57 protein-coding genes (1 of these 57 cut by a window edge) are annotated in these 56,797 nt (G+C 55.7%); 25 read left to right on the top strand and 32 right to left on the bottom strand.

The features are described from left to right. Positions 1-1,535, top strand: the 3' portion of a protein-coding gene (locus ASD8599_RS04545; RefSeq protein WP_108827437.1) for an AMP-binding protein. The gene continues 94 nt to the left of window position 1, outside the view; 1,535 of the gene's 1,629 nt are visible here — the last part of the coding sequence; its start codon lies off the left edge, out of view; its stop codon occupies positions 1,533-1,535. Positions 1,536-1,593: 58 nt separating this feature from the next. After that, entirely contained in the window at positions 1,594-2,607 is a 1,014-nt protein-coding gene (locus tag ASD8599_RS04540) for a hypothetical protein (RefSeq protein ID WP_108827436.1), read from the top strand. 75 nt (positions 2,608-2,682) lie between these two features. Here ASD8599_RS04540 and ASD8599_RS04535 read toward each other — a convergent pair whose 3' ends face one another. The 6 genes from ASD8599_RS04535 to ASD8599_RS04510 form a co-directional block, all read right to left on the bottom strand. Then, positions 2,683-4,107 carry an SPOR domain-containing protein gene (locus tag ASD8599_RS04535; RefSeq protein ID WP_108830002.1) on the bottom strand — a complete coding sequence of 475 codons (1,425 nt, stop codon included), beginning with the start codon at positions 4,105-4,107 and terminating at the stop codon, positions 2,683-2,685. A 90-nt stretch (positions 4,108-4,197) separates the two neighbouring features. Further along, positions 4,198-4,830 carry a uracil phosphoribosyltransferase gene (gene upp, locus ASD8599_RS04530; RefSeq protein WP_108827435.1) on the bottom strand — a complete coding sequence of 211 codons (633 nt, stop codon included), beginning with the start codon at positions 4,828-4,830 and terminating at the stop codon, positions 4,198-4,200. Between the two features lie 147 nt (positions 4,831-4,977). Continuing rightward, positions 4,978-6,159, bottom strand: a complete 1,182-nt coding sequence (locus ASD8599_RS04525; protein WP_108827434.1) for a phosphopentomutase — start codon at positions 6,157-6,159, stop codon at positions 4,978-4,980. Further along, complete coding sequence (locus ASD8599_RS04520) at positions 6,159-7,475, bottom strand: thymidine phosphorylase (protein WP_108827433.1); 1,317 nt, start codon at positions 7,473-7,475, stop codon at positions 6,159-6,161. Before ASD8599_RS04520 ends, ASD8599_RS04525 begins: the two co-directional genes overlap by 1 nt. Before the next feature lie 4 nt (positions 7,476-7,479). Next, complete coding sequence (locus tag ASD8599_RS04515) at positions 7,480-7,869, bottom strand: cytidine deaminase (RefSeq protein ID WP_108830001.1); 390 nt, start codon at positions 7,867-7,869, stop codon at positions 7,480-7,482. A 131-nt stretch (positions 7,870-8,000) separates the two neighbouring features. Further along, entirely contained in the window at positions 8,001-9,086 is a 1,086-nt protein-coding gene (locus ASD8599_RS04510; RefSeq protein ID WP_108827432.1) for a cupin domain-containing protein, read from the bottom strand. 134 nt (positions 9,087-9,220) lie between these two features. On the opposite strand from ASD8599_RS04510, the gene ASD8599_RS04505 reads away from it, so the two are divergent. Together ASD8599_RS04505 and ASD8599_RS04500 are read left to right on the top strand one after the other, a co-directional pair. After that, positions 9,221-11,494 carry an NADP-dependent malic enzyme gene (locus ASD8599_RS04505; protein WP_108827431.1) on the top strand — a complete coding sequence of 758 codons (2,274 nt, stop codon included), beginning with the start codon at positions 9,221-9,223 and terminating at the stop codon, positions 11,492-11,494. Between the two features lie 159 nt (positions 11,495-11,653). Beyond that, entirely contained in the window at positions 11,654-13,543 is a 1,890-nt protein-coding gene (locus ASD8599_RS04500) for an AMP-binding protein (protein ID WP_108827430.1), read from the top strand. Here ASD8599_RS04500 and ASD8599_RS04495 read toward each other — a convergent pair. Beyond that, positions 13,528-14,799, bottom strand: a complete 1,272-nt coding sequence (locus tag ASD8599_RS04495) for an Hsp70 family protein (protein ID WP_108827429.1) — start codon at positions 14,797-14,799, stop codon at positions 13,528-13,530. The two genes, ASD8599_RS04500 and ASD8599_RS04495, sit on opposite strands and share 16 nt — an antisense overlap. A 141-nt stretch (positions 14,800-14,940) precedes the next feature. Between ASD8599_RS04495 and ASD8599_RS04490 the strand changes: the two genes are divergently transcribed. Then, positions 14,941-15,120 (top strand): hypothetical protein, encoded by a 180-nt coding sequence (locus ASD8599_RS04490; RefSeq protein ID WP_108827428.1) that lies wholly within the window; start codon positions 14,941-14,943, stop codon positions 15,118-15,120. On the opposite strand, the gene ASD8599_RS04485 is transcribed toward ASD8599_RS04490, so the two are convergent. The 3 genes from ASD8599_RS04485 to ASD8599_RS04475 form a co-directional block, all read right to left on the bottom strand. Next, complete coding sequence (locus ASD8599_RS04485; RefSeq protein WP_108827427.1) at positions 15,117-16,151, bottom strand: endonuclease/exonuclease/phosphatase family protein; 1,035 nt, start codon at positions 16,149-16,151, stop codon at positions 15,117-15,119. The two genes, ASD8599_RS04490 and ASD8599_RS04485, sit on opposite strands and share 4 nt — an antisense overlap. A 137-nt stretch (positions 16,152-16,288) precedes the next feature. Beyond that, the gene (locus ASD8599_RS04480; RefSeq protein WP_108827426.1) at positions 16,289-17,497 is read right to left on the bottom strand and encodes a Coenzyme F420 hydrogenase/dehydrogenase, beta subunit C-terminal domain; all 1,209 of its coding nucleotides are present in this window, start codon (positions 17,495-17,497) and stop codon (positions 16,289-16,291) included. Beyond that, on the bottom strand, positions 17,497-18,252 hold the full coding sequence (locus ASD8599_RS04475; RefSeq protein ID WP_108827425.1) for an NAD kinase: 756 nt from the start codon (positions 18,250-18,252) through the stop codon (positions 17,497-17,499). Before ASD8599_RS04475 ends, ASD8599_RS04480 begins: the two co-directional genes overlap by 1 nt. Positions 18,253-18,445: 193 nt before the next feature. Here ASD8599_RS04475 and glyA point away from each other — a divergent pair, with 193 nt between their 5' ends. Then, a complete protein-coding gene (glyA, locus tag ASD8599_RS04470; RefSeq protein ID WP_108827424.1) occupies positions 18,446-19,741 on the top strand; it encodes a serine hydroxymethyltransferase in 1,296 nt (431 codons plus the stop codon). A gap of 122 nt (positions 19,742-19,863) precedes the next feature. Here the strand turns inward: glyA and ASD8599_RS04465 are convergent, their stop codons facing one another. The 4 genes from ASD8599_RS04465 to ASD8599_RS04450 form a co-directional block, all read right to left on the bottom strand. Next, positions 19,864-20,145, bottom strand: a complete 282-nt coding sequence (locus tag ASD8599_RS04465) for a YiaA/YiaB family inner membrane protein (protein ID WP_108827423.1) — start codon at positions 20,143-20,145, stop codon at positions 19,864-19,866. Positions 20,146-20,214: 69 nt separating this feature from the next. Continuing rightward, on the bottom strand, positions 20,215-20,889 hold the full coding sequence (locus tag ASD8599_RS04460; protein ID WP_108827422.1) for a PspA/IM30 family protein: 675 nt from the start codon (positions 20,887-20,889) through the stop codon (positions 20,215-20,217). A gap of 103 nt (positions 20,890-20,992) precedes the next feature. Further along, positions 20,993-21,583 carry a TetR/AcrR family transcriptional regulator gene (locus ASD8599_RS04455; protein WP_108827421.1) on the bottom strand — a complete coding sequence of 197 codons (591 nt, stop codon included), beginning with the start codon at positions 21,581-21,583 and terminating at the stop codon, positions 20,993-20,995. 33 nt (positions 21,584-21,616) lie between these two features. After that, positions 21,617-21,991, bottom strand: a complete 375-nt coding sequence (locus ASD8599_RS04450) for a hypothetical protein (protein WP_108827420.1) — start codon at positions 21,989-21,991, stop codon at positions 21,617-21,619. A gap of 62 nt (positions 21,992-22,053) precedes the next feature. Between ASD8599_RS04450 and ASD8599_RS04445 the strand changes: the two genes are divergently transcribed. From ASD8599_RS04445 to ASD8599_RS04420, 6 genes are all read left to right on the top strand, one after another. Further along, positions 22,054-22,827 (top strand): alpha/beta fold hydrolase, encoded by a 774-nt coding sequence (locus ASD8599_RS04445; RefSeq protein ID WP_108827419.1) that lies wholly within the window; start codon positions 22,054-22,056, stop codon positions 22,825-22,827. Positions 22,828-22,914: 87 nt separating this feature from the next. Then, entirely contained in the window at positions 22,915-26,262 is a 3,348-nt protein-coding gene (gene carB, locus ASD8599_RS04440) for a carbamoyl-phosphate synthase large subunit (protein ID WP_108827418.1), read from the top strand. A gap of 147 nt (positions 26,263-26,409) precedes the next feature. After that, the gene (locus ASD8599_RS04435; RefSeq protein WP_108827417.1) at positions 26,410-27,396 is read left to right on the top strand and encodes a Bug family tripartite tricarboxylate transporter substrate binding protein; all 987 of its coding nucleotides are present in this window, start codon (positions 26,410-26,412) and stop codon (positions 27,394-27,396) included. A gap of 272 nt (positions 27,397-27,668) precedes the next feature. Next, entirely contained in the window at positions 27,669-28,151 is a 483-nt protein-coding gene (locus ASD8599_RS04430; RefSeq protein ID WP_108827416.1) for a tripartite tricarboxylate transporter TctB family protein, read from the top strand. 1 nt (position 28,152) lies between these two features. Next, complete coding sequence (locus ASD8599_RS04425) at positions 28,153-29,664, top strand: tripartite tricarboxylate transporter permease (protein ID WP_108827415.1); 1,512 nt, start codon at positions 28,153-28,155, stop codon at positions 29,662-29,664. Positions 29,665-29,825: 161 nt separating this feature from the next. Further along, complete coding sequence (locus ASD8599_RS04420; protein WP_108827414.1) at positions 29,826-30,950, top strand: beta-ketoacyl-ACP synthase III; 1,125 nt, start codon at positions 29,826-29,828, stop codon at positions 30,948-30,950. Here the strand turns inward: ASD8599_RS04420 and arsH are convergent. Continuing rightward, on the bottom strand, positions 30,947-31,666 hold the full coding sequence (arsH, locus tag ASD8599_RS04415) for an arsenical resistance protein ArsH (protein WP_108827413.1): 720 nt from the start codon (positions 31,664-31,666) through the stop codon (positions 30,947-30,949). The genes ASD8599_RS04420 and arsH overlap by 4 nt on opposite strands. Continuing rightward, positions 31,653-32,111, bottom strand: a complete 459-nt coding sequence (locus tag ASD8599_RS04410) for a hypothetical protein (protein WP_108830000.1) — start codon at positions 32,109-32,111, stop codon at positions 31,653-31,655. Before ASD8599_RS04410 ends, arsH begins: the two co-directional genes overlap by 14 nt. Positions 32,112-32,470: 359 nt before the next feature. Between ASD8599_RS04410 and ASD8599_RS04405 the strand changes: the two genes are divergently transcribed. Continuing rightward, positions 32,471-33,049 carry a thymidine kinase gene (locus ASD8599_RS04405; RefSeq protein ID WP_108827412.1) on the top strand — a complete coding sequence of 193 codons (579 nt, stop codon included), beginning with the start codon at positions 32,471-32,473 and terminating at the stop codon, positions 33,047-33,049. A 22-nt stretch (positions 33,050-33,071) separates the two neighbouring features. Here the strand turns inward: ASD8599_RS04405 and ASD8599_RS04400 are convergent, their stop codons facing one another. The 5 genes from ASD8599_RS04400 to ASD8599_RS04380 all read right to left on the bottom strand — a co-directional run bounded on the left by ASD8599_RS04400 (position 33,072) and on the right by ASD8599_RS04380 (position 36,273). After that, positions 33,072-34,028 carry a 2-hydroxyacid dehydrogenase gene (locus ASD8599_RS04400; protein ID WP_108829999.1) on the bottom strand — a complete coding sequence of 319 codons (957 nt, stop codon included), beginning with the start codon at positions 34,026-34,028 and terminating at the stop codon, positions 33,072-33,074. Continuing rightward, on the bottom strand, positions 34,025-34,363 hold the full coding sequence (locus ASD8599_RS04395; RefSeq protein WP_108827411.1) for a tRNA-binding protein: 339 nt from the start codon (positions 34,361-34,363) through the stop codon (positions 34,025-34,027). The genes ASD8599_RS04400 and ASD8599_RS04395 overlap by 4 nt, the downstream gene beginning before the upstream one ends. After that, positions 34,356-35,171, bottom strand: coding sequence for a pyrroline-5-carboxylate reductase (gene proC, locus ASD8599_RS04390; protein ID WP_108827410.1), 816 nt, complete (start codon positions 35,169-35,171; stop codon positions 34,356-34,358). Before proC ends, ASD8599_RS04395 begins: the two co-directional genes overlap by 8 nt. Before the next feature lie 34 nt (positions 35,172-35,205). Further along, on the bottom strand, positions 35,206-35,706 hold the full coding sequence (locus ASD8599_RS04385) for a type III secretion system chaperone family protein (RefSeq protein ID WP_108827409.1): 501 nt from the start codon (positions 35,704-35,706) through the stop codon (positions 35,206-35,208). Between the two features lie 327 nt (positions 35,707-36,033). Beyond that, positions 36,034-36,273 carry an accessory factor UbiK family protein gene (locus ASD8599_RS04380; RefSeq protein ID WP_108827408.1) on the bottom strand — a complete coding sequence of 80 codons (240 nt, stop codon included), beginning with the start codon at positions 36,271-36,273 and terminating at the stop codon, positions 36,034-36,036. A gap of 96 nt (positions 36,274-36,369) precedes the next feature. On the opposite strand from ASD8599_RS04380, the gene lgt reads away from it, so the two are divergent. The 5 genes from lgt to ASD8599_RS04360 all read left to right on the top strand — a co-directional run bounded on the left by lgt (position 36,370) and on the right by ASD8599_RS04360 (position 40,545). Then, the gene (gene lgt / locus ASD8599_RS04375) at positions 36,370-37,260 is read left to right on the top strand and encodes a prolipoprotein diacylglyceryl transferase (protein WP_108827407.1); all 891 of its coding nucleotides are present in this window, start codon (positions 36,370-36,372) and stop codon (positions 37,258-37,260) included. Next, a complete protein-coding gene (locus ASD8599_RS04370; protein ID WP_181364405.1) occupies positions 37,257-38,312 on the top strand; it encodes a class I SAM-dependent methyltransferase in 1,056 nt (351 codons plus the stop codon). The genes lgt and ASD8599_RS04370 overlap by 4 nt, the downstream gene beginning before the upstream one ends. Next, the gene (gene pgeF, locus ASD8599_RS04365) at positions 38,309-39,064 is read left to right on the top strand and encodes a peptidoglycan editing factor PgeF (RefSeq protein WP_108827406.1); all 756 of its coding nucleotides are present in this window, start codon (positions 38,309-38,311) and stop codon (positions 39,062-39,064) included. Before ASD8599_RS04370 ends, pgeF begins: the two co-directional genes overlap by 4 nt. 278 nt (positions 39,065-39,342) lie before the next feature. Beyond that, entirely contained in the window at positions 39,343-39,483 is a 141-nt protein-coding gene (locus ASD8599_RS20240) for a hypothetical protein (protein WP_181364404.1), read from the top strand. Between the two features lie 393 nt (positions 39,484-39,876). Beyond that, positions 39,877-40,545: a Hint domain-containing protein gene (locus ASD8599_RS04360; protein WP_245925922.1), complete on the top strand. Its 669-nt coding sequence runs from the start codon at positions 39,877-39,879 to the stop codon at positions 40,543-40,545. Between the two features lie 17 nt (positions 40,546-40,562). On the opposite strand, the gene ASD8599_RS04355 is transcribed toward ASD8599_RS04360, so the two are convergent. Further along, entirely contained in the window at positions 40,563-41,063 is a 501-nt protein-coding gene (locus ASD8599_RS04355; RefSeq protein ID WP_108827405.1) for an Lrp/AsnC family transcriptional regulator, read from the bottom strand. A 200-nt stretch (positions 41,064-41,263) separates the two neighbouring features. Between ASD8599_RS04355 and trxB the strand changes: the two genes are divergently transcribed. The 3 genes from trxB (at position 41,264) to ASD8599_RS04340 (ending at position 45,928) form a co-directional block, all read left to right on the top strand. Further along, positions 41,264-42,205, top strand: a complete 942-nt coding sequence (gene trxB / locus ASD8599_RS04350) for a thioredoxin-disulfide reductase (RefSeq protein ID WP_108827404.1) — start codon at positions 41,264-41,266, stop codon at positions 42,203-42,205. Positions 42,206-42,369: 164 nt separating this feature from the next. Then, positions 42,370-44,055 (top strand): adenylate/guanylate cyclase domain-containing protein, encoded by a 1,686-nt coding sequence (locus tag ASD8599_RS04345; RefSeq protein WP_108827403.1) that lies wholly within the window; start codon positions 42,370-42,372, stop codon positions 44,053-44,055. A gap of 154 nt (positions 44,056-44,209) precedes the next feature. Continuing rightward, on the top strand, positions 44,210-45,928 hold the full coding sequence (locus ASD8599_RS04340) for a bifunctional sulfate adenylyltransferase/adenylylsulfate kinase (protein ID WP_108827402.1): 1,719 nt from the start codon (positions 44,210-44,212) through the stop codon (positions 45,926-45,928). Positions 45,929-46,013: 85 nt separating this feature from the next. Here the strand turns inward: ASD8599_RS04340 and ASD8599_RS04335 are convergent, their stop codons facing one another. From ASD8599_RS04335 to ASD8599_RS04315, 5 genes are all read right to left on the bottom strand, one after another. Beyond that, complete coding sequence (locus ASD8599_RS04335; protein WP_108827401.1) at positions 46,014-46,871, bottom strand: glycosyltransferase family 10 domain-containing protein; 858 nt, start codon at positions 46,869-46,871, stop codon at positions 46,014-46,016. A gap of 72 nt (positions 46,872-46,943) precedes the next feature. Next, a complete protein-coding gene (locus ASD8599_RS04330; protein ID WP_108827400.1) occupies positions 46,944-47,813 on the bottom strand; it encodes a PhzF family phenazine biosynthesis protein in 870 nt (289 codons plus the stop codon). Next, a complete protein-coding gene (locus ASD8599_RS04325; RefSeq protein WP_108827399.1) occupies positions 47,810-48,697 on the bottom strand; it encodes a hypothetical protein in 888 nt (295 codons plus the stop codon). The genes ASD8599_RS04330 and ASD8599_RS04325 overlap by 4 nt, the downstream gene beginning before the upstream one ends. A gap of 3 nt (positions 48,698-48,700) precedes the next feature. Continuing rightward, complete coding sequence (locus tag ASD8599_RS04320; RefSeq protein ID WP_108827398.1) at positions 48,701-48,925, bottom strand: DUF1150 family protein; 225 nt, start codon at positions 48,923-48,925, stop codon at positions 48,701-48,703. 3 nt (positions 48,926-48,928) lie between these two features. After that, positions 48,929-49,342, bottom strand: a complete 414-nt coding sequence (locus tag ASD8599_RS04315) for an Hsp20 family protein (RefSeq protein WP_108827397.1) — start codon at positions 49,340-49,342, stop codon at positions 48,929-48,931. A gap of 159 nt (positions 49,343-49,501) precedes the next feature. Between ASD8599_RS04315 and ASD8599_RS04310 the strand changes: the two genes are divergently transcribed. The 3 genes from ASD8599_RS04310 (at position 49,502) to ASD8599_RS04300 (ending at position 51,423) form a co-directional block, all read left to right on the top strand. Then, positions 49,502-49,726, top strand: a complete 225-nt coding sequence (locus tag ASD8599_RS04310; RefSeq protein WP_108827396.1) for a YdcH family protein — start codon at positions 49,502-49,504, stop codon at positions 49,724-49,726. Positions 49,727-49,865: 139 nt separating this feature from the next. Continuing rightward, positions 49,866-50,360, top strand: a complete 495-nt coding sequence (gene purE, locus ASD8599_RS04305) for a 5-(carboxyamino)imidazole ribonucleotide mutase (protein WP_108827395.1) — start codon at positions 49,866-49,868, stop codon at positions 50,358-50,360. After that, positions 50,353-51,423 (top strand): 5-(carboxyamino)imidazole ribonucleotide synthase, encoded by a 1,071-nt coding sequence (locus ASD8599_RS04300; RefSeq protein WP_108827394.1) that lies wholly within the window; start codon positions 50,353-50,355, stop codon positions 51,421-51,423. The genes purE and ASD8599_RS04300 overlap by 8 nt, the downstream gene beginning before the upstream one ends. Positions 51,424-51,456: 33 nt before the next feature. Here ASD8599_RS04300 and ASD8599_RS04295 read toward each other — a convergent pair whose 3' ends face one another. Then, positions 51,457-52,599 carry an alpha-D-ribose 1-methylphosphonate 5-triphosphate diphosphatase gene (locus ASD8599_RS04295; RefSeq protein WP_422664758.1) on the bottom strand — a complete coding sequence of 381 codons (1,143 nt, stop codon included), beginning with the start codon at positions 52,597-52,599 and terminating at the stop codon, positions 51,457-51,459. After that, positions 52,589-53,359: an esterase/lipase family protein gene (locus ASD8599_RS04290; protein WP_108827392.1), complete on the bottom strand. Its 771-nt coding sequence runs from the start codon at positions 53,357-53,359 to the stop codon at positions 52,589-52,591. Before ASD8599_RS04290 ends, ASD8599_RS04295 begins: the two co-directional genes overlap by 11 nt. A gap of 75 nt (positions 53,360-53,434) precedes the next feature. Here ASD8599_RS04290 and ASD8599_RS04285 point away from each other — a divergent pair, with 75 nt between their 5' ends. Next, positions 53,435-53,899, top strand: coding sequence for an NUDIX domain-containing protein (locus ASD8599_RS04285; RefSeq protein ID WP_108827391.1), 465 nt, complete (start codon positions 53,435-53,437; stop codon positions 53,897-53,899). Here ASD8599_RS04285 and ASD8599_RS04280 read toward each other — a convergent pair. From ASD8599_RS04280 to ASD8599_RS04270, 3 genes are all read right to left on the bottom strand, one after another. Next, a complete protein-coding gene (locus ASD8599_RS04280; protein WP_108827390.1) occupies positions 53,865-54,713 on the bottom strand; it encodes a DMT family transporter in 849 nt (282 codons plus the stop codon). The genes ASD8599_RS04285 and ASD8599_RS04280 overlap by 35 nt on opposite strands. A 132-nt stretch (positions 54,714-54,845) precedes the next feature. Continuing rightward, positions 54,846-55,337 (bottom strand): GNAT family N-acetyltransferase, encoded by a 492-nt coding sequence (locus tag ASD8599_RS04275; protein WP_108827389.1) that lies wholly within the window; start codon positions 55,335-55,337, stop codon positions 54,846-54,848. Positions 55,338-55,406: 69 nt separating this feature from the next. Next, a complete protein-coding gene (locus ASD8599_RS04270) occupies positions 55,407-56,558 on the bottom strand; it encodes an ADP-ribosylglycohydrolase family protein (RefSeq protein ID WP_146188185.1) in 1,152 nt (383 codons plus the stop codon). Positions 56,559-56,797: the final 239 nt, after the last annotated feature.

The following is a 56,797-nucleotide window of genomic DNA, read 5'->3' as shown; positions in this document are numbered from 1 at the left end:
TTTTTGCCGGACGCCCCGCTGTGATTTATGGCGATCACCGTGTCACATATGCACAGTATTATGACCGTTGCACGCGTCTGGCCTCTGCTTTGGTATCGATGGGCGTCACCCCGGGCGACGTCGTGGCAACCCTTATTCCCAATCTTCCCGCGCAGGCCGAAGCCCATTTCGGAGTGCCCGCCTGTGGCGCGGTCCTGAACACGATCAACACCCGCCTTGATGTCGATACCGTTGCGTATATTTTCGACCACGGCGAAGCCAAAGTTGTTTTGGCTGACCCGCAATTCATGCCATTGGCAGAAGCCGCCGTCGCACAAATGGTCGGGAACGCCCCGATTCTGATCGAGGTTGCGGACGCTGCCAACGGCTGGCCCGCTTCGGGACGCCATCCGGTTTACGAAGACATCCTGACGCTGGCCGATCCGAACTTTGCATGGATCATGCCCGAAGATGAATGGGAAAGCCTTGCCCTGAACTATACTTCCGGCACAACGGGGCGCCCCAAAGGCGTCGTGTATCACCACCGCGGCGCATATATGATGACAATGGGCACCGTCATTTCATGGCGCATGGTCTTGCATCCGGTCTTTATGGCCATCGTACCCTTGTTTCATTGCAACGGCTGGAACCACACATGGATGATGCCCTTGATCGGTGGCACTTTGGTATGCTGCCGCGACATCAGCGCTGATGCTATTTACGCAGCCATCGCCGACGAAGGCGTCACCCATTTTGGCGGGGCCCCCATTGTGTTGAATATGATCGTCAACGCAGATGAAGCAGAACGACGCGAGTTCCACCACCAAGTCGAAGTTTTCACAGCAGGTGCCCCCCCCGCCCCGGCCACATTGGGCAAGATCGAGGCGCTGGGCTTTAACGTCACCCAAGTCTACGGGCTGACAGAAACCTACGGTCACGTCACCGAATGTGTCTGGAAATCCGAAGAATGGGACGCATTGGAACAGTCCGACAAAGCCGCCATAAAGGCCCGCCAAGGTGTTGCCATGCCGATGATGGAGCATATCACCGTAGTGGATGAAGCCATGGGTCAGGTCAGGATGGACAGTACCCATCAAGGCGAAATCGTGATGCGGGGAAATTCAGTCATGAAAGGCTACCTCAAAAACCCGGACGCCACAGCCAAGGCATTTCAGGGGGGGTACTTCCATTCCGAAGACCTCGCGATCCAGCATCCAGACGGCTACATCCAGATCGCGGACCGCGCGAAAGACATCATCATCTCGGGCGGCGAAAACATCAGCTCTGTAGAAGTGGAAGCTGTTTTAATGGCCCATCCTGACGTGTCATTGGCCGCTGTTGTCGCAAAACCCGACGACAAATGGGGTGAAGTGCCCTGCGCTTTTGTTGAACTGAAAGAGGGATGCACGGGCGACGCCGCACAAATGATCGCTTTCGCCCGCGAGACCTTGGCTGGGTTCAAGGCGCCAAAACTGGTCATCTTTCAAGAGCTTCCCAAGACCTCGACGGGCAAAATCCAGAAATTTGAATTGCGCAATCACGCGCGGACACTTTGATAGATGCCACAACAGGTGTTAGGCTGCGTGCTCAACAACAGCAAAAACTGAGCAGACGATGACCGCCCTGACCAAATATGACCGTTTGGAAGCCACAGGGCTGTGGCGGGCCACGCCGCAGGACCAGCGACGCGAAGTCGTGGTGTCCATCGGGAACGCGACCCTCGTCATCAAGGATCTCACAGACAAGGCCATCACGCATTGGTCTTTGGCCGCGGTGGAACGCAGCACCACTGGCAATGCACCTGCTACATTCCATCCCGACGGAGACCCCGGCGAAACTTTGGATTTGGCCGCAGACGAAGCCGATATGATCGATGCCATAGATCAGCTGCGCCGTGCAGTGGCCAAGGCCCGACCCCGCCCCGGACGCTTGCGCTGGCTGGGGGCTGCGCTGTCGGTTTCAGCCGTGGTTGCGGGTGTTACCCTGTGGCTGCCCGGTGCTTTGACACAACACGCACTGGACGTGGTGCCTACGGTCATACGCGCCCAGATCGGCGAAGATTTGTTGCGCCGTATCCAGCGGGTGACAGGACAGCCCTGCAGGTCCGCAGGGGCAGCCCCAGGTTTAAAAACGCTGGCCTTACGAACGAACACCGAGAACTTGGTGATCTTGCGCAGCGGGCTAAGCGACAGCCTGTCATTGCCTGGCGGAAAAATCCTTTTGCATCGCGGTCTCGTCGAAGGTTTTGAAGAACCCGACGTGGCGGCTGGCTACATTTTGGCAGAAACCCTACGCATCCAGACACATGATCCGCTGGAAACCCTTTTGTCTCAGGCAGGTATGCGCGCCAGCATCAGCTTGCTGACCACCGGCAATCTACCATCCACGACATTAGACGCACACGCCGAACGCATATTGCAAGCACCGCGCCCCCCCGTGGACGACGTGGCCCTGCTGGCCGCTTTTGCATCCGCTGAAATTCGCAGCTCTCCTTATGCCTATGCACGCGACATCACCGGTGAAGAAACACTGCCGCTGATAGAAGCAGACCCGATGCGCAATGCGGACCCTAAGCCATTGCTGCGCGATGCAGACTGGCTGCGCCTACAAGCCATCTGCGGCAGTTGATCCCTTATCCAACGCACGAAAAAAGCACGGCCGCAAAGCAACCGTGCTTTCTAATTTTTGCCCCGAAGTGACCCGTTACTTGCGCAAGAATGCATCCGTATAGCCCGCACTGCGCACTTGGGCCAATGCCCGCGACGCATCACGGGAAAACGGCCCTGCCAACACAAGACGATAGGTTTTGCTGCCACGTGTGAATTTCCCAACGCGCACGGGCAGACCCATGGCTTTCAGCCGCTGCGCCGTCGCTTGTGCATTGCCTGCCTGGCCGAATGTCCCAACCTGAACGTAACGACCAGCCTGTGCGGCGGCCTTCGGCTTTGCAACTGGCGCGGACCGGGTCGACACAACAGGTTGACGTGCAATAGGCGTACGCGAGGATTGTTTGTTGCGCACGATCCGCTTCAGAACTTGCCCATCCCGACGCACAATAGATACCGTACCCAATTCACGTTGTTGTGTCGCCATATCGGTGTAAGGGTAGATCAGTGGCACGGAACCCGTGACATCCCGGCGCGTGTTCGCGTTGATCAGACGGCGCGGTACCGTGTTCGTCCACAGGTAGTTCGTTGCCAAAACACCACCGACAGTTTGTTCCGCGCGTTTGGGGTTCAATCGATCATCTTCCCATACGGTGCGATACCCGTTTGGAACGGACGTCTTTTGGGTGTTTTGACGCTGCACATGGACATGACGCGGCACGATGCGTGTGCCACTGTTCACTGTTCCACCAGTCGCGATCCCCTGAGGCACAGATGTGATACGACGCGGTTGCGCAGGTTGGCTGACCACACCCGCACGACGGGTCACAACAGCAGCAGCGTTTTGCCCCCCCTGCACACCGACGATACGACCAGCTTGCGGGCCACAGCGCACAGGCAGTTTGCTGCTGGAATTGATGTATTTGCGACTAAGCGATGTCACACCGCAATTGCCACCACGTTGCACAGCAGCCGGTACAGTGCGGCGCACAGGTGCCGGCTTTGGCGCGACAACAGGCTTTGGTGGTGCGACTTGGGCCACAACAACCGGTGCACGCTGCTGAACCCGACGCACGACGGGCTTAGGCGCAGTCGTTTTGACACGCTTTTTAACGCGGGCCACCTTAACGGTTTTCGCAGGCGCTTGAACGCGGGCCGTTTTCTTCGGGACCGGTTTTTTCAAAGCAGGTGCAGCAGCTTGAGTTTTCGGCGGATCAAGAGTGATCTGAACCGGTGGCTTTACAGCCGGTGCAGAGGCCGCGGCCGTACGACGCACAGATGTCGGGTTTTGCCCACAAAGCTGTTTGCGGTCACGCGACACACGCGGAACCCACGACACGTTGCCGCTGATACCCGCGCGAATATAGACGCACCCACGGCTGTCGACATATTGCGTGCCTTTGTAGCTGGCCGGCGGAAACTCCGCTGGCTCATCTGCATTACGCAAGCTTTGCGAATGTCCGGCTTGGGCCATCATGGCCGCGACAATGGCAGTCGTCGCTATAATTCTGGTAAGTTTCATCTGCGCCCCCACAAGATATGGCAGCAAAATGCCCCAGTTCCACCCGCGAGTCTAGGGACATAGAGGCAGTGATAGCGGTTTTCGCACAGTTTACTTGGTGCCAAACATCCGATCGCCGGCGTCCCCCAACCCCGGCACGATGTAGCCCACGTCATTCAAACGCTCATCCACCGCGGCTGTGACAATCGGGACGTCGGGATGTGCCTCTTTCATACGGGCAATGCCTTCAGGGGCTGCAAGAAGGCACAAGAACCGGATGTTGGTGGCACCAGACTGTTTCAAAAGGTCTATGGCTGCGACAGAACTGTTTCCCGTCGCCAGCATTGGGTCAACGGCAATCACCAAACGGTCCTCCATCGCATCGGGAACCTTAAAATAATACTGCACAGGTTGCAGGGTTTCTTCGTCGCGGTACAAACCAACAAAGCCAACGCGTGCTGACGGAATAAGCTCAAGGACACCATCGAGCAAACCGTTACCCGCACGCAATATCGAAATCAAAGCCAGTTTTTTACCATCTAAAGTCGGCGCGTCCATGGCCTGCATCGGTGTGTCGATACGCTTGGTTGTCATGGGCAATCCACGTGTCACTTCGTAGGCCAAAAGCTGCGAAATCTCACGCAGCAACTGGCGAAACACAGCAGTCGGGGTTTGCTTGTCGCGCATAATCGTCAACTTGTGTTGAACAAGCGGGTGATCGACAACGGTAAGATGGTCAGACATGGTTTGGCTCCTTATGCAAAGCCGTTGTGCCAAGTCGCCGCGCGACACACAAGACACTTCCATACTTCTTCTTTTCGCGACAAATATCCTGGGGGTTGGGGGCAACGCCCCCATTTAATTTTTGGTGTGCGCCTATCAGGCGCTCATTCAGGCAACACCCAAATGATCCGCGACCAGATCCGCCACATCAACAAAGCCTATATGGCCCAATTCACGCGGTCCGAAACCATGCACCAGAACCGGCACGCGTTCGCGGGTGTGATCTGTTCCCGGCCAAGTTGGGTCGTTGCCATGGTCAGCTGTCACAATCAAAATGTCATCTGGCCGCAACTTGGGCAAAAGCTGCCCAAGGGCCAAATCAAACCATTCAAGATGGCGGGCGTAACCCGCAACATCACGGCGATGCCCAAACAAACTGTCGAATTCAACGAAATTGGCAAAGGTCAAACTGCCATCACACGCCTCGCCAACCAGATCAGTCAAATGCTGCATCAGGGTTGCGTCACTGCCTTTGCGCACCTCATCAAAACCCTGCATCGAAAAAATGTCACCGACCTTGCCGACGCCGTACACTTTATGACCGGCGTTCTGAACCCGATTGGTCAAAATGGGACCTGGCGGCACAATCGCAAAGTCACGCCGATTCTGAGTACGCTCGAACGCACCGGCTTGCCCTACAAAAGGCCGCGCAATCACACGGCCCACTTTCATTTCGTGCAACACAGGGGCCACGCGGGCGCAAAGATCCAACAGCCGGTCCAACCCGAAATGGTCTTCATGCGCCGCAATTTGGAACACGCTATCTGCACTGGTGTAGCAAATCGGCTGTCCGCTTTGAATGTGGGCCGCGCCATATTGCTCCAGAACTCGCGTGCCTGACCCATGCGCGTTGCACAAAATGCCATCTACGCCAGCGATGTCGCACACAGCCTGCGTGACATGATGCGGAAACGCCGGGGATGTGTCCGGAAAGTAATGCCAATCCCAAGGCACAGGCAATCCGGCCAGTTCCCAATGCCCCGATGGCGTGTCTTTGCCATTTGATGTCTCCGTGGCAGCGCCCCACGCCCCAACCGGCTTGCAGCCCAACCCAGATGCGGACAAACCGGATGCCAAGGTCACGGCTGCTCCTAAACCTAAAGCATCCAGACAAGGCACGTGCAAAGGACCGCTACGCCCCACATCGGCATCACCTTGCGCACAGTCTTGCGCGATATGGCCCACGGTGTTCGCGCCTGTGTCCGGCAGATCGCCATTAAAAAATGCACCCGCGTCAGGCGCACCACCGATACCAACGGAATCGATCACCACCAGAAACGCGCGTGCCATCAGCCGATACGCTCTTGGATCAGTTCGGGAACGACTGCAGGTTTCGGCCCTATTTCGATCGCTTTGCGCAACGCATGTTCGGCGGCATCCGCTTGATCCGAACGGCCTGCGTGGACCACGCCCAAAGGTTGCCCGCGTGTCACTTTTGCGCCCAAGCGAATGACATCCGAAAACCCGACGGCCCAGTTGACCTTGTCGGTTTCCACTCGGCGACCGCCCCCCAAGGCCACAACAGCGTGGCCCAAACCTTCAGCGTCCATCCCGCTCACATATCCGTTTTGTTTGGCGGTGACTTCGCGGATCACTGTGGCTTCAGGCAGGAAACGCGCCCAATTTTCAGTGAACTGCACGGGTCCTCCCATAGAGGCCACCATTTGGCCGAACCGTTCAGCGGCACGACCATCCCGAATGGCCACGACAATAGCCTCTGCACCAGATTGCACGTCGCGGGCCAGCTTGGCATTGGCCAGCAAAACCCCACCCAAAGCCGCACAAACATCCACAATTGGCCCCTGCCCTTTGCCGCAGGTCAAGATGCGCATAATTTCCGCAACCTCCAAGGCATTGCCCAATGAGGGCACCAAAGGTTGGCTCATATCGCTGATGATGGCGGTTGTTCGACAGCCCGCGGCATTCGCTGTTTTGGTCAGAGCTTCGGCCAACTCGCGGGCCTGCCCGATGTCCTTCATAAAGGCACCTGACCCCGTCTTGACGTCCAAAACCAGACCATCCAGCCCAGCCGCCAGTTTTTTGGACAAGATCGATGCCGTGATCAAATCCATGCTTTCAACGGTGGCTGTCACATCGCGCACAGCATAAAGCCGTTTGTCGGCCGGGGCGATATCAGCAGTGGCACCGACAATGGCGCAGCCGGCTTTGGTGACAGTTTCACGAAAACGTCGTTCAGACAGTTGGGTGCTGAGGCCGGGGATGGCCTCAAGCTTGTCCAGTGTACCGCCGGTGTGGCCCAAACCGCGGCCAGAAATCATCGGCACAAATGCACCACAAGCTGCCAAAGCAGGCGCCAGAACCAAGCTGACGCAATCGCCCACGCCGCCTGTGGAATGCTTGTCCAAAACTGGACCATTCAGATCCCAAGACAACACATCGCCGCTGTCGCGCATTGCCATCGTCAAGGCAACACGCCCCACATCGCCCAAACCGTTCAAGCAGACCGCCATAGCAAAGGCACCAGCCTGTGCATCACTGACCGTTCCATCCGCCAAGCCCTGCGCAAACCACGCCATAGCGTCGCGGTTGGGGGTCTGGCGTTGACGCAGTTTTGCAATCACGCTTTGCGCGGAAAAATCACTCATTGTTTTACTCTTCCATATGCGACGCGGAAAAGGTGCCTGGCAACAGCTCGGCCAAGGTCATGACCTGTTCCACACCTTGCGTGGTTGCCATTGTAACCGGCACCGCGCCATCCCCGAATTCAGCTAGCTTCTGACGACACCCACCACATGGCGTCACGGGCAACGCAGCCCCTGCGATCACGTAAGCCTCTGATATTGCGGTCTCACCTGCCGCGACCATCGCAGCGATTGCACCGGCTTCCGCGCAGGTGCCTTCAGGATAGGCCACGTTTTCTACATTGCAGCCCACATAAATTGCGCCAGAAGCGGACCGGATTGCGGCCCCGACCTTGAATTGCGAATAAGGCGCGTGTGCGTTCAGCCGAACAGCTTTTGCAGCTTCCCTTAACGACATCTTCACCCCCAGTGCGCCCAAAACCATTGATCCGTATTCATGTGCCTATGGCATCCGATTTGCAAGAGGACGCCTGCTTGAATTGCGCAAATCCCCAAGGCGTCAGGCAATTGACTGCACCGGTTTTGCCATTATCCTACGGTCGTCGAAAAAACACCCGGCAATGACACTTCAAGCAGCTCCAGATCGTCTGACGCATCCACAAGGCGCGTGCGCATGCCCGGCGGCACGACAAACGCGTCCCCCGGCTCCAACATGTACGGATCGCGCCCTTCGCCTTCCAGCGTCACGCGTCCTTCCATGACAAAGGTGAACAAAATGTCGCTGGCGTGGTGGGACCATGGAACATCGCCCGTCGCCAAACGCACCACATGAACGCCCGCAACCCCTTGGGTATGATCGGCAATTTCAGTGTCTCGGCTTTGAAGTCCCGGAACACGAAACGGTGCCCATGTGGCATCTTCCGCTTTGTGATGCACAAACCGTTGCCCCTGAAACACACGGGTCGGATTGGCCGGACCGTTGGGCAATTCCATCTCATGGTCGATGCTTGTGACGTGTTCGGCGGGCACACCAATTTCGATCACTTCGATGTTATCGGACGCAAACAAAACACGGTGACGGATTTCAGGGGGCTGGATCACACAATTGCCGGCATGTAACCGAAACGGTTCACCTTGGTCTTCGTACACAAGATCCACCCATCCGCGGTAACAGAAAATTAACTGAAAACCGACCGTATGGTAGTGCACCATGTCCGGCACCGGACCTCCATCAGGAATACGAATATGCGACGCAATGATAGAGCCGCCCAATCGGTCGGGGATCAAATCACGGTAGTGCATGCCCGCGCGTCCGATCACCCATGGCGCTTGATCCGCCAAACGGCGCACCACAAAGGAATGCACAGTTTGCGGCAACACCAGCGGCGGGTGCAATTCTGTTATCTCAACCGCGGTGCCGCCCGGACTGGTCAATTGCGTCTCACCCGCTGCGAAACCGGCAACATCGTCGGTTCGTATCATCATCCGACCCGCACTGGCCGTCAGCCCCGCGTCCAAACGAACAGCCACACCGTGACCGGAAAACACAGCCACGCTTGGGTCGTCTGCCGGATAAATCATATCCATTTGCATCCCCAAACTCTTGGTGAAAAAGGCGATATCACCGCGCAAGTCGGTTGTGGGCAAACACAGTTCTGCATGTATCATTGTCATGGCACCGACATTGCGCGACGGCGTGCGCCGACGCAACCATCGTTACCGATTTTTGCGTTGAAATCAAAGTAGGTTGGCCCCGCCACAAAAATAGTTTAATACTAAACTAAATCCCAAACACCCCGGAGACCCCGATGAGCGACACGCCAAATCTACGCCAAGCCGCACTGGATTATCACGAATTTCCGCGCCCCGGGAAGCTTGAGATCAGGGCAACCAAACCCTTGGCAAATGGCCGCGATCTGGCACGTGCCTATTCCCCGGGCGTGGCAGAAGCCTGTCTTGAAATCAAAGAAGACCCCGCCAACGCAGCCCGCTACACATCACGTGGCAATCTGGTTGCGGTGGTGTCCAATGGAACGGCTGTTTTAGGATTGGGCAACATCGGCGCGCTTGCCTCCAAGCCCGTGATGGAAGGCAAGGCGGTTTTATTCAAAAAATTCGCCGCCATTGATTGCTTTGACATTGAGGTGGATGAAACCGACCCCGAAAAGCTGGCCGACATCGTCTGTGCGCTTGAACCATCTTTTGGCGCGATCAATCTGGAAGACATCAAAGCCCCCGATTGTTTCATCGTCGAAAAACTGTGCCGCGAACGCATGGGCATCCCAGTCTTCCATGACGATCAACACGGCACAGCCATCGTGGTCGGCGCGGCAGCGACCAACGCGTTGCACGTTGCGGGCAAAAAATTTGAGGACATAAAAATCGTGTCCACAGGCGGGGGCGCCGCTGGCATCGCATGCCTGAACATGTTGCTCAAGCTTGGCGTCAAACGCGAAAATGTCTGGCTGTGTGACATTCATGGCCTTGTATACGAGGGGCGCGAAATCGACATGAACCCTGCAAAGTCGGAATTCGCGCAAGCCACCGACAAACGCACATTGGATGACGTTATTGCAGGGGCAGACATGTTTCTTGGCCTGTCCGGCCCCGGCGTTCTCAAACCGGAACACGTCGCGCAAATGACAGCGCAACCCATCGTGTTTGCCCTTGCCAACCCGACCCCTGAAATCCTGCCCGATGATGCCCGTGCCGTGGCCCCTGATGCTATTATCGCTACAGGCCGCAGTGATTTCCCCAACCAAGTCAACAACGTACTGTGCTTTCCTTTCATCTTCCGCGGCGCGTTGGACGTTGGCGCAACAACCATCAACGACGAGATGCAACTGGCCTGCATCGAAGGGATCGCAGCACTGGCGCGCGAAACGACATCGGCCGAAGCTGCAGCGGCTTACCGCGGCGAACAACTGACCTTTGGGCCGGATTACCTGATCCCGAAACCCTTTGACCCGCGTCTTGTGGGCATTGTCAGCTCTGCCGTCGCGAAGGCCGCAATGGAAACCGGAGTGGCGCAGCGCCCCATCGGCGACCTGGAAGCCTACAAAGAAAAACTGGACGGTTCTGTTTTCAAGTCAGCCCTTTTGATGCGCCCTGTTTTTGAGGCCGCCCGCGCCAAGTCGCGCCGCATCGTGTTTGCAGAAGGCGAAGATGAACGCGTTTTGCGCGCAGCCCAAGCGATGCTGGAAGAAACCACCGAGCGCCCCATCCTGATCGGCCGTCCCGACGTCATTGAAAAGCGCATCGAACGCGCAGGGCTGACCTTTAAACTGAACGAACATGTTGATCTGGTGAACCCGGAAAACGACCCGCGCTACCGCGATTATTGGGGCACCTATCACAGCCTGATGTCGCGCCGGGGTGTCACGCCGGATTTGGCCCGCGCCGTTATGCGCACCAACACCACAGCCATTGGCGCAGTCATGGTGCAACGCGACGAAGCCGACAGTCTGATTTGTGGCACTTTTGGCGAATTCCGCTGGCATATGAATTATCTGACCCAAATTTTAGGGCGCAAAGGGCTGCATCCTGTGGGTGCCTTGTCGATGATGATCCTGGAAGACGGGCCACTGTTTATCGCCGATACCCATGTGCACATGGAACCGTCCGCGTCCGAGCTTGCAGAAATCGTCGAAGGTGCGGCCCGCCACGTGCGTCGCTTCGGGCTGGAACCGCGCATCGCCTTGTGCACGCAATCCCAATTTGGCAACCAGCCGGGTGGATCAGGTGCCCGTATGCGCGAAGCCATCGCCCATCTGGACGCAAGCCCGCGTGACTTCTGCTATGAAGGTGAAATGAACATCGACACCGCACTGGACCCCGAATTGCGTCAGCGCATCATGCCGGACGGTCGCATGGATGGCGCGGCCAACGTTCTTGTTTTTGCCAACGCGGATGCGGCGTCAGGAGTGCGTAACATTTTGAAAATGAAAGGGGGCGGGCTTGAGGTTGGTCCAATCCTGATGGGCATGGGCAATCGTGCGCACATTGTTTCCCCTTCGATTACGGCACGCGGTTTGTTGAACATGTCCGCGATCGCAGGCACCCCTGTCGCCCATTACGGGTAAGGCGTCGGCCACTTGGTGCTGCGTTGTTAAACTAGTTTTCAAACCGACCCCTGCGGTTTGAAAACTCCTTCACTCCAAAATGCCCCTGTTAGCGCAACAGGCTTGCTCCGCCCTTGCGCCCCTCTTAACACTGCACGAATTAAGTGGAGGAGGAACACAATGGGTTATCACGCGGAATATACAGCGTCTTTACAAGATCCCGAAAGTTATTGGCTGAAGGCTGCCGAGGCCATCGACTGGGATGTGGCTCCGACACAGGCGCTGTTTGATCGTGGCGACCACATCTATGAGTGGTTTGCGGATACGCGTGTGAACACCTGCTACAATGCTGTGGACCGCCATGTTGAAAACGGGCGCGCAGACCAAGCAGCCATTATCTACGACAGCCCGATCACGGGCCGCAAATCCACCACCACCTACGCAGAATTGCAAACACGGGTCGCAGCCCTTGCAGGTGGCCTTGCCGCAAAAGGTGTCACCAAAGGCGACCGCGTCATCATCTACATGCCCATGGTGCCCGAAGCGCTGGAAGCCATGTTGGCTTGCGCCCGCATCGGTGCGGTGCATTCGGTGGTTTTTGGCGGGTTTGCTGCCAATGAACTGGCTGTGCGTATCGACGACTGCACCCCGAAAGCGATCATTGCCGCCTCCTGCGGTCTGGAACCAAACCGCGTTGTGGCTTACAAACCCCTGATTGATGGCGCGATTGAATTGGCCGACCATACGCCCGAATTTACTGTGATTTTGCAACGTGAAGAAAACCCATGCGAATTGGGCGTAAATGACGTCGATTGGTATGATTTCCAGCAAGGCACCACCCCCGCGCCTTGTGTCCCGGTCGAAGGCACCCACCCTGCCTACATCCTTTATACGTCCGGCACGACAGGCGCACCGAAAGGGGTCGTGCGTCCGACCGCAGGCCATCTTGTGGCGCTGAACTGGACAATGAAGAACATCTACGACGTGGATCCCGGTGACGTGTTTTGGGCGGCATCCGATGTGGGCTGGGTCGTGGGGCACAGCTACATCTGCTACGCCCCCCTGATCGCGGGCAACACCACCGTGGTGTTTGAAGGCAAACCGGTTGGCACACCCGATGCCTCCACGTTCTGGCGGGTCATTTCCGAACACAACGTCCGCAGCTTCTTCACCGCCCCCACAGCCATTCGTGCCGTCAAACGGGATGATCCCGAAGGCAAACTGGCAGCCAATTTCGACCTGTCCGGCTTGCGCGCCCTGTACCTTGCAGGAGAACGCGCGGACCCCGATACAATCGAATGGGCACAGGAATTGCTGGGAAAACCCGTCTATGACCACTGGTGGCAAACCGAAACCGGCTACACCATCGCGGGCAATCCCGCCGGATTGGAAGCTTTGCCTGTAAAAATCGGATCGCCCACAGTGCCAATGCCCGGCTATGACGTGCAAATTTTGGATGACGCAGGCCACCCGTTGCCGGCGGGCGAATTGGGCGCAATTGTGGTGAAACTTCCATTGCCCCCCGGCACATTGCCCACGCTTTGGAACGCGCCTGAGCGTTTCAAGAAAAGCTACCTGCACGCCTTCCCCGGCTACTATGAAACGGGTGACGCAGGCATGATCGACGACGACGGCTACCTGTATATTATGGCGCGGACTGATGATGTGATCAACGTGGCCGGACACCGTCTGTCCACAGGCGGCATGGAAGAAGTCCTTGCAGGTCATAAAGATGTTGCCGAATGTGCAGTGATCGGGGTCACAGACCAGCTGAAGGGGCAAATGCCCGTTGGGTTCTTGTGCCTGAACACCGCATCCAAACGCGATCACGCAGAGGTTGTGGCTGAGTGTGTCAAACGCGTCCGGGATCAGATCGGACCAGTGGCCGCCTTCAAATTGGCAGTGGTTGTCGACCGGTTGCCCAAAACGCGGTCAGGCAAAATCCTGCGCGGCACCATGGTGAATATTGCGGACAATACACCCTTTAAAATGCCCGCGACCATCGACGACCCTGCCATTCTGGACGAGATCAAAGTGGCACTGCAATCCATCGGTTACGCCGCGGGCTGACGTCCAAAACGCATCGGGTCGGCGCTGCCCAGCGCCAACCCGTCCACCACCGCGGTAAAGGCGTCGCGGTAATCCAGTTCAGCCTTTGGGCATGCTTCGGCCAAAGCGTTTTGCACCGGGCGCAACAGGCTTGAGCCACCGACAAACACAACGCGCACGATGTCTTCAGGCATACACCCTGCCATGGTTAATGTATCCAACGCACCTTGCTTGATGTCTGCGACCTCTTTGGCCAACGACGTCTGCATTCCGGTTTGCGTCAATGGTGCACCAAGCCCTTTCTCGACAATGCTTAGATTGATCTGGGCATCTTCTTCGTTGGACCGGATCTTGCCCGCTTCCACAGCGAATGCGACTTCATGGCCAAGCTCCATATCCAGCACTTCGAACAACCGCTCCATCGGCTTTGGCTCAACCGCCAAACGCATCATCTTGGCCACATCACGTTTGACATCACCGGCATACAGGAACGGAATTTGCTCCCATGTTGCCAGCTTTTGAAACAGCGAATTGGGCGTCGCCATTGCGCCTTTACCCATCTCGTTGCGGATCAAAGCCCCTTTACCGAGCAGCGGCATGACGTGGTCCAGACTAAGGCGTTTATCAAAGTTCGTTCCGCCCATGCGGATACCCGAATTGGCCAGAACCTCGATACCGTCTGACATGCGGAATACGCAAAAATCCGAAGTACCACCGCCAATATCCACAATCAACGACAGGCCCGGCCCGCGCGGCACGCCTGACGCCAAAGCCGCCGCTTCCGGTTCAACCAAGAACCGCAGATCCTTGAAACCCGCTCGCATGTAACACTCAACCAGATCCGCCTCTGCACGCGCATTCCGGTCCGCGTCCGCCGAATGGAACCGCACAGGGCGCCCCGACAGCGCATAATCAAAGGTCTGGTGGCATTGCGCTTCCGCACGGGATTTCACCTGGCTCAGAAAGGCGCCAATGATATCGTAGAAATTCATCTTCTCGCCAAGGAACATGCGCATTTCACCCATCAATGATGTGCCTAAAACGCTTTTAAGCGCCCGCATGTACCGACCTTCTTCGCCCGCGATCAACGCGCGATTGGCAGCTGACCCCATGGACATCTGCGATGCCCCCACACCGAAAAACACCGATGTTGGCAGCGTCGGCGCCCCTTGTTCTATCGGGATCAAATAGGGTTTGCCTGCGACAGCCACCCCCGCTGCAGAGTTCGAGGTGCCAAAGTCGATGCCTAGCGTTTTACCTGCCCAGTCGTGCGCCATGCCCAATCATCCCCGCTTAGAAAGGCTGTGCGCATACCCCAACCCTGTTCCGATCTCAACCCGGCACGTCATTAAATGGATGTTCACCTAATTGCTTCAAAACTCAGTCAGGGAGCGGGCATGCCGAAAGGAATGCAACCAATGCAACAAGACGCAAAGCTATTTCAAAACGATGCGCAACACCGGGTTCAGAACCGCGTGATTGCCTTGCGATATGAAACAACCATACGGCAGCGTACGTTTCGCATGACAACGCTTTGGCTGGCGTTTTGCGCGACCCTGATCATCAGCATGAGCGCGGCACTTAGTTTTGCCATCTAATCCAGCGCGGTGATGCCCGCCAGATAGTTGTTTGAATAGTCGACTTCCAGCTCGATCCAGACGGGCAAATGGTCCGACATTTCATGCGTCCGCCAACTGGTATACTCACGCGCCCAATTGGAATAGGGTTTCCCTGTGTTCGGCGTCTCGCGAATATCCATCGCAACCTGTTCATAATCCGCGACCTCATCTTCACGAAACACGGCCTCTTGCCACTTGATGACACCATGCCCCAGCATGTGCGAAACGTGGGACGGACCGGCAAAGGCGATCTGATCGTAGTGTTTGGTGCCGCCCAAAGACGTGGGCCCGATGTCAGGCACTTCAAAACCGTTGTCCGTCAACGCTTTGAAACTGGCATCCTCGCGTTTGTCGATGTTCATGTCCCCTAGAAATATCTGGACATCACCGGTGTCTTTTGCCCGATCTGCCAGAATGCTGGCAACAGCCCCGATTTCATCTTCGCGCAGCGGACGCCCGTCTTCTTCTTTGAAAACGATATGGGCAGAACACAAAGTGAATTTGAACCAGCCTGCCTGAAACGCCGCAAAAAAAGGTGTTCGCGCCAGTTGTTCGTCGTTGGGCAGCGCATCTTTAGGCAACACCAGCTCACCAATCAAATTGCGGAACCGGACAGTGTTTCGGTTGTATAAAAATGCCATGCGTTCATGGTTGCCGCGCCCCGCGCCCGAGCTGTCGTTGACAAAGTAATCCCAGTTGGGGCCCAGAAGACGCATCAACTTTTCCACAGCTTCAAGATCTTTAACTTCCTGAACAGCACACACATCAAAGTGGTCAATGATTTCCGCAATGTAGTGATAGCTTTCATGCAGACGTTTTCGCCCACCATCAAAATGACGGATGTTCCACGACCCGATGATCAATGAATTGGGCCGACGTTTTGATGTGATCTGACCATTCAGCATCGCACGCAAACGCAACAGACGATGCGCAATCCAACCAGCTTGCCCCGGCACCTGACAGCCCCTGGGATAAACATTTTCATTTTTCAAAGACCCGTAGAAAGCCATAAAACCACCCCCTTAAATTCGACCAAGGATAACGGGAAATAAGCGCGGCACACAGTCAGGAATGTATGACCTTCTTTTTTTCCCCAAAATTCCGAGGGAAACCGCGGTTCGCGGTTGGGGGCAGAGCCCCTTGGAAATCAATCGCGTGGCGCAACCGCCTTTGGATCGCGTTCACCGGGTTCCGGTGTCAAATCATATGGTTTTGCAATGTCCCAAACATGCCGCGGCACCATATTCTTCATCTTCGCGGGCATGGTCCGGCGCAAATGCAAGATCGTCTCAGCGGCTTTCATTTCAAGCCGGGCGCGTGCGAATTCCAACCCCCGTGGCCCAAACCGCGGTTGCAACCAGCTGACAATTGGACGGACCCAGTTTGGCATACGCCGCAAAGGCAGCCCGCCTGCGGCCAGCGCCGTATTCGCAATGAAACCCTTCACAGCCCCGGCGCGTTTGCCTGCAGAACCGACAGGCCCCAATATGACGTCGCGCCCCAGACCGCCCAAAATTTCTGCACCACGGTCGTTGCGCACAATCACCCATTGATCACCCTCACCCCCCATATATCCCACGGTGACATCAGACAGCGCGTTGGTGTAGTCCACACAGGTTTTGCAGGTCATCGGGAAAAAATCTTTTGGCAGGTCGCTGATCGGAAGGCTTAGAAAAGGGATCAGGCGCACGCGACCATCGCCATAGCGCAATTCCACCTTATAATCGGCGCGAAATTCCAGATAAGTTATCGTTTCCGGATCCTCATCCAAAAGCGCTAAAAAGCTGTGGAAGTTCTCGGTGGTGGTGTTGTCAGAACACGGTGTTCCAATCACATAAATCCGTTCAAACCCAAGATCGGCCTCCAAAGCACGAAGCGCGTAAATCTGGCATGGGATACCGACCACACAAAGGCGCGAATACCCCCGCGCCTGCGCCTCTTCCAGCAAGGCAAGCAGCGGCGCGTACCCCATCCGCATACCGCGGGCCTGCGCCATGTTCTGCGCATCTGTGATCAATGTCGGGCGGGGCTTCCATACATCTTCGGGGTCCGGCACAACACACAGCACCGCATCGACTTTGCCCTTGTCCAGCAAATCCGCAGCCAAAGAGGTAGTGATCCCTGTCCACTGGGCCCCCGTCTTGGGGGTCGCCATCCGGGCTTTGTACATTGCTTTGAAGGCGCCAAAGTACATCTCGTCGCCAATGCCTCGAACGCGCCCGTGAATTTGGGCTTCCAAAGCTGGATAATCAGGTTGGATAAACTGACATGCCCGCCCACACATGGACGGGTCTTTCATGCGCGATACACCACAATCCGTGCACAGACTGCGGGGGGCGGGATCGCGCAAATCCATCAGTTGAATTGCTCTGAGATCAGGCGCTCTTCCAGCCCGTGCCCGGGATCAAACAGAATACGGTGTGTCACAGCGGGGTTCGACCGGATCACAACGGACACAATATTTTTGAAAGATCGCGAATCCGCTTCCGCCATCACAGGGCGTTTTTCCGGCTCTGACACATCAAAGCGCACGGTGGCGGTTTTGGGCAACAATGCCCCACGCCACCGGCGCGGGCGAAAAGCGGCCACAGCGGTCAATGCCAAAACATCCGAACCAATGGGCAAAACGGGACCGTGCGCGGAATAATTGTAGGCCGTGGACCCCGCAGGGGTTGCGACCAGCGCCCCGTCACACACCAGTTCTTCCATGCGCAACCGCCCGTCCACAGTGATACGCAGCTTGGCCGCTTGCGCACTGGCGCGCAGCAGCGACACTTCGTTGATGGCCAGCGCTTTGTGGGTTTTGCCGCTTGCGTCGACCGCATCCATAGACAGCGGGTTGAGGGCGGCAACCTCGGCGGAATGAAGGCGATCAATCAGATTGCTTTCATTGTATTCATTCATCAAAAAGCCGATGGTGCCACGGTTCATCCCGTAGACGGCCGCCGGCAGCTTTTCGGTGAAATGCAGCGTTTGCAGCATAAAGCCGTCGCCGCCCAAGGCCACGATCACATCCGCCTCTTCCAAGGGGACATCACCGTACCGGCCAATCAATGCGGCCCGCGCCGTTTGCGCCACAGGTGTGGTGCTGGCCGTAAAGGCGATTTTCATTGTGCAGGCTCCATTCCCATAAGGTCCGCAGGTTTCCGATGGCGGCCGTTCTGCGCCAAAAGAAACACATTATTTCGCGCACCACCAGCATTGGCGCAATTTAACCGCGCAGCGTCGCTTTACCTTCTTTGAGAAATGTGTTGTTTCCGATACGAAACAGCACAATTCAATCAGCCAAACCGGAGCTTGCCTTATGAACGCGCCTCACAATAATGATGGTTTTTTCACACAATCCCTCGCGGATCGCGACCCTGAGCTGTTCGGTTCGATCACCTCTGAACTTGGCCGCCAACGCGACGAGATTGAACTGATCGCATCCGAGAACATTGTCTCTGCCGCCGTGATGGAAGCGCAAGGCTCTGTCATGACCAACAAATACGCAGAAGGCTATCCGGGGCGCCGCTACTATGGTGGCTGCCAATACGTCGATATTGCGGAAAATCTCGCGATTGAACGCGCCAAACAGCTGTTTGGCTGCGACTTTGCGAACGTGCAACCTAACTCCGGGTCCCAAGCCAACCAGGGCGTTTTTCAGGCTTTGCTAAAGCCTGGCGACACTATTTTGGGCATGTCTTTGGATGCGGGTGGCCACCTGACACACGGTGCGGCCCCCAACCAGTCCGGAAAATGGTTCAATGCAGTGCAATACGGTGTACGCCGCGAAGACAACCTTCTGGACTATGATCAGGTTGAGGCGCTCGCCAAAGAGCACAAACCGCAAATGATCATTGCAGGCGGCTCTGCCATTCCGCGTCAAATCGATTTCAAACGCATGCGCGAAATCGCCGACATGGTAGGCGCGTACTTGCATGTGGACATGGCCCACTTTGCCGGGCTTGTGGCTGCAGGTGAACATCCGTCGCCTTTCCCCCACGCCCATGTCGCAACAACCACCACGCATAAAACCCTGCGCGGACCCCGTGGCGGCATGATCGTGACCAACGACGAAGCACTGGCCAAGAAATTCAACTCTGCGATCTTCCCCGGCATTCAGGGTGGTCCTTTGATGCATGTGATCGCCGCCAAAGCTGTGGCCTTCGGGGAAGCACTGCGCCCCGAATTCAAAACCTACATCCAGCAAGTGATCAAAAACGCGCAAGCCATGTCGGATCAACTGATCAAAGGTGGCTTGGATACTGTGACACACGGCACCGACACCCATGTGATGCTGGTGGATCTGCGCCCCAAAGGGGTCAAGGGCAACGCCACTGAAAAAGCTTTGGGACGTGCGCATATCACTTGCAACAAAAATGGCGTGCCGTTCGACGACGAAAAACCCACGATCACATCCGGTATCCGGCTTGGATCACCCGCCGGTACAACACGCGGGTTCGGAGAAGACGAGTTCCGCCAGATCGCGGACTGGATCAACGAGGTGGTCGACGGATTGGCGGCGAACGGCGAAGATGGCAACGGCGCAGTCGAAGCCAAAGTCAAAGCAGAAGTAGCAGCCATGTGCGCCCGCTTCCCGCTGTACCCGAACCTTTAAGACGGCTTCCAAGCGATCCACTGGGATGTAAGGTGCACCTTGGTGCACCACACATGCAAAAAAGGCGGGCCTCGGCCCGCCTTACTCGTTACTGTACACTCGTTACGCCATCCGGGTCTGATTTAGGCCTTCGGATCACTCACAAACTCTTCCAACAACCGTTCGTTCTTTGCGTCTTCGATTTGACGAATGCGGTCAGCGCTGGATCGCTGGTCAAAGCGATATTTCACAACGTTGATCAAGCTGATGGTCAAAAGCACGATGCCCATGCCCCAGTAGCCTTTGGTCGAAAGCGGCACATCCGTGGACATCCACAAGGAAATCGCCAGCAAAGCGTACGCCAAAAGCACGCCAGCCACATTGATGGTCAGGATCATGCCGTTATCTGAATTTTCATTGTACATTGTCGTTCTCCTAAATTGTTTTGAAGATGTGCCGGGGCTTGGGGGCGGGCACAGGTAAAAAGAAGGGATTTATGTGGTGCTGAAACGCTTTAGCACGTCTGCTGCTGTGGTTTTGCTGGCGGTGCCAAAACCCGCGGCGGCCATGCGGTCCGCAACACCCTCGTGGGACAGGTCCTGATCAATTTCATTCAATATCTCGCGTTGCTCAAGCGGGTCATCACGACCCAGAACGGATTTGATCAGTGCATCTGCCTCATCTATGGCGCTGTCTTGGGTCAAAGTGCGCCCCAATCGAGATTGAACATCGTGTTCGCGCTTCACAGCTTTTGCGGCAATCGCACCTTGTTTAAGGTCAATGATCCGGCGATTTGCGGTTTCAACCGAAGCACGCAGACGCAAAATGCGGCTTTCGAGACGACTAAGCGTTTCGCGGCGGACTTCAATTTCGTTTTCCATGTCTGCAACGGCTTGGGCGGCTTGGGCGGCCATGTCTTCGCGTCCCCCCGCCATAGCCTCTCCGGCACGGGCCATCAAATCAGTGACGCGGGTGTTCAGCGTTGCGATCAGTCGCTCTTCGGAACGGGCGCGTTGGATAAGACCGGCCAATGCGTATTTTGCAGATTTGAGACCGTCCTGAGCTTCGCGGATTTTCTGTTCGATCAATTCTATCGAATAGACTTGGCGTACATGTTCTTCGGCCCGGGCGTTTGCGCCGATCATCAGTGTTTTCAAAGTTCCAAACATTTGCTTTCCTTTTCGTGAACGCTGTTCATGAATTGGTATATGGCAACTTTTGAACGATGTTCAAGACAAAATGTGAACAATGTTCAAAAAAATTTGAAACCGGCTACCCGACTTGGTTCAAAACCTGGGCAATCATCATCTCTATCTGATCGCGCGGCACAGCCGATATGCGGTTTTGCAGCCCCAGCAACACAATTCCATGCACCGAAGAAAACAAAGCGCGCACCATCAGATCAAGTTCTGCTTCTGGCAAATCCGGAAACAACTGCGCCAAAGGCACCGCAATATGCGCAAAAAGCTGACCAAGTTCAGCCAAATACCAATCAGGTACCTGACTTTCGACAGACATGTCCAAATCAAACAACGCCCGCCATAAATGCGTATTGTCTACAGCAAACCCCAGATAGGCTTTGGACATTGCGATCAACTGCGCATTGGGTGACTGCCCCTGCGCCTGCTCAACAGCCGCCGTCACATCCGCGCCCAGCGCATGGAACGTCCGCCCGTTCACCGCCATCACCAACGCATTGATATCGTCGAATACATTGTAGATGGCACCCAAAGCACACTCCGCCTGTCGCGCAATGTCACGTGCTTTCAAAGATGCCAACCCACCAGATACAATCTGGTTCTGCGCCACATCTATCAATGTGACACGCAGCTTTTCTTTGCGCTCTTGAACCTTGCCCGCCATGTGAAGCCTCATAAAACTTGAACAGGGTTCACCCTATAGCTTGCCTGTCCACCACAGCCAAACAACAAATGCCGCAACAATTATAAGAAGCTTGGCTGCAATATCCCCCAACAACGCCAAACGCCGACCGCGCCTTACGTCTTCAGGATCAATCTTTGCCAAATAGGCAGAAATTGCATCATGGGCGTGTGATACAGCATCCATATCAACACGCCGCATCAGCTTCGGATTTCCACCAAGTTTCTGCGCTTCTACAATAATCTGCGCCTGAACATGCAATTTGCGCGGCAAACGGCGCCCTGCCTTCGACAAGGCACGCGGAAAATCCCGCGCCTTGAAGCGGAACTTCTGCGCAAGCATCGCCCGCAAGCGTTCTGCCATATCGCTGATATCTTCTGCCGTTGTCATAACCTTGTATTACAACCCCTGCACGGCTGGCACAATCGCACACAATCCGATAACCAGATGACATGCTCAATTTCATCGACATTGGCACCGACTCAGCCTCGGCGCCCGCCCTTCTGATCGCCCACGGGCTGTACGGATCTGCCCGCAATTGGGGTGTCATTTCGAAACGTCTGTCTGATACGCGCCGCGTGATTACAGTAGACATGCGCAATCACGGTGACAGCCCGCATTTTCCAACCAACAGCTATGAAGATATGGCTCAGGACCTGGCCGGCGTGATTGAACATATCGGCGGCCCCGTTGATCTGTTGGGGCACTCTATGGGTGGCAAAACGGCAATGACCCTGGCGCTGACCCAGCCCGAACTGCTGCGCAGTCTGATCGTGGCCGATATCGCCCCTGTCAGCTACACCCATTCCCAATTGCCTAATATACTGGCCATGAAATCTGTTGATCTGACAGCGATCACGCGCCGCTCTGATGCGGGGGCGCAACTGGCGACAGCGGGCGTCGATCCCGCCGTACAGCCCTTTTTGTTGCAATCGCTGGATGTGAAGGCAAAACGGTGGAAGCTGAACCTGGACGTGCTTGAAGCCGAAATGCCCAAAATCATGTCCTTTCCCTCGCTTCAATCCACCTGCGAGCAGCCGACATTGTTTCTGAGCGGGGCAACATCGGACTATGTCAAACGCGAAGACCGCAACCACATTAAATTGTTGTTCCCAAAAGCGCGTTTTGCCAAAATACCGGACGCAGGGCATTGGTTGCATGCCGAACAACCCCGCGCCTTCGAAGCGGCCGTGCGGACGTACCTCGATGCGGTGCAAAACGCCTAAATCAGATTGAGGCGATTCACCTCTTGCACCTAGGCGCTCCATGCCTATAACCCACGACAATTTGCACATCATCGGGGGTCCAGAACCATGCCAAAGAGAACCGACATCAAGTCGATCATGATCATTGGTGCAGGTCCTATTGTCATCGGACAGGCCTGCGAATTTGACTACTCCGGCGCACAGGCCTGCAAGGCGTTGCGCGAAGAAGGGTATCGGATCATTCTGGTCAACTCGAACCCCGCGACGATCATGACTGACCCCGGCATGGCGGACGCCACCTACATTGAGCCGATCACGCCCGAAGTCGTCGCCAAGATCATCGAAAAAGAACGCCCCGACGCGCTGCTGCCCACCATGGGCGGGCAGACCGGTTTGAACACGTCCCTCGCCCTTGAAGAAATGGGCGTTCTGGACAAATACAACGTCGAAATGATCGGCGCAAAACGCGAAGCCATTGAAATGGCAGAAGATCGCAAGCTGTTCCGCGAAGCCATGGACCGCCTTGGCATCGAAAACCCGCGTGCGGCCATTGTTACGGCCCCTAAAGATGCGGACGGCAAAAAGGACCTTGTTGCCGGTGTTCAGCTTGCCGTTGACGTTTTGGAAGAAGTGGGTTTGCCGGCCATCATCCGCCCCGCCTTTACCATGGGCGGTACCGGCGGCGGCATTGCCTACAACCGCGACGATTATGAACACTTCTGCCGGTCTGGCATGGATGCGTCACCCGTGGGCCAGATCCTTGTCGACGAATCCCTGATCGGCTGGAAAGAGTTCGAAATGGAAGTCGTGCGCGACACCGCCGACAACGCCATCATCGTCTGCTCTATCGAGAATGTGGACCCCATGGGGGTGCACACAGGTGATTCTATCACCGTGGCCCCAGCGTTGACCCTCACCGACAAAGAATACCAAATCATGCGCAACCACTCGATCGCTGTTCTGCGCGAAATTGGCGTGGAAACCGGCGGATCGAATGTGCAGTGGTCCGTGAACCCTGCTGACGGGCGTATGGTTGTGATCGAAATGAACCCCCGCGTGTCGCGGTCCTCTGCGCTGGCGTCCAAGGCAACGGGTTTCCCCATCGCCAAGATCGCCGCAAAGCTGGCTGTTGGCTACACGCTGGACGAATTGGACAACGACATCACTGGCGTTACACCTGCGTCTTTTGAGCCGACAATCGACTACGTTGTCACCAAGATCCCGAAATTCGCATTTGAGAAATTCCCCGGCTCCGAACCCTATCTGACAACGGCCATGAAATCTGTGGGCGAAGCGATGGCCATCGGCCGCACCATCCACGAATCCTTGCAAAAGGCCTTGGCCTCCATGGAATCGGGCCTGACCGGCTTTGACGACATCGACATCCCCGGCGCACCGGACAAGGCCGCCGTGACAAACGCCATCGCGCAAGTCACCCCCGACCGCATGCGCACCATCGCGCAAGCCATGCGCCACGGGCTGACCAACGATGAAATCTTTGCCGTCACCAAATTTGATCCATGGTTCCTCGACCGCATCCGCGAAATCGTCGACGCCGAAGCCGAAGTGATCAAAAACGGCCTGCCCGTCACCGAAGACGGCCTGCGTGCGCTCAAAATGATGGGGTTCACCGACGCCCGCCTTGGGCATCTGACCGGTCGCGACGAAACGAACGTGCGCAAAGCCCGCCAAAACCTTGGCGTTGTGGCCTGTTTCAAACGCATCGACACCTGCGCGGCAGAATTTGAAGCCCAGACACCTTATATGTATTCCACCTACGAAGCTCCGATGATGGGCGAGGTTGAATGCGAAGCGCGTCCCTCGGATCGCAAAAAGGTCGTTATCCTTGGCGGTGGCCCTAACCGGATTGGGCAAGGGATCGAGTTCGACTATTGCTGCTGCCACGCCTGCTACGCGCTCACGGATGCGGGCTATGAGACGATCATGGTCAACTGCAACCCCGAAACCGTATCCACAGACTACGACACCTCGGATCGCCTCTATTTTGAGCCGCTGACCTTCGAACACGTTATGGAAATCCTACGCGTTGAACAGGACAACGGCACCCTGCACGGCGTCATCGTGCAATTTGGTGGCCAGACACCTTTGAAAATCGCCCAGGCGCTAAACGATGAAGGCATCCCGATCCTCGGCACCACACCGGACGCGATTGATCTGGCGGAAGACCGCGAACGCTTTCAAGAGCTGGTGCAAAACCTTGGGCTAAAACAGCCGCACAACGGCTTGGCGCATTCAGACGACGAAGCGCTGGAAATCGCTGGCGACATCGGATTTCCGCTGGTGATCCGCCCCTCGTACGTTTTGGGGGGCCGCGCCATGGAAATCGTGCGCGATCAAGCCCAGCTGGAACGCTACATCTCAGAGGCAGTTGTGGTGTCTGGCGATAGCCCCGTTCTGCTCGACAGCTACCTTGCAGGGGCCGTAGAGCTGGACGTGGACGCAATTTGTGACGGCACAGACGTGCATGTGGCCGGCATCATGCAGCACATCGAAGAGGCAGGCGTGCATTCGGGCGACAGCGCCTGTTCCCTGCCCCCCTATTCTTTGTCCCGCGAAATCATCGCAGAAATCGAGAAACAAACCCACGCGCTGGCGCATGGTCTGAAGGTTGTCGGATTGATGAACATCCAGTTCGCGATCAAAGCCGATTCTTCCGGAACGGATGAGATCTTCCTGATCGAGGTCAACCCACGCGCGTCGCGCACCGTGCCCTTTGTGGCCAAAGCGACCGATTCGGCGATTGCTTCTATCGCCGCGCGGGTCATGGCGGGTGAACCCCTGTCGAACTTCCCGATGCGTCCCCCCTACGATGCAGACGCAGGCTACGACGATGTTCTGCCTTTGGGCGATCCGATGACATTGGCTGATCCGAACATGCCGTGGTTCTCGGTAAAAGAGGCTGTGCTGCCATTCGCCCGTTTCCCGGGCGTCGACACCATCCTTGGGCCAGAAATGCGGTCGACCGGAGAAGTCATGGGATGGGACCGCACCTTCCCACGCGCCTTTTTGAAAGCCCAAATGGGCGCAGGCATGGTATTGCCACGTTCAGGCTGCGTGTTCATTTCCATCAAGGATTCCGACAAAACTGCCGATATGTTGGATGGCGCCCGTGTGTTGACCGATCTTGGCTTCACCTTCGTGGGCACGCGCGGCACATCGGCATGGTTGGTTGAAAACGGCGTGTCCTGTGATGTGGTGAACAAAGTCTATGAAGGGCGCCCCGACATCACGGACATGATGAAAGACGGCGGTGTGCAGCTGGTTATGAACACCACAGAAGGCGCACAGGCGGTTGAAGATTCCAGATCAATCCGTTCCATCGCGCTGTACGACAAGATCCCGTATTATACGACGGCGGCCGCCAGCTACGCTGCCGCGCTTGCAATCAAAGAACAGGCCGAAGGCGACGTAGTGGTCAAGTCACTGCAGGGTTAGAAACTGCTTCACAGGGCACTTTTCGGCCCGAACGCAATCAATTGTTCAACGCCAAGGTGTTCTGGTGACAGGTCCCTTTTTGGTTGTTAGGGTCTTCCAGACGCAGCTGCCCCACAGTGCGGGCGGCTGCCTATTGGGAGGACGACAATGAAGACATTTAAACTGGGCCGCCGCGCCTTGATTGCGACGGCCATTGCAACATTGGGCTTTGCGGCACCCGCCTTGTCGGATGGACACAAAGTTCTAGACAGCATTCACTTTTTGATTCCCGGCGGCGCGGGAGGCGGATGGGATGGCACCGCGCGCGGCACAGGCGAAGCTTTGACCGCCGCAGGCCTTGTGGGCAGTGCATCTTACGAAAATATGTCAGGTGGCGGCGGCGGGAAAGCCATCGGTTATCTGATCGAAAACGCCGACAGCAATCACGGCACTTTGATGGTCAACTCAACGCCAATCGTGATCCGGTCTTTGACAGGTGTTTTCCCACACAACTTTCGGGATTTGACTTTGGTTTCGGGCACAATCGGAGACTACGCTGCGATGGTAGTGGGCAAAGACAGCCCGATCAATTCGATGGCTGACTTGATCGCCGCCTATGACGCGAACGCATCTGGAACGGCCATCGGCGGTGGATCTGTTCCGGGCGGCATGGATCATCTGGTCGCTGCCATGGTTATGGAAGCTGCCGGGAAAGACGCTTTGGGCGTGAAGTACATTCCTTACGATGCCGGCGGCAAAGCTATGGCAGCCTTACTGTCAGGCGAAATCGCGGCACTCTCGACAGGGTTCTCAGAGGCCGTTGATCTGGCCAATGCCGGTGAGGTCAAAATCATTGGTGTCACTTCAGACGCACGCGTAGACGCGGCCCCCGACGCCATGACCATGAAAGAACAGGGCATTGATACAACCTTCGTCAACTGGCGCGGGTTCTTCGGAGCACCGGGCCTTCCAGCGGACAAACTGGCAATGTATCAGGACGCGATCGAAAAGATGTATGATACACCCGAATGGGAAGAAGTGCGTGCACGAAATGGATGGGTGAATATCCACAACTCGGGTGACGACTTTAAAGCGTTTCTCGAGGCACAAGAGAAGACCATCGGGGACCTCATGAAGAAACTGGGTTTCTTGTAAAACGGTTTGGGGGCTTTGCCCCCGCCCTAACGGGCACCCCCAAAGTACTTGGACGCGAAAGGAAAAGAGGAGACGGCAAACGCGGCCTCCTCTCTCTTTTGAAGGTGATCAAGACCTTCCTTCCGCACGGTCATCGGCTCTTCAGCCTGTACCGTGGCAGGACAGTAGGATGCATTCTGTTAAAAATTGCTTTCCTTTCGCACAAAATACTTCGGGGGCGTCCGAAGGACGGGGGCAGCGCCCCATTTTTAATGTAACAGGGAAAACCAAAAATGGCTTTGGACCGCTGGATAGGGTTGATCTTACTTGGAATTTGTCTGGCCTACGGATACGCGGCATGGTTCACGATGGACGGCAATCTTGCGCCTTTCATGCAGCGAAATCCTATATGGCCAAGTACGTTCCCAAAAGTTCTGTCGATTTTGGGGATTATAGCTGCATTGACCATATTGTCGGGTGTGGAAAAGTCGCCCCCCAAAGAAGCTGAAATCGATTATCGGCGGCTGGGAGATTATAAATCGGGCCAAGCCCTTTTGCTACTATGTCTTATGATCACCTATGCCTTGTGTCTTCGGCCCATCGGCTTTCTGACATCGACGACGCTTTTTCTGATGCTGGGGGCATTTATCCTCGGCGAACGCAAATGGCACATTATGGTACCTGTCGCCGTAGTCGCCAGTTTGGTGGTTTGGTATTTGGTTCAGGAAATTCTTGGCATCTACATGCGGCCGTTGCCTGGCTTTATAGGAGGTTGACGTGCTTGAGGGTTTATTGATCGGACTACAAACGGCTTTGTCCTTCCAAAATTTATTGATGGTGATCGGAGGCTGCCTGATTGGCACCTTTATCGGCATGCTGCCTGGTCTTGGCCCCATGTCGATCATCGCGATTATGATCCCCGTTGCCATTTCTATAGGTGACGCTTCTGCTGCCCTGATCCTGCTGGCCGGCGTCTACTACGGGGCTATTTTCGGCGGGTCGACATCATCCATCTTGTTGAATGCCCCAGGAGTAGCGGGGACTGTCGCCTCAAGCTTTGACGGCTACCCGATGGCCCAACAGGGCAAAGCCGGCAAAGCGCTTACAATTGCGGCCATAGCAAGCTTTGCGGGCGGTACCATCGGAGCAATCTTGTTGATGGTTTTCGCCCCTGCGCTGTCTACCGTTGCGCTGCTGTTTCATTCCGCTGAATACTTTGCGCTTATGGTTGTTGGATTGTCCGCCATCGCAACATTTGCAGGCACAGGCCAAGTGGCGAAAGCTATGCTTATGACCATACTGGGATTGATCATGGCCACCGTTGGCGAAGGGGCGCTGTTCAATCTGCCGCGGTTCACCATGGGCATCATGGACCTGCAATCCGGATTTGGATTCATAACCTTGGCCATGGCAATGTTCGCCCTGCCCGAAGCGATTTTTCTGGTCCTTAAACCCAAGAACCTCAAAGGTGGCGAGGGTGAGATCAAGGATCTGCGCATCACCCGGGCAGAGGCCAAAGCTATCGCGCCCGTTATTGGCAGACAGTCGTTGCAAGGGTTCTTCATTGGCGTTCTGCCCGGTGCTGGCGCCACCATCGCCAGCTTTTTGGGGTATGCGGTAGAACGCAACATTGCGCCAAAGGCGGAACAAGACCAGTTTGGCAAAGGATCCATCAAAGGGTTGGCCGCCCCTGAAACCGCCAACAATGCCGCCTGCACAGGGTCATTTGTCCCTTTGTTGACGCTTGGTATTCCGGGGTCAGGCACGACCGCTATTTTGCTGGGTGCGCTAATCGCTTTGAATGTTTCCCCCGGTCCAAGATTGATGATTGATGAACCCCAAATTTTCTGGGCTGTGATCATGTCGATGTTCATTGGCAATCTTGTGTTGCTCATTTTGAACCTGCCGTTGATCCCTTACATCGCCAAAGTCTTGTCGGTACCGCGCAATTATCTGATTCCGTTCATCTTATTCTTCACACTCATGGGCGCCTATATTGGACAAAACAACGCGACCGAGCTTTTGTTGCTGGTCGGATTTGGCGTATGTGCCACGGCACTCAAGTTTGCGGATTACCCGCTTGCCCCATTGTTGATCGGCTTCATTCTGGGTGGGTTGATGGAAGACAACTTTGCCCGCTCCATGCAGCTTTACGATGGCATCGCTTTCATTTGGGAACGGCCAATGACATTGGGGCTGTTGCTGATTGCAGGCGGGCTTGTTTTGTTGCCAAGCATACGCGGCAGAATTGCCAGACGCCGCGCCGCCGGTGTTGCCGACGGAAATTAAGAACAACATCAAGATGCGGGGGCGCCATGAGAACCAACCGATTGCACCTGAACCGCATTTTGCAGAGGCCACACAAACACACCGGCGCAAAGCCTCCCGTTGATCGCTTGACCTTTAGGGGCAAAATCGGCCAAATCAGTCAACTGTGAAAGGCTTAAAACATGCATACACCGGTCATAACTGGCACAGGCGTCTTCACGCCGGACAATACCATATCCAACGCCGAGCTGGTGACGGCGTTCAATGCCTATGCTGATAAATTCAATGCCGAACACGCGGCCGCGATTGAAGCCGGTGACATGGACGCAAAGCCGCATTCCTCTGAAGACTTCATTTTCAAAGCATCCGGCATCGAAAGTCGCTATGTGATTAACAAATCAGGTGTTCTAGACCCTGATGTGATGCATCCCTTGTTGCGTCAACGTGGCGATGATGAACCATCCTTGATGGCTGAAATGGGCTTGGACGCCGCTTTGAAAGCCCTGAAAGCGGCAGGAAAAACGGCTGAAGATGTAGGCGCTGTGATTTGCGCCGCTTCCAATATGGAACGCGCGTACCCTGCCGTTGCAATCGAAATACAGCAATTGCTTGGGGTGCAGGGGTTTGCCTTTGATATGAACGTCGCGTGTTCATCGGCAACCTTTGGCATTCAAGCTGCCGCTGACATGGTCAAATCGGGCAGCATAAAAAGCGCCTTGGTTGTGAACCCTGAAATTTGCTCTGCACATTTGGAATGGCGCGACCGCGATTGTCATTTCATTTTTGGCGACGTGGCCACCGCAACATTCATCGAGCGTGAAGAAGACGCCGCAGGGTCCCATTTCAAGATCAAGTCGACCCGTTGCGCCACGGATTTTTCCAACAATATCCGCAACAACAACGGCTTTTTGCGGCGCTCCCGTCCCGATGGCGTGGCTGACCGCCGCGACATGCAGTTTATGCAAAACGGGCGCAAAGTGTTCAAGGAGGTGCTGCCATTGGTCAGTGCGCATATCGCAGAACACATGGGTGACGAAAACGTGCAGGCCACTGACCTGAAACGCCTTTGGTTGCATCAAGCCAACAAATCTATGAATGATTTCATCGGCAAGAAGGTCCTTGGACGCAATCCCGAGCCGGGCGAACAGCCCAACATTTTGCAAGATTACGCCAACACGTCTTCAGCCGGGTCGATTATCGCGTTTTCCAAATACTCGGACGACTTTGAAAACGGCGATATCGGTCTGATCTGTTCGTTTGGTGCGGGATATTCTGTGGGCTCTGTGATCGTGGAACGCTGCGACTAGGTGTCTTTGACAGACACGCGCTTGTGCACCTCTTCCACCGTTTCCACCCGTTCCGAATAGCGGTCGACCAGATAATCTGAGCGGCCACGCACCATCCACGTGAACTTTACCAGTTCTTCCATCACATCAACGATGCGGCGGTAAAACGGACCTTCGGGCAGCCGCCCATCTTTGAATTCCAGCCACGCCTTGGGGATGCTGGATTGATTGGGGATCGTGACCATACGCATCCAGCGGCCCAGAATACGCATCTGATTGACGGCGTTAAAGGACTGGGACCCGCCTGAAACTTGCATGATGGCCAGTGTCTTGCCCTGCGTGGGGCGTATGCCGCCTTGCAATGACAATGGCAGCCAATCGATCTGTGTTTTCATAAGACCCGTCATTGCGCCGTGCCGCTCGGGGCTGGACCACACCATGCCCTCGGACCACACAACAAGATCACGCAATTCCTGCACTTTGGGATGATCTGGGTCTGCGTCATCGACCAAGGGAAGCCCCGTAGGGTCAAACATCTTTGTATCACACCCCAAAAGGCGCAGCACACGCGCGGATTCCTCCGCGGCAAAACGTGAATAGCTGGCTTCCCGCAATGACCCATACAGCAACAAAATGCGCGGCTTGTGTCCGGGGTCACCGGGCGCCTTCAGCATATCGATGTCGATGGCAGGCAAAGCCTCTGCGATCAAAGCATCCAGATCGTCAGCCACTTTCATCTTCCAGATGAAGTTTCATGTCGATCAGAACCTGTTGCAACTGCGTGGTTTCTTTCAGCAATCGCTTGGCTTCATTCACTGTGATGATGCCGTCTTCGATGGATTGCTGATACTCGGACATAAGCATCGCAAAGCGCTGGCTTAGCGCGATAACATCAGAATTGACGCTGCCCTTGACCTTATGATTGGGCCGGCGTTCATCGAAGGCGATCGTGCCGCCCTGAAGTTCGGCCAAAGCACCTGTCACATGCGGATACTTGGACGCCCGTTCCAGATGCACCACGGCGTCAATCGGCATGAACCGATCGGCGTGTTCGGCATGGTCGGAATAGTACCGCCCAAGCGTCGCCTTCGACTTTCCCGTTAGCTCACATGCAGGTTCAATCCCTACATCTTTCACCAAAGCCTCGGTGTGTTTCTTCAAATAGCTGCCAAATGCTTCCATAGATCGGTCCCCACGTCTGCCGCCAAACCCTGACAGGGGAATGCGCATTGTCTATTCCCATTACTAAGAACGAATTGAAATGTCATTGCTTAATCAACCCGAACGGATCGGGCGTGAAGAGTATGCGACATGTGTCGCACAGATCGGGTGGGGTCATTTGCCCTCAAACGGGATCGTTAGTTTAGGCGGTGCATGCCTTGCACCCATCCCTCGGGCGAAAGTCCACGCAAGGCATGAAGGTATATGGTCTAACGGTGTTGCAGACGATAGAGCGGCAAAAACCGCCAACTTGCAACGACCCCACCCAAAACTTGGGGCGCGCTCTTGCTCCGGCTTGAGTGCGCCTTTATTCAGACGCCATGGCGAAACTATACTTCCATTATTCGACGATGAATGCGGGCAAATCCACCGTTTTGCTGCAAGCGGCCCACAACTATGTGGAACGCGGAATGACCCCCTATTTGCTGACCGCACAATTCGACAACCGCGCAGGCGACGGTCGCATTGCATCGCGTATCGGCATCGGGTCAGACGCCGACACCTTCAACGCCGAAACAGATTTGTTTGCCAAGCTGAAAGGGGTGCTTGCGACCACCCCCATCGCCTGCGTCTTTATAGACGAGGCGCAGTTTTTAAGCCGTGACCAGGTTTGGCAATTGGCCGATGCCGTTGACGATCTTGGATTGCCCATCATGTGCTACGGGTTGCGCGTTGATTTTCAAGGCGAACTTTTCCCCGGCTCTGCCACCCTGCTTGCTTTGGCGGATGAAATGCGTGAAGTCCGCACCATCTGCCACTGCGGCAAAAAAGCCACCATGGTGGTTCGCAAAGACGACGACGGCCGCGTGTTAACCGGCGGCGACCAAGTGCAAATCGGCGGCAACGAAACCTATGTATCGCTGTGCCGCCGTCATTGGCGCGAAGCCGTCGGGCGTTAAAAACACCCCGACACTGCTGTCTTCAAACTGCGTTCGGTGGCGTTTGCCCCCCATTCAGATGAGCAACCAGATTGTCCAACGCCATCAAACCCATGTCCACCCGCACCTCTAGGGCTGCTGTCCCCAAATGCGGCAACAACACAACATTTTCCAAGTCCCGAAGCGCTTGCGGCACTTGTGGTTCAAATTCGTACACATCCAAACCCGCCCCTGCGATGTCATCTTCTTGAAGCGCTGCTATCAATGCGGCTTCTTCCACCACATCGCCACGCGCAATATTGACCAGATGCGCTGTGGGTTTCATGGCAGCAAACACATCCGCCCCGATCAGATGATGTGTCGCGGCCCCGCCCGGCACGGCCACAACCAAAACATCAACCTCGGCAGCCAAAGCCGTCAAACTGTCATAGGGCGTCGCCTTAAAATCAAGATCTTTGGGTGAGCGGCTGAAATAGGCCACCTGCATTTCAAACCCTAAATGACAGCGCCGCGCAATCGCTTGCCCGATACGGCCCATGCCGACGATTCCAACAGTTTTCCCTGTCACATGAAGGCCCAGCATTTGCGTGGGATGCCACCCTGCCCATGCCCCGCTGCGTACCAGGCGTTCACCTTCGCCAGCGCGACGCGCACTCATCAATATCAGGGTCATGGCGGTGTCAGCTGTCGCATCCGTGACAGCCCCCGGCGTGTTGGAAACAACCACCCCCGCACCGTGCGCCGCATCAGTATCAATGTGGTTAAACCCCACACCAAAATTGGCCAAAATAGAACAGCGCGGGTTTGGCACATCGGCAAACACCTCCGCCGAAAACACATCCCCCAACGTGGGCATCACCCCATCGTAATCACGCAAAGCATTGCGCATTTCGTCACCGCTCAGCGGATGTGTGTGGGGTCGCACATCCACTTCGAAGGCCGCATATGCAGGGGCTAAAACAGCCTCGGGCAAAGGCCGCGCAATCAGAATCTTTTTCAGCACATCCGCTCCCCCGCAGCAACGTCATGATCCGGCGAGATCAACACGACACCGCCGTCCGCATCATGCAAACCCAGCACCAGCACCTCGGACATAAAGGGGCCGATCTGGCGGGGCGGGAAATTCACAACGCCCATGACCTGTCTGCCCACAAGCGCCTCGGGCGTGTAGTGCGCAGTGATCTGGGCCGAGGTTTTGCGCTCACCGATCTCGGGTCCGAAATCGATCCACATCTTGATGGCGGGTTTGCGTGCCTCGGGGAAAGGTTCAGCCCGCACCACGCGCCCGACCCGGATGTCGACTTTCATAAAATCGTCGAAAGTAATCTCAGCCATTGGCCAACTCCCTTGATCTGTCAGCGGCCGCAGCCACCGTTTTTTGTATCAACGGCGGCAAACCAGTTGCAGTGTCCATCAAAACCTCAAGCCCTGCTTGTGTCGTGCCATTTGGGCTGGTGACATTGACCCGCAACTGGCTTGGCGCATCATCGGATTGTTCAGCCAGGGCACCGGCCCCCGCAACCGTGGCTTTGGCCAATTGCATCGCCATATCGGCAGGCAAACCTTGGGCCTCGCCTGCAGCCGCCAAACATTCAATCATGTGGAAGACATAGGCGGGACCAGATCCGCTCACGCCAGTGACTGCATCAATTTGCGCTTCAGTGTCGAGACGTACGACTTGGCCAACGGCCTGTAACAGCGCATCGGCTTCATGCAGACCACCAGCGGGGACATGAGGGTTGGCGACGATCGCAGTAATGCCTTTGCCAATGGCCGCAGGGGTGTTTGGCATCGCACGAACAATGGGGGTGCCAGCGCCTAAAACGGCTTCAAAATGCGCGATGGTGGTGCCAGCTGCAACGCTGACAAACAGCGTGTCACCCCCGCCCATGGCTTGCAAACGGGGCAAAGCTTCGCCCATCATCTGCGGCTTGACTGCAATCAAAACCACTGCGGGGGCAGATGGCACGTCGACGTTGATATGAACGCCGGACGCCCGCACCCAATCGGAAGGGTTCGGATCCAGCACATAGACAGACGTCGCAGGCAAACCGCTGTCCAGCCATCCGGCCAGCATTGCAGACCCCATCTTGCCACACCCCAACAACACAAGGCCGCCTTTTGCGATACGACTGTCTTTCATGAATTGCCCCCAAGTTTTGCTTCGGGGCGAAGTGTTACGCGCGGCCGTATGCCTCTGCAATGGCAACCTGCATTGCGTCTTTTGGGGTCCGGTCGCCCCAGACAAGCAATTGCAATGCAGGGTAATATCGCTCGGCGCTCATGACAGCGGCATTGATCATGGTATCGACCTGATCAGGGCCTGCGTCCTGCCCACCTGCCAGCACCAGCCCATAGCGGTACACCATAAGCTTTTGTTCCGCCCAATAGGTAAAGGACCCGGCCCAGCACTGGTCATTCACAAGATTCAACAATTCATAAAGCGCAGGCAGCTTTTCTTCCGGCGGCTCCATTTCAAAGGTGCATACCATACGCAAGGTCTCATCATATCCCGACCAAGCAAGGGTCACAGAATAGGTGCGCCATTGGCCTTCCACAGCCATGGCAATCTGGTCATCAGCAATGCGGTCAAAATCCCACTCGTGATGCACTGCGATGTGCTCGACCAAATCAATGGGGTGAATATCGTCTTCAATGAACTGTTCGGAAAGGGCCATGAATACCACCAGTCTATTGGGTTAGCGGAAGGGGGCGGCTGCGCCCCAAACACTAGATGCCTGCATGAGATATCGAGGATCACCCCCGCATCTTCACAACATATGGTGCTATGCGCATAAGCATCTGGCAACCCTTTAGTTGGGGATAACCGCAATAACTTGTGGACAAAGACGACCTTACATCAAGATAATGCGGGCCGGACTTCTTTTCGCTACAAATATCCTCGCCGAAGGCATGCGGTGTGCAAACACAAAAACGCCCCACCTAAAGGCAGGGCGATCACTCTCCACCAGCTGTAAAATGTAATGGCGCGGCAGCGCCTCCGGTTATTTGGCTTCCAGCGCCTCAAGACGTGCTTTTAGCGCTTCATTTTCTTCACGTGCCTTCTGGGCCATGGCGCGCACAGCGTCGAATTCTTCGCGGGTTACGAAATCACGATCTGCCAGCCAACGATCCATCAGCGATTTCATCGCCGTTTCGGCTTCATCTTTGGCGCCCTGCGCCACGCCCATTGCGTTGGTCATCAACTGGGAAATATCATCAAAAATCTTACCGCGGGCTTGCATGGGGCGTTTCTCCTTCGTGGGTAACCCTTATATGGGGCCACGGTGTGGGTTGCGCAAGGTTGACTTCGCCCATGAAGCAGAGGCATTCAGACGCAGATGAAAGCCATGATCCCCTTCCCCAATATCTCGCCCGAGATATTTTCCGTCACTTTGTTCGGTATGGAATTTGCGCTGCGATGGTATGCGCTGGCCTATATTGCAGGTATTTTGATCGGGTGGCGTTTGGTTGTCATGGCGATCAAAGCGCCACGGCTATGGCCGCAACACCAACCCGTCATGACGCCTCAACAGATCGAGGATCTGCTGACCTGGGTGATTTTGGGTGTCATCTTTGGCGGTCGTTTGGGATATGTATTTTTCTACCAACCCGCAGCCTATCTGCAAAATCCGACCCAAATCCTGTTTTTGTGGCAAGGGGGCATGGCCTTTCACGGTGGTTTGATCGGCGTCATCATTGCGGGGTGGCTGTACACGCGGCGTTACGGCATTCCAAAGCTAAGTGCTGCCGATATCGTGGTGCTTGGCGTCCCTCTGGGGCTGCTGCTGGGCCGTTTTGCCAACTTCATCAACGCAGAGCTTTGGGGCCGCCCCACCGATCTGCCTTGGGGTGTGCCTTTCCCGACGCAAGCCGCGCAATACTGCCCCGATGTGGTGGGGCTTTGCGCCCGCCACCCGTCGCAATTGTATGAAGCCGCACTTGAAGGGCTTTTGCTGGGCGCCGTATTGCTTTGGATTGTCTGGCGCCGCGGTGCTCTGAAAAAGCCCGGTCTTGTGGCTGGCACATTCTTTGCAGGCTACGGGCTGGCGCGGTTTCTGGTCGAATTTGTACGCCAACCAGACGCGCATTTCATCACCGACACCAACCCGTTGGGGTTGGCTTTGCAGATGGGTGGATACGGATTGACGATGGGGCAACTGCTGTCTTTGCCCATGATCGTCGTGGGCCTTGTTTTGATCATACGCGCACGGCGCACCGCAGCGGCGTGAGCCTTAAAGACATCATTGTCCGGCGCATCCGCCACGATGGTCCGCTCAGTGTCGCCGACTATATGGCGACGTGTTTGCTGCATCCCGAACACGGATATTACAGCACACGCGACCCGTTTGGCACAGACGGGGATTTCACCACTGCACCGGAAATCAGCCAGATGTTTGGTGAGCTTATCGGCCTTTCCCTGGCCCAAAGCTGGTTGGATCAAGGCGCCCCCGACCGTTTCACATTGGCAGAACTGGGTCCGGGGCGCGGCACCATGATGGCTGACGTTTTACGCGCCACCGCAAAAGTGCCCGGTTTTCATGCCGCAGCCCAAGTCACACTGTTCGAAGCCTCAAGCACGTTGCGACGCATACAAAGCGACACGATTGCACATCCTTTGACCTATCTGGACGACATCGCTGATCTGCCACAGCTCCCATTGTTTCTGGTGGCCAATGAATTTTTCGACGCTTTGCCCATAAGACAATTCGTGCGTGACGGTGCAGGCTGGCGGGAACGGCAAGTGGGGATAGACGGCGAAACATTGCAATTCGGCCTTGGTCCCAATCTTCCGCAACCGGCCTTATCGCACCGGCTGGAAGACACCAAAGACGGCGACATGGTCGAAGACTGCCCCGGTGCCGCCCCGATCATCGACGGCATCGGGACACGCATCACACAGCATGGCGGCGCTGCGATTGTCATTGACTATGGCGATTGGCGCAGTCTTGGCGACACGCTTCAAGCGTTGCAAAACCATGCTCCAACAGATCCTCTACAGTGTCCCGGGGACGCTGACCTAACCGCCCACGTCGATTTTGAAGCCCTCTGCGCCGCTGTGCCCTGTGCCCATTCCAAAGTAACGCCACAGGGTGTTTTTCTAGAACGGTTAGGCATTACGCAAAGGGCGCAATCGCTGGCTGCGTCTTTGCGTGATACGGCACTTGATACGCATATTGATGCACATCGGCGCTTGACGCACCCCGACGAAATGGGAAACCTGTTCAAAGTGCTGGGCCTTTTTCCCAAGCAGCATGCGCCACCAGCGGGACTTGAACCATGACCCTCGAAATTCTGACCAGCGATGCCCTGCAATCGATCAAACACGGGTTTTTCACGCGACGGGGCGGTGCGTCATCAGGCGTATTCGAGGGCCTGAATTGCGGGGTTGGCAGTTCGGATCAAACGGAAGTTGTAAAAATCAACAGGGCCCGTGTCGCACAGGCAATGGACGTGGGCGAAGAAGAATTGGTCGGCGTGCATCAAGTCCATTCTGCCGATGTCGTGACCGTGACGCACGCGTCATCTGAACGCCCCAAGGCGGACGCAATGGTCACAAGCACGCCTGGCATTGCTTTGGCTATTTTGACAGCCGACTGTCAGCCGGTTCTTTTTGCAGACACCATTGCAGGCGTGATCGGTGCCGCGCACGCGGGTTCGCGTGGGGCATTGGACGGCGTGCTGGATGCAACTGTCGATGCCATGGTCTCAATCGGGGCGGACAGACAACGGATCACCGCCATCATAGGCCCTTCGATCAGCCAACGCGCTTACGAAGTAGGTCCGGAATTCATGGACGATTTCATGATGGAAGATCCGCAAAATGCGCGTTTCTTTGCAGCCGGCACCGGAGATCGGATGCAGTTCGATTTGACCGGATATGGCGTGCACCGTTTGCGCACCGCTGGTATCGGACATGCGGAATGGACACGACATTGCACCTATTCCGACCCGGACCGTTTCTATTCGTACCGGCGCAGTGTGCATCGCAAAGAAGCCGATTACGGACGACTGATTTCGGCCATTCGCCTGTAACGCGCCACGCGCTTGTGATCCGAACAGTCCGAAATATGGCAACAATTCTATCGCAATCGCGTGAATTGTGTTCTGTCCTATGGACCCCGTGACGCAAAAAATCAAAACGGCCCCTATTTTATTGGGGATACAGCCCGAAGCCTGTGCCACATTTGACGCCCTTTCCGTGACAACTTTCTACAAACTTTTCTTAAACACGCCGCAAACCCGCCCAAGTGCAGCGTCATACATGTCTCAACACCAAACAAAGGGGTATCCCCCCGAGCAGGAACGCAGACATGAAAACGAACACACGCTTTATCAAGTCCATCACACAGACCGCCGCTGACACGCAGGTTGTGATGCCATGGACACGCGGGGCACGTCGTGCCGCAATGATCGCAAAACGTCAGGCAGCATCTTTTAAAAAGGCAGCCTAAACCAAGCGACTGAGGATCAGTTTGGTAACAAGTTCCCTCAGTTCAAACCCCTCGTTCGGCTTTGCGATTCGCAAATCAGAGCGGGGGTTTTTGGTTAATTGTGGCAAACTTCGACAATTTGCCGGAAACAAAACCCCACATTTTGACTGAATTGGCGCCGTTGTGCGCATAAATGTTCACTCCTTTTTGACAATGCGCTAAGTTTTCTATGAATTTGGCCTCATCGAGACACATGAACCCAGTTCGTCTGTCGTTGTCGGTGGGGGCCGACGCAGATGTGACCAACCATACGAGGTTACTCGCATGACGACCCCTGCGGCTGCGCTTCGCCAGCCTTCTTCTTCTGCGCCATTTCACGGCCATACACCGCCCACACGGACGGCAATGCCTTCCATGCGAACATACGAAGTTGTTTCAAAACGCGCTGATGGCACACTGCACATCGGGCAACACAAAGCGCCCGCATTGCCCTTGTTCGAAAGCGCATTTGCAGCCTTCGGGCACGGCACACTGATCCAGACGACCCAGGGCGATGTGGCGATCGAAGACTTGCAGCCGGGCGAAATGGTGCACACCTCAAGCGGAGATCCCGCAGAGGTATTGTGGATCGGATCGGCCAGTTTTGTGCCTGCGGATGTCGGAAGACGCACATCGCTGACGCGGATTATGGCAGATACGTTTGGCCAAGCCCGCCCTGCGTCTTTTCTGACCGTCGGACCCTCAGCGCGTATTTTGCAAACACCTGCACATTTGCGAGGCGAAACACATGGCAAGGCAATGTTCACGTCGGCACGGGACTTTGTCGACGGGATGAACGTCATTGAAGTGACGCCGCCCACGCAAGTGCGCTTATTTCATATTTGCCTGTCGCGCCATGCAGCGATCAATGTCGGAGGACTGGAAATGGAAACATTCCATCCGGGATCAGCAGCCGTACGGTCCGTCAGCCATGCGATGCGTGATTTGTTCTTGTCGATGTTTCCACATATCTCGCATGTCAGCGATTTTGGGCCGTTGGCGCACCCGCGCGCACCAGACAACGATGTGGATCAGTTGATTTAAGAAAGTTTGCAGATAGGCTACGCCTGCTTGGCCAGCCTATCTTCCAACACATCGAACGGGACACCCGGTTGATCCTTGGCGCCGCGAATAACAAGCGATGTCTTCACACTGGCGACATTTGGCGTGGTCAAAAGCTGACCTGTCAAAAAGCTTTGGAAACTGGACAGATCGGGGGCCACGCATTTCAGCATAAAGTCTACTTCGCCATTCAGCATGTGGCACTCGCGGACCAGAGGCCACGTATCGCATTGTGCTTCAAAAGCTGACAGGTCGGTTTCGGCCTGACTTGCCAAGCCCACCATGGCAAACACTTGCACTTCAAACCCAAGTTCTTTGGCGTCAACTTCGGCGTGGTAGCCTTTGATGTAGCCGCTGTCTTCCAAAGTACGCACCCGCCGTAAACAGGGGGGTGCAGAAATGCCAACGCGTTTGGCCAACTCTACATTGGTCATTCGGCCATCGGCTTGCAATTCTGCGAGAATCTTGCGGTCAATCGGATCAAGACGTGTGCTTGCCATAACATCTCCTGTTTCGCGGTTGTTATAACACCACCCCATTCAGCGCAACAATGTTTCGCAGTCTCGCAAGAATATTTCCTGACACAAACGCTCCGCAAAATGTGTATGCCTGCTGCTTCGACAATCCATTTGTGGGGTTTAAGCGTGGGCATGGCCCCGCTATATCACTTGGGCTGCACATTATTGTTTCGGGGGGCCACATGGCTGAGCAACGTAAAACCAAAGTTTTGATCATCGGCTCTGGCCCTGCGGGCTACACCGCCGGCGTCTATGCAAGCCGCGCCATGTTAAATCCTATTCTGGTTCAAGGGATTGAACCGGGGGGGCAATTGACCACCACCACCGAAGTCGAAAACTGGCCCGGCGATACCGAAGTACAAGGACCGGACTTGATGGTGCGCATGCAAGACCATGCAGCCGCCATGGGATGCGAGATCATCCACGATATCATTACATCCGTCGATTTCGAAAATCGCCCTTTTGTCGCCCAGTCTGATAGCGGCACAGAATATGTCGCCGATGCAATCATTCTGGCGACGGGTGCCCGTGCCAAGTGGCTGGGCTTGCCTTCTGAAGAGAAGTTCAAAGGCTTCGGCGTCTCTGCGTGTGCCACATGCGACGGTTTCTTTTACCGTGGCCAAGAGATCGTTGTGATCGGCGGCGGCAACACCGCTGTGGAAGAAGCGCTATTTTTGACCAACTTCGCATCCAAGGTCACGTTGATCCATCGCCGTGACGAATTGCGTGCAGAAAAAATTCTGATCGACCGTTTGCAAAAGAACCCAAAGATCGAACCTTTGTGGTTCCATGAACTACATGAGGTCTACGGCACAGACAGCCCAATGGGCGTTGAGGGCGTAAAGGTAAAAAACACCCAAACCGGTGAAATATCAGACATCCCGGCCAAGGGCGTCTTCGTGGCAATCGGCCACGCCCCCGCCAATGAATTGGTAAAAGATGTTTTGGACACCCACATGGGCGGCTACGTCGTGACCAAACCCGACAGCACCGAAACTTCGATACCGGGCGTGTTTGCCGCGGGCGACCTGACCGATCATAAGTACCGTCAGGCCGTTACATCTGCTGGCATGGGCTGCATGGCGGCCTTGGAAGCAGAGCGTTGGATTGCCGAACAAGAGTGATAGGCCGCACCGCTTGTCCTATGGACTGTGCTGCTCTCGTGCGGGGGCTCTGCCCCCATCCTGCGGATTCCCCCGGGATATTTTTGGCGAAAAGAATGAAGCGGCTCTGTCCTTGACGGCTGAACGTCCCTTGCACAAAGTTGCATTTGAACAAGGGGCATTTCATGAACAGCCTATGGCAGGGTAATCTGGCAACACGTCTACGCATTGGTAGTGGCTTGATCCTGTTTGCCTATGCGTTTTTCCATTTTATCAACATTGGCTTGGGACTGGTGTCTCCGACCTGGATGGATGCCTTTCAGGACAGTCGTCAATGGATCACCCGCAGTACCATCGGCAGCGTCGTTTTGTATGCAGCCTTCGGTATTCATGCGGCCTTGGCCTTCGTCAAACTGGCCGGTCGTCGCACGTTGCGTATGCCTGTTTGGGAGGCCGTTCAAATCATCTTGGGGTTAATGATCCCTGCCCTTCTGATCACACACATCGTCCATACGCGTGCGGCCCATGAAATTCTGAACGTCGATGACCAAATGGGTTATATTATGGTTCTGATCCACGGCACTTGGTCGGGCCTGAAGCAAAGCCTGCTTTTGTTGATTGTTTGGGTTCATGGTTGTGCGGGCTTGCATTTTTGGTTGCGCTCACTGCCATGGTGGCACAGGTGGCAGCCTGCATTGATTGGCTGCGCCGTGCTGGTTCCTGCCTTTGCGCTTGCCGGTTTCCTGGTCGAAGGCCGTCGGTTGGTGGCCGCCTTTGCCGATGAAGACACGCAACTGGACATGATGGACGATTACAATTGGCCCGGTCCAAGCGAATTCGCCTTTCTGGTTAAAACCACCGAATGGGCTTTGACCGTTTTTGGCGCCGTCATTTTGTTGGTCGTTGGATACTACCTTTTGCGCAAGACTTTGGCACGCCGCCGCGCCGTATCTGTGAACTACATAGATGGCCCTGCAATCACTGCACCCAAGGGGCTTACCCTGTTGGAAATGTCGCGTGCCAACGGTGTGCCGCACACAGCCCTTTGCGGTGGCAAGGGGCGGTGCACCACGTGCCGCGTTGTGGTCGAGGAAGGTTTGGATTTACTGCACCCCCCCTCTGAGGCCGAAGCCAAAAGCCTTGCCGCCGTAGGCGCAGGTCCCAAGACACGACTGGCCTGCCAAATCAAACCAACCGACCCAACAACCGTTTTCCGGGTTTTCCAAGACGGTCGCAAAAGACGTGCCCATGCGACGCAGGGCGAAGAAAAAGAACTGGCGATCCTGTTTCTGGATATGCGTGGATTTACAGCCCGCACCACCGGACAATTGCCCTATGACGTCGTCTTTCTGCTCAACCGGTTCTTTGATGCGGTTGTTCCGGCTGTCACGCGCAACAATGGCACAATCGACAAGTACATGGGCGACGGCTTTTTGGCGGTGTTTGAAACTGCCAACGCGCATAGCTCTGCGCAGGCCGCATTGCGCGCGACAATGGGCATCGCCAAAGCGCTGGCATCGTTCAACGTGCAGCTCAACGCCGAGGGCCAACCCCCAGTCGCAATTGGCATCGGCGTACACTTGGGCGACGTTGTATTGGGCGAAATTGGCGCGGCCGGACACGCACCACGCACGTTAATCGGCGATACGGTCAACACGGCATCCCGCCTAGAGGCCATCACCAAAGAACACAGCGCTCAGGTCTTTTTATCGCAACCCTTATTGAAAGCGGCCGGAATTGACATGCCAGCCAGCGCCATGATCGAATTGCAACTGCGCGGCGTCGCGGACGTTTTGCTGGCGCTTAGGGTCGAAAATGCAGAAACCCTCGATACGCAATTGTCAGATTTCGGCGCGCTGCAACCGGCGTAACACCGCCAGTTTTCCTGTCTCTCGCTGATTTTCTGCAACGCAGCACGAATAATGCCCCAATTTTCATGCCATTTGCTAGACTTTTGCCACATTCGCGGTTTAAGCCCCGCGCAACGGTCCAAAAGGGCCCAACCCGAGGCAAAAGAAGAACACCATGACGATTATCAGTAATCTTGCTCCGATCCCTGAGCTGTTTGTATCCTATGATTCCGCGCAAAAGATGAAACTGGAGGCTGCAGAGCTGACCAGCCACGATCTGTCCCCGCGCCAGATTTGTGACCTTGAACTGTTGATGAACGGTGGCTTCAACCCGCTGAAAGGGTTCTTGTCGGAAGAAGACTACAACGGCGTTGTCGAAAACATGCGCCTGTCCACAGGTGAGCTTTGGCCGATGCCGATCACTTTAGACGTGTCCGAGGATTTCGCGGCATCGCTGGAAATCGGCCAAGACATCGCCCTGCGTGACCAAGAAGGCGTCATCCTTGGCACCATGACCGTCACCGATCGTTGGGAGCCAAACAAAGCACTTGAAGCCGAAAAGGTTTTTGGGGCCGATGACGATGCGCATCCGGCTGTGAACTATCTGCACAACCAAGCAGGCAAAATCTATCTGGGTGGTCCGGTCACTGGCATCCAACAGCCCGTGCACTATGATTTCCGCGCCCGCCGCGACACACCTAATGAGATGCGCGCCTATTTTCGCAAAATGGGCTGGCGCAAAGTTGTGGCGTTCCAAACCCGCAACCCGTTGCACCGTGCGCACCAGGAACTGACGTTCCGCGCCGCACGTGAAGCCCAAGCCAACTTGTTGATCCACCCTGTTGTCGGTCTGACCAAACCGGGCGACGTCGATCACTTTACCCGCGTGCGCTGCTATGAGGCTGTGCTGGACAAATACCCACAAGCGACCACGTCGATGTCCTTGTTGAACCTCGCCATGCGTATGGCAGGCCCCCGTGAAGCCGTTTGGCACGGTCTGATCCGCAAGAACCACGGCTGCACGCATTTCATCGTGGGCCGCGATCATGCTGGTCCCGGTAGCAACAGCCAAGGCGAAGATTTTTACGGCCCCTATGACGCCCAAGATCTTTTCCGCGCCCACCAAGACGAGATGGGCATCGAAATGGTCGACTTCAAACACATGGTTTGGGTCGCGGAGCGTGCGCAATATGAAGCAATCGACGAGATCAAAGACAAAGACAAAGTTACGATCCTGAACATTTCAGGCACGGAATTGCGCCGCCGTTTGGCGGAAGGTTTGGAAATTCCCGAATGGTTCTCGTTTCCTGAAGTCGTCAAGGAACTACGCCGCACCAAGCCGCCGCGTTCCAAGCAAGGCTTTACCGTCTTCTTCACCGGCTTTTCCGGTTCCGGCAAGTCCACCATTGCAAACGCTTTGATGGTCAAATTGATGGAAATGGGCGGACGCCCTGTGACCCTACTGGACGGGGATATCGTACGTAAAAACCTGTCTTCGGAACTTGGGTTCAGCAAAGAACACCGCGATCTGAACATTCGCCGCATTGGCTATGTCGCGTCCGAGATCACCAAAAATGGCGGCATCGCAATCTGTGCACCAATCGCGCCTTATGCGACAACCCGACGGGCCGTGCGTGAAGATGTCGAAGCCTTTGGCGCCTTCGTCGAAGTGCATGTCGCCACATCCATCGAAGAATGTGAACGCCGCGACCGCAAGGGGCTGTACAAGCTGGCGCGTGAAGGCAAGATCAAAGAATTCACAGGTATCTCGGACCCTTACGATGTGCCTGCAAGCCCGGAGCTCAGTGTCGAAACGGAAAATGTCGATGTCGACAACTGCGCACATCAGGTGCTTTTGAAGCTGGAAAGCATGGGGTTGATCGCCGCAAACTAAGGGCGAACACTTTTATGGAATATGGGCGGGGGGTTCCTCGCCCTTTTTCGTTTTCGGATGCCATTTTGCTTGGAAGATTTCTGGCCTAAGCATCCTGCTGCAGATTTTGAGCAGCAAGAATACGGTAGTCGCGCAGCGCGATGGCCTGTTTTTTGGCCTGCAATAAAGGTTGGCGCATAGCGTTATATTTTGCCGTATCCGCCCCTTCGACGGCAGCCACCAAGGCATCCAAGCTGTCGCAAACAATAATACCCCTATTGTCAAAATACTGCGCAACATCCGGAGCGCCCCAGTAGATCGGGACGCTTTCGCACAACAGGCTATCGATCAATTTCTCGGTAAAGTACCCGCCCGCTTGTATGTTTTCGATCACAACCGAAAAGCGGTAGGGGGCGTGGCCTTCAAATTTATGATTAAACGGCGCGTATCCACGCCCCATAATGTCCACATCCAACCCTTTGGCGCGCACCGCATCTACTACGGCATGACGCAACTGATGCCCTGCGGTGTCGCGGCGCGCTGATGCAATCAAGGAAGTCCGCGCCGATTTTGTCAGATCAACCTTCGCGTAATCCGGAACCCAAGTGCTGGCAGCAGGTAAAAAATACGCGTTTGGCAAGCGTTTTAATGTCAGGGCATCGTGGGTGAAGACACGGTAAAACCGTCGGTAAGATAGGCGCAACATCGCCAAATGCCGTGCATGGATCACACGTGGTTCCACAACCATTAACGATACTTTGGCCCGCGTCCCCCAATTCAATTTCCAATGTATGGAAGTCTTGGGAAAGACCAGCAGATGGTCATATGGTTCCAGATCCGCGACCGTGCCTTCAAGCCTTTCGGGCATGCCCAAAGGCCAATGCAGCGCATCCAGCGGCATCGCACTCAAATGCGCACCCATTTGATGCCCGTACGGCAAAACTGCTATATAGGGGTCGCGCATAAACCTCTCCTTAAGGGTTGGCTTTGCGATAAAATTGCGCCGAAATCAACAACACAGGGCGACGCGCATATCTTACAGGTGCAATCTGCCAGACATCAGCACATAGCCGGACCCGGACACCTCGACGCCGGTTATCGCGTCCCGAGGCCCCAGCACCTTTACCGTTGCTTGCCCTGGCCGGTCCAGACCGTGCCCCTGTTGCGCTGTAAACTCGGGCTTTTCAATCAACCCGTGCGCCCACAAATAGGACGCCATCGCCCCTGTGGCAGACCCTGTGAACGGGTCTTCCGGTGGGCTTGGCGGGGCCAGCAGCAACCGCGCATAAGTGTCCCCAGCAGACGTTGCCCCATCCTGCGCTACCCAGAAAGGTTCCATAATGTCGACGTCCTTCCGGCCCAGAAAATCCGCATAGCGATGCAAACCGTCAAGGTCCAATCGCACACGGTCTACATCGCCACGAGACTTCAGAACCGTGATGCAAAAGGGTAATCCGGTTGAGACGATTTGCGGAAGATGCACAATGTCCGCCTCGTCCAATCCACCAACGGCGGCCACTATATCAGCGGGAATCTTTTGACCAAACACTGGCGGCACTTGGGTCATGGTGACATGGGTACCATCCACATGCACAGGCACCAGCCCCGCCTGCGTTTCCAACACCAAATCCCCATCGTCAATCAGCCCCCGGTGACGCATGGCAACCACAGTGGCCAATGTCGGGTGGCCGGCAAAAGGTATTTCACGGCTGGCCAGAAAGTAACGAACCCGAATATCCGCGATATCTGACGGGCCGGTAAACGTACATTCCACAAGGGAGGTTTCGCGCACATACGCAAGGCATTGCGCATCATCCAAACCAGCCCCACCATGCACCACCGCACACCCGTTGCCCCCAAAGGCCTGATCGGTGAAGGCATCCACCCAGTCAAATTCAAAGCTCATGATCCGTCTCTTCCGTAGTCTCGTGCAGCCCCAAAGTCGCGGCGCAATTTTTCAAACTCAGCCTCGAATGCAGCAAATGTTTGTCCAAAAGTGACTTCAAAGGCACTGTCGCGATCCTTCAGCTTCCCCAAAGCTTCGAAGTAGTCGAACAACGCAGAAATCCCGTGTTTTCGGGCCAGCATTAAGCAAGCAAAGCGCGACACGCCGTAGCCAGCAGGCCCTTTGACGCTGCTGGATTTTGACATCTCCGACAAGGTCAAACGGCTACGACGCGCACGATTTTGATATTCAAACACATCTTTCCCGGTGAACGCTGCAATCGGCGTGACAAAATCTGTTTCGATCACTTCCGCCGTGCCTTCCACCATCCAGTTGGGACCCAACAACCAGTCATCCAACCGTTTGGACCGCCGCGCGGGCCGATCTTGTGCCAGCTGGTACTGAATTTGATGGGTGAATTCGTGGGCAAGAATTTGCGTCAGACGTGGACCAAGAGCCGTGCGCCAGGCCGCGTCATAGGCATCCGGTTGCTGCCAGCACATCAAAATATAGTTGCGGTTTGCAGCCGCCCCAACCCGTTTTTGACCACACAAACGTTCGGTATCAATCGGCTTGCGCAGGGGGCGTCGGTCCAGAGCACGCAAACCCTTCGCAAGCCGTACGCCCATGTCCTCGGGCATGTCAGTGCCCACCAAAACGAAAGGTTGATCCAGCGCCAAGCCATGTTGTTTTTCAAAGTAGGTTTCGACCTGACGGTATGCGTCTTGCAATATAGCTTGTTTGGCTTGCGCCCCGACGCCGTCCGTTTCGATCTGCGGGCGTGGGCCAGCCGATACAACCGTGCCACAAAGGCACAAGGCCAGACCGACTGCCCGCCATATCATTTTTCAGTGTAGGGGCTGCGGTGCGTAGTCATTTTGGCGAGCCAGAACATAAGCCAGACGTTCATCCGCAACCAAAGCAAGCTGCTGCCCGTCAGAAGCATGTACAGCAAACAACTGTGGTGCATCACCTGCGCTTTTACGCACTTCGGGGGGCAGATCATCAACAACCACAGGCTTTACATAGACCATACGATCCGCGTCGGCGTTCAATTCATAACGTGTGTTCATGTCTTACCCTTTCCGGATATTGATGGTTTGGACAACTGTTTCGGGCTTTGCGCGGGTCAAATCGACATGCAAAAGCCCGTGTTCCATGATTGCTTCCCCGACCTCTACGCCATCGGCCAACACGAAGCTGCGCTGAAACTGACGGGCTGCAATGCCACGATGCAAGAAGATGCGACCATCCGGGCTGTCGGACTGGCGGCCACGAATAACCAATTGGCGATCTTCGACTGTGATGGCCAAATCGTCCTCGGCAAAGCCCGCGACCGCAAGCGTGATGCGGTAGGAATAGTCAGAAGTTTGTTCAATATTGAAAGGCGGATAGCCTTCGTTGCCGGACTTCGCGGTGCGTTCCACCAGGCGTTCCAGCTGCTCGAATCCCAGCATATGGGGATAAGAGGCAAGGGTCATTTTTGTCATGCGACACGTCCTTATCATACCAAGCGACAGTCAATTCAGGTCCCGGCTGCGGCAACCCTAATCAGAATATGGTAAGAAAAATCCTACAGAACAAGGGCTATGCGCATTTAATGCATCACAGTATATTAAGGTTTCATTTCATAATCGGGATTCGTTTGTATGAACGCGCAGTCAGACATTGCCATGAAGACAGACGAAGTGTTGCGGGTCGAACTTGAAGTGTTTCGGTCCGAACATCGTGATCTGGACAGTGCTATTGCGGCTTTGGCCGAAAAAGCTGTCTCCGACCAATTGACAATCCGGCGCCTGAAAAAGCAAAAACTGGCGTTGAAAGATCGCATCGCGCGGATAGAAGACCGCCTGACGCCCGACATCATCGCTTAAAACCAATCGGCAGCGGCTTGGTGCAGGCGTTTTCTTTGGAAGAAAACGACGTGGAATTTTCGAAAAATTCCACACCCCGTTGCCTTAGTCTTGTTCCTAAGTATAGTGCGTTTTTATCGCACTAAAAGGCCGTGCCCGAATGACTGACATAACCCCGCCTGTTGGCATAATCATGGGCAGTCAATCTGATTGGCCCACCATGCGCGAAGCTGCCGACGTTCTGGACGAACTGGGCATTCCCTATGAAAAAAAGATTGTGTCGGCACATCGTACCCCCGACCGCCTTTGGGACTACGGTAAAACTGCTGTGGATCGTGGTTTGCAAGTTATCATTGCAGGTGCAGGCGGGGCCGCACATTTGCCCGGCATGATGGCATCAAAGACGCGTGTGCCTGTGATTGGTGTGCCTGTTCAAACCCAGGCCTTGTCGGGTGTAGACAGCCTGTATTCCATATTGCAAATGCCGCGCGGCTTTCCTGTCGCCACAATGGCCATCGGGGCCGCAGGTGCCAAGAACGCCGGCCTAATGGCCGCTGGTATTCTTGCCCTGAACGATCCCGCCCTGGCCCAGCGCCTTGACGCATGGCGCGTGGCCCTTTCCGCTTCTATTCCAGATGAGCCTTCAGATGAATGATCCCCTTCCCACCGGCGCAACCATTGGCATTCTAGGGGGTGGACAGCTTGGGCGCATGCTGTGTGTTGCGGCATCCCGCCTGGGCCTGAAGACCCACATTTTTGAACCCGGTGCGCAGCCCCCTGCGGGCGACGTTGCACATTCCGTGACCACGGCATCTTACGACGACGCAGGCGCCCTAAAGGCATTTGCAAATTCCGTTGACGTCATCACATACGAATTTGAAAACATCCCGACGTCCGCTCTTGATGTTCTGGAGACGCTCAAACCTATCCGCCCGGGCCGCGAAGCTTTGCGAATTTCCCAAGATCGTCTGACAGAAAAGTCCTTTTTGGAAAGCCTTGGCTTGAAAGTCGCCCCTTATGCCGACATTCCAGACATGGCAGCGTTAGATGCTGCAATGGCGACCATCGGTGCGGCCTCGATCTTGAAAACACGTCGGTTTGGATATGACGGCAAGGGGCAAGCCCGCATTATGGATGTCTCGGAGGCTGCCGATGCTTTTGCGTCTATGGCAGGTGCTCCGGCTGTTCTGGAAGGCTTTGTCGACTTCAGCTTTGAAATATCGGTTATCGCGGCACGCAGTGCAGGCGGGGACGTGACCTGTTTCGATCCCGGCCAGAATGTGCATCGTGACGGCATTTTGCACACCACGACTGTGCCTGCAAAGCTGTCAGCGTCATTGCGCACAGATGCCGTTTTGATCGCAGCCAACATCCTGAATGCATTGGATTACATTGGTGTTTTGGGAGTTGAGTTGTTTGTCACGCCAACCGGTTTGATCGTCAACGAAATCGCCCCTCGGGTGCACAATTCAGGGCACTGGACCCAAAATGGCTGTGTTGTCGATCAGTTTGAACAGCACATTCGTGCGGTTGCAGGGTGGGCGCTGGGGGACGGCAAGCGCCATTCCGACGTCGAGATGGAAAACCTGATCGGCGACGACATGAACCGTGTACCGGAGCTTGCGACGACCCCAAATGTGGCGTTGCATTTGTATGGCAAGGCAGAGGTAAAGCCGGGCCGCAAAATGGGCCACATAAACCGGATTATCCATCCATAACGCGCGACTTGCGATTGAGTGTCGGATCGACGCCTAAAAGGCGTTTACAAATCGATCCGCAATATCACCGGACATGTAACTCACGCGGCCCTGTGACAGGGTTGCGGCGACTTTGTCCTGTGCGTCCAATACAACCAGATCGGCCCGCAAGCCTGCTTTCAGCTGACCCCGATCTTTTAGCCCAAGCACGTCTGCCGGCCCTTTGGACACCAGCCCCCAAGCTTGCGCAAAATCCATTGCGCCGCTTTTGGCCAGCATCAAGGCGGCCCGGCGCGGGCTGGGGTAATGATAATCCGACGCGATGGCATCGCAATGTCCCATGATGATCAGATCAAGTGCGCTGACATTGCCCTTGTGGGATCCCCCACGCACCACATTGGGCGCGCCCAACACGACGCGGCCCTGCGCTGACTTTGTCGCTTCTGCCGCTTCAAGCGTTTCGGGAAATTCCGCAACATGCACACCCCGTGCCTGCCATGTGGCACAGCCCATTTGTGTGCTGTCGTCATGGCTGCCCATCTGCACGCCTTGGGTTTGAAGTCGGGCACACAGCGCATCCAACGCTGCAGGCACTTCATTTGTACGGCGATGCATCTCTAGCATCATGGCGAAATGAACTTCGGGGTTGCGCCCTGCTTTCAATGCCTGCCCCACAACACGCGGCGGTTTGCGCCCTTCGGCCAGCCTGTCGTGTGGCAGGTGGTCGTTAAACACAACGTATTCCACACCCCAGTCCGCAATTTTTTCGGGCAACCCGTCATAGTCATCCAACAAATGCGTTTCGAACCGCAATTGCGGGCGGATATCAGTCACCATTGCGCCGCGGGTGTCGCGGATCGCACAGAGCACCTGATCGGCAAAATCCATCGACCGCAAGCCACCTTCCCAGCTGGCGAATTGTGCCATGACGCCTGTTGTGATTCCGTTGGCTGCAAGCTCTGCCTCGGCGGCCAGCAGGCCTTCATGCATCTGTTTCATGGCACCACGTCTGGGGGCCAAGTGCCGCTCAAAGCCATCGCCATGTACGTCGATGATACCCGGCAGAATCCGAAAGCCCGACAGATCCACCCGGCGCGGCATGTTTTGATCCGAGATTACGCCATCTGTGATGCTGAGGGTCCGGTCTTCGAAACCCGCTGCGCCAAGGACATCTGCGCCGGTAAATTCAACGTTCAACACGCACGCCCCCGATCAAGCAATCTTCGCCTTCGCATCCCAACCGCGACAAAACAGCTTCGCCCCATGTCAGGTCATGGTCGAATTGCCCTTCCTTCAAAAAGACAAGTGTTTCGGTGATGACACGCAAGTTGTTCATCATAAATGTATGAGTGACCGGCAGCACAATATGGTCTGTCATGCCTTGCACACGCGTGGATGCCACGCTGACTTTGCCATCGTCGGGGCCGGGCAAAACGGACGAAAAATAAGCATTCAGCGATTGATCGCCAGCAATGACCCCAAGCGTGAAGTCTACGGGCGGCAAGCGTCGCGGCAGGCTGTCGGCCCCTGTTCCAAGCTGCCCGCCTGCGGGACCGTTTAACAATCCAAAGCCGTAAACATCCCCCAACACATCAACAACTTCGCTGCCCTGATTTGGCGGGGCCAGCATGACCACATGGTCCAATGTCGGTGCATCATTGCGGCTTAACCAATCGCGCAACAATATCCCCCCCATCGAGTGGGTGACGACATGCGCCTTTTGCGTCCCGCATGCGGCAAAGGCATCAGGCAACGTCTGATCCGCCAGCACCGACACTTTTGCATCCCGCGACGGGTAGCCGGGGTTCACAACTGTGTACCCTTCGGCCTCAAGCACCGTTTCCATGACCGCAAAGGACACATCCGTGCGCGCCAGCCCATGCAGCAAAATCACACACTCTGCCGCAGCAAGCCGGGGCAAGATCAAAAAAGTCAAAAGGGCCAATGCATATCTCATGACGCACCAGATAGACCTTCTGTGCCCTATATGGAATGGTAGGTCAGGAATTCCGGTAGTCTTCAAAGGCAAAACATGTCCAAACGCCCTATCCGCTGCGCTGTACGTGCATTAATCGTGCATGAGGACCGCTTGTTGTTGGTCAACGCATGGAAAGATGCCCGCTACGATTTGATGTGTGCCCCCGGTGGCGGGGCAGAGCCAGGCAGCAGCTTACCCCAAAATTTGGCCCGTGAAGTCTATGAAGAAACCGGGCTTAGGGTGCGGGTGGGTGCCCCTGCCCTTGTGAACGAATTCCATGATCCACGGTCGGGGTATCACCAGATGGAAGTGTTCTTTCACTGCACCTTGATGGGGTCCGCACAAGTGCCTGAAGGCTGGGTCGATCCAGAATCCATTGTCAGTCGACACCATTGGGTCACAAAAGACGAATTGGCATCGGTCAATCACAAGCCTGACAGTTTAGGGGCTGTGGCATTTGCAGACCACAACACCGCCGTTCCCATTACTTACGATCCTTTGGAAGCGATTGTGTCGTAACGGCCAACGCAATCCCCCCCACAACAAAACCCGCTGCAATCAGAATGACGCCGGTAACGGCTTCGCCCAGCAACAGGGCGCCGCCGATAATGGCAATGATGGGCACGCTCAGCTGTACCACGGCCGCTGTTGACGCAGGCAAGCGGGGCAAAACGGCGTACCAAAGCGTGTATCCCAGCCCCGAGGTGACACCACCTGCAAGAGCGGCCAAACCAACGCCCGTCATATTCGCAGACAGCCCCTGCCCCACAAGCAACAGGGCCAGAATTGGCAATGCCAGAATGAAGTTGGCCGCCGTCGCGCCCAGTGGATTTGGTGCGCCGCGACCTGCAAGCGTATAGGCGGCCCATCCAATGCCTGCGATTGTCATCAATATGGCCCCGCCCGCGTCCGCAATACCACCCGGCCCCGGCCACAACGCAATCAACAGCCCCACAAAAGCGATGCCCGCCCCCGCCATCTGGCGCACAGTAGGTCGCGCACCTGTGGCAGCCCCCCATGCAAACATCACGATTTGCACAACGCCAAACAAGATCAACGCACCAAGCCCCGCATCAAGCGTGGCATAGGCCAGCGAAAACCCGATCATGTACGCAGACAGGCTGAGTGCCCCAACAATGCGCCCCCGTTTCATGAGCGGCAATTGCCCGCCCCGTGCGCTGAGCACCATGCCCAACACAACAGCACCGGCCAGAACCCGGATCACTGCAAAGCTAGAGGGGTCAATGTATCCACCATCCACTGCCAACCTGTTCAGAACTGAGTTGGCGGCAAAAGCAATCATGGTAAGGGTAACAAGCAAAATCAAATGCATGGGGTGATCGTAGTCCTGAAAAAGTGGTGGGCCAAGGACCACCTTACAAAATGTCGTTCACAATTTGGTTCTTGGGGCCGGTGCATTTTGCACCCTTTGACGGCGCGGCAGGCCACGCCTTACACCGCAAGCCTAGTCCAAGTCCTGAAACGGTTTCGGGTACACCAGTGTCTGTGTTGGCACATTACTGCCCGGCCCTGCCAACATCAAATGGCTGCCGGGGTAAGGGGACGTCAGATTGGCCGTTCTCGCATGGCTAAAACCACCGCGTTCATAAAGCGAGACTTTGCCCAGAACCACCACGTAGGTGTCTGACATCCGCGCCCATTCCGTCAACATTCCCATCATTCGGGTACAAAACCGCCGTCCTTGCACATCACGTGCCACGGCCACCGGCGCCAAACACAACCACCCCTTTGGCGCAACCATCCGGGACAAGGCGTAATAGCCGACAATTCTGTCCCCCATCGGCAAAACCGTTTCACCAGCGATGGCTTTGGTGCGGCGCAGCTGCCGCACCAGTCGTGCTTCGGACGGGTCATCAAACGCATCGCTCAGCAAAGCGTCTACAGCATCTTCTTCGCCTTGTTGCATTGGACGCATATGGTCAGGAAACTGGATCATAAGTTCGTCTTTTCATCTTTTTGGCCAAAACGGTGACGGGACCATCTTACACATCCCTTCGTGTCACCTTCAGGCATCCACACGCAACTCTTCAACATCGTCACAGCACGTCAATTTTTCCAGCCAAGCGTGCGGAATGCCTTTGTCCCCACCAACACCGTACACCGCTCCACACAACGCCCCAACCAATATCGAGCGCCCACAATTGTCGCCCCCTGCATAGATGTTGCGGCGCACAGCGGCAGTGAAGCTGCCAGCAGTCATCACATTGTGCACAGCCGCAGGGACGCCATAGTCCAGATCGCAGGCCAATCCGAAATGACGTGTGACAGAATTTGCATCTTCGTCCATGCGGCCCAGCGCATCCGCCAACAACGTGTCCACCTCTGGACTGGCTTCTGCGCGGCCAGCATCAACAAGCTGGCGCACTGTGTCACCGTGAACAGCCCGCTGCATCATGCGCGCAACCATACGCCCGTGTGCCTGCGCCGTGGGGTGATCGTTGGTGGTTCGCACCGCAGACCATGCGTCCTGCAGCACGCCATCGCCATTATCCTGCGCAAAGCATAATGCCAATCCCGGCAGCTTTGAAATCGCAGGCAATTGCACGTCCCAAGCCCCGAAAACCGGCGTCATCGCCAAAATTTCATCCAGAACCCGAAAGCCATAGTCAACCGTTGCATCATCATCATGCGTCAATCGCACCGCTTGTTCGAATTCAGTGCGCAAAACAGGGCCAGAGAACTGTCGCGTTAAAGCCAAAGCCTTTGCAATCATCGCGACAGTCACTTTGGGATTTCCATGGAAGGCAATACCTTTGACCTGCGCCAAAGCGGCGTCTTCAGCACGCAGGAAATTGTTCAAAGTCTCTCTGGTGGCGTGATCAATGTATCCGGTAAACGCACCGCCATATCCGAAATGGCTGCGAAATGCGGCGGCGTAATGTGGCGCATCGTATGCGCCGTCATTTGCGGCAACCGAACGCAAAAGGACCAGTGCTTGTTCACCATATTGGGACAAATCGCCGACTTTACGCCCCTCATGGGCGAAATAGCCCGGTACGCCCTGATAATCCGCAGCATTCGGGGCACGAAACTCCGGAGTAGACGGGGCAAGTTTGGCAATGTGATCTTGATCGTAGATCCAATGTGTTCCCATGGTCGCGGCGTCTGCAACAAGTGCGCCAAGAACAAGGTTTTTTGCGCGTTCTTTTACAAGCATGACGTTTCCCAAAAAATCTGACACTTCAAACTGACCAGATCATATGGCCTGCGTTCTATCTAGAGTGTTTCGATCACAAAACCTTTTGAAAGATTCCGGGATCATGCAAGCCCAAAAGAAATCCCCCCTATGGGACCAGCGCTTCTGTACCATAACACCCGGGGCGCCCAGCGCATTGAAAGCGTGAACAACCGGACACTACGGAGACAAACCCTCTCATGACAAAAGGGCCCGAAGGC

The sequence above is a fragment of the Ascidiaceihabitans donghaensis genome (assembly GCF_900302465.1).
Classification (GTDB): Bacteria; Pseudomonadota; Alphaproteobacteria; order Rhodobacterales; family Rhodobacteraceae; genus Ascidiaceihabitans; species Ascidiaceihabitans donghaensis.
This window is presented reverse-complemented; position numbering and strand designations above follow the sequence as displayed.

Bases quoted from the DNA above. Each gene is read 5' to 3' on its own strand.
- ASD8599_RS04540 (WP_108827436.1), top strand. From the start codon at position 1,594: ATGACCGCCCTGACCAAATATGACCGTTTGGAAGCCACAGGGCTGTGG.
- ASD8599_RS04535 (WP_108830002.1), bottom strand. From the start codon at position 4,107: ATGAAACTTACCAGAATTATAGCGACGACTGCCATTGTCGCGGCCATG.
- upp (WP_108827435.1), bottom strand. From the start codon at position 4,830: ATGTCTGACCATCTTACCGTTGTCGATCACCCGCTTGTTCAACACAAG.
- ASD8599_RS04525 (WP_108827434.1), bottom strand. From the start codon at position 6,159: ATGGCACGCGCGTTTCTGGTGGTGATCGATTCCGTTGGTATCGGTGGT.
- ASD8599_RS04520 (WP_108827433.1), bottom strand. From the start codon at position 7,475: ATGAGTGATTTTTCCGCGCAAAGCGTGATTGCAAAACTGCGTCAACGC.
- ASD8599_RS04515 (WP_108830001.1), bottom strand. From the start codon at position 7,869: ATGTCGTTAAGGGAAGCTGCAAAAGCTGTTCGGCTGAACGCACACGCG.
- ASD8599_RS04510 (WP_108827432.1), bottom strand. From the start codon at position 9,086: ATGACAATGATACATGCAGAACTGTGTTTGCCCACAACCGACTTGCGC.
- ASD8599_RS04505 (WP_108827431.1), top strand. From the start codon at position 9,221: ATGAGCGACACGCCAAATCTACGCCAAGCCGCACTGGATTATCACGAA.
- ASD8599_RS04500 (WP_108827430.1), top strand. From the start codon at position 11,654: ATGGGTTATCACGCGGAATATACAGCGTCTTTACAAGATCCCGAAAGT.
- ASD8599_RS04495 (WP_108827429.1), bottom strand. From the start codon at position 14,799: ATGGCGCACGACTGGGCAGGTAAAACGCTAGGCATCGACTTTGGCACC.
- ASD8599_RS04490 (WP_108827428.1), top strand. From the start codon at position 14,941: ATGCAACAAGACGCAAAGCTATTTCAAAACGATGCGCAACACCGGGTT.
- ASD8599_RS04485 (WP_108827427.1), bottom strand. From the start codon at position 16,151: ATGGCTTTCTACGGGTCTTTGAAAAATGAAAATGTTTATCCCAGGGGC.
- ASD8599_RS04480 (WP_108827426.1), bottom strand. From the start codon at position 17,497: ATGGATTTGCGCGATCCCGCCCCCCGCAGTCTGTGCACGGATTGTGGT.
- ASD8599_RS04475 (WP_108827425.1), bottom strand. From the start codon at position 18,252: ATGAAAATCGCCTTTACGGCCAGCACCACACCTGTGGCGCAAACGGCG.
- glyA (WP_108827424.1), top strand. From the start codon at position 18,446: ATGAACGCGCCTCACAATAATGATGGTTTTTTCACACAATCCCTCGCG.
- ASD8599_RS04465 (WP_108827423.1), bottom strand. From the start codon at position 20,145: ATGTACAATGAAAATTCAGATAACGGCATGATCCTGACCATCAATGTG.
- ASD8599_RS04460 (WP_108827422.1), bottom strand. From the start codon at position 20,889: ATGTTTGGAACTTTGAAAACACTGATGATCGGCGCAAACGCCCGGGCC.
- ASD8599_RS04455 (WP_108827421.1), bottom strand. From the start codon at position 21,583: ATGGCGGGCAAGGTTCAAGAGCGCAAAGAAAAGCTGCGTGTCACATTG.
- ASD8599_RS04450 (WP_108827420.1), bottom strand. From the start codon at position 21,991: ATGACAACGGCAGAAGATATCAGCGATATGGCAGAACGCTTGCGGGCG.
- ASD8599_RS04445 (WP_108827419.1), top strand. From the start codon at position 22,054: ATGCTCAATTTCATCGACATTGGCACCGACTCAGCCTCGGCGCCCGCC.
- carB (WP_108827418.1), top strand. From the start codon at position 22,915: ATGCCAAAGAGAACCGACATCAAGTCGATCATGATCATTGGTGCAGGT.
- ASD8599_RS04435 (WP_108827417.1), top strand. From the start codon at position 26,410: ATGAAGACATTTAAACTGGGCCGCCGCGCCTTGATTGCGACGGCCATT.
- ASD8599_RS04430 (WP_108827416.1), top strand. From the start codon at position 27,669: ATGGCTTTGGACCGCTGGATAGGGTTGATCTTACTTGGAATTTGTCTG.
- ASD8599_RS04420 (WP_108827414.1), top strand. From the start codon at position 29,826: ATGCATACACCGGTCATAACTGGCACAGGCGTCTTCACGCCGGACAAT.
- arsH (WP_108827413.1), bottom strand. From the start codon at position 31,666: ATGAAAGTGGCTGACGATCTGGATGCTTTGATCGCAGAGGCTTTGCCT.
- ASD8599_RS04410 (WP_108830000.1), bottom strand. From the start codon at position 32,111: ATGGAAGCATTTGGCAGCTATTTGAAGAAACACACCGAGGCTTTGGTG.
- ASD8599_RS04405 (WP_108827412.1), top strand. From the start codon at position 32,471: ATGGCGAAACTATACTTCCATTATTCGACGATGAATGCGGGCAAATCC.
- ASD8599_RS04395 (WP_108827411.1), bottom strand. From the start codon at position 34,363: ATGGCTGAGATTACTTTCGACGATTTTATGAAAGTCGACATCCGGGTC.
- proC (WP_108827410.1), bottom strand. From the start codon at position 35,171: ATGAAAGACAGTCGTATCGCAAAAGGCGGCCTTGTGTTGTTGGGGTGT.
- ASD8599_RS04385 (WP_108827409.1), bottom strand. From the start codon at position 35,706: ATGGCCCTTTCCGAACAGTTCATTGAAGACGATATTCACCCCATTGAT.
- ASD8599_RS04380 (WP_108827408.1), bottom strand. From the start codon at position 36,273: ATGCAAGCCCGCGGTAAGATTTTTGATGATATTTCCCAGTTGATGACC.
- lgt (WP_108827407.1), top strand. From the start codon at position 36,370: ATGAAAGCCATGATCCCCTTCCCCAATATCTCGCCCGAGATATTTTCC.
- pgeF (WP_108827406.1), top strand. From the start codon at position 38,309: ATGACCCTCGAAATTCTGACCAGCGATGCCCTGCAATCGATCAAACAC.
- ASD8599_RS20240 (WP_181364404.1), top strand. From the start codon at position 39,343: ATGAAAACGAACACACGCTTTATCAAGTCCATCACACAGACCGCCGCT.
- ASD8599_RS04360 (WP_245925922.1), top strand. From the start codon at position 39,877: ATGCGAACATACGAAGTTGTTTCAAAACGCGCTGATGGCACACTGCAC.
- ASD8599_RS04355 (WP_108827405.1), bottom strand. From the start codon at position 41,063: ATGGCAAGCACACGTCTTGATCCGATTGACCGCAAGATTCTCGCAGAA.
- trxB (WP_108827404.1), top strand. From the start codon at position 41,264: ATGGCTGAGCAACGTAAAACCAAAGTTTTGATCATCGGCTCTGGCCCT.
- ASD8599_RS04345 (WP_108827403.1), top strand. From the start codon at position 42,370: ATGAACAGCCTATGGCAGGGTAATCTGGCAACACGTCTACGCATTGGT.
- ASD8599_RS04340 (WP_108827402.1), top strand. From the start codon at position 44,210: ATGACGATTATCAGTAATCTTGCTCCGATCCCTGAGCTGTTTGTATCC.
- ASD8599_RS04335 (WP_108827401.1), bottom strand. From the start codon at position 46,871: ATGCGCGACCCCTATATAGCAGTTTTGCCGTACGGGCATCAAATGGGT.
- ASD8599_RS04330 (WP_108827400.1), bottom strand. From the start codon at position 47,813: ATGAGCTTTGAATTTGACTGGGTGGATGCCTTCACCGATCAGGCCTTT.
- ASD8599_RS04325 (WP_108827399.1), bottom strand. From the start codon at position 48,697: ATGATATGGCGGGCAGTCGGTCTGGCCTTGTGCCTTTGTGGCACGGTT.
- ASD8599_RS04320 (WP_108827398.1), bottom strand. From the start codon at position 48,925: ATGAACACACGTTATGAATTGAACGCCGACGCGGATCGTATGGTCTAT.
- ASD8599_RS04315 (WP_108827397.1), bottom strand. From the start codon at position 49,342: ATGACAAAAATGACCCTTGCCTCTTATCCCCATATGCTGGGATTCGAG.
- ASD8599_RS04310 (WP_108827396.1), top strand. From the start codon at position 49,502: ATGAACGCGCAGTCAGACATTGCCATGAAGACAGACGAAGTGTTGCGG.
- purE (WP_108827395.1), top strand. From the start codon at position 49,866: ATGACTGACATAACCCCGCCTGTTGGCATAATCATGGGCAGTCAATCT.
- ASD8599_RS04300 (WP_108827394.1), top strand. From the start codon at position 50,353: ATGAATGATCCCCTTCCCACCGGCGCAACCATTGGCATTCTAGGGGGT.
- ASD8599_RS04290 (WP_108827392.1), bottom strand. From the start codon at position 53,359: ATGAGATATGCATTGGCCCTTTTGACTTTTTTGATCTTGCCCCGGCTT.
- ASD8599_RS04285 (WP_108827391.1), top strand. From the start codon at position 53,435: ATGTCCAAACGCCCTATCCGCTGCGCTGTACGTGCATTAATCGTGCAT.
- ASD8599_RS04280 (WP_108827390.1), bottom strand. From the start codon at position 54,713: ATGCATTTGATTTTGCTTGTTACCCTTACCATGATTGCTTTTGCCGCC.
- ASD8599_RS04275 (WP_108827389.1), bottom strand. From the start codon at position 55,337: ATGATCCAGTTTCCTGACCATATGCGTCCAATGCAACAAGGCGAAGAA.
- ASD8599_RS04270 (WP_146188185.1), bottom strand. From the start codon at position 56,558: ATGCTTGTAAAAGAACGCGCAAAAAACCTTGTTCTTGGCGCACTTGTT.